The sequence below is a fragment of the Paraburkholderia sp. 31.1 genome (genome assembly GCF_014397645.1).
Taxonomy (GTDB): domain Bacteria; phylum Pseudomonadota; class Gammaproteobacteria; order Burkholderiales; family Burkholderiaceae; genus Paraburkholderia; species Paraburkholderia tuberum.
In genome coordinates this window covers 1-57,114 of record NZ_VZQN01000026.1, presented here as the reverse complement: position 1 = coordinate 57,114, position 57,114 = coordinate 1, and the positions used below count along the sequence as shown (strand labels likewise).

The window sequence follows — 57,114 nt, the reverse complement described above, 5'->3', positions numbered from 1 at the left end:
GCGAAACCACGCGTCGTCTTCGTAGGCGGCGGTGGCCGCGACTTGCGCGAGGCGGTCGAGCGGGTACGAATTGAAGCTGTCCTTCACGCGATTGAGCGCATCGATCAACGCCGGATCGCCGAACGCAAAGCCGACGCGCATGCCGGCGAGCGAACGCGACTTCGACACGGTCTGCACGACAAGCAGATTCGGATAGCGCGCGATCAGCGCAATCGCCGACTCGGCGCCGAAGTCGACATACGCTTCGTCAATCACCACGACCGAATCAGGATGGCTCGCGACGAGGCGTTCGATTTCCGCGAGCGGCAGCGGCCGGCCGGTCGGCGCGTTCGGATTCGGAAACAGGATGCCGCTGTTGGGCACCGTGTAGTCGTCGACGTTGATCGCGAAGCTGTCGTCGAGGGGGATGGTCCGGTAGTCGACCTCGAACAGCTTCGCGTAGGTCGGATAGAAGCTGTAAGCGATGTCGGGAAACAGCAGCGGCTTGTCGTGCTTGAGCAAGGCCTGGAACGTTAGCGCGAGTACCTCGTCCGAGCCGTTGCCCGCGAACACCTGCTCGGCGCGGATGCCGTGATACGCGGCGACCGTTTCGCGCAGCTTGCGTGCGCTCGGATCGGGATAGCGGCGCAGTGCGTCGGCCGTGTCGCCGAGCTCGCGGCGGATCGCGTCTAGCACCCGCGGCGACGGCGGATACGGATTCTCGTTGGTATTCAGCTTCACCGGATGCGCGAGCGCGGGCTGCTCGCCCGGCACGTACGGCGTCAGACGGTGAACGATGTCGCTCCAGTAGCGGCTCAAGCGATTCTCCTTGCGGGGCCGATTGCGGGTGTCGATGAGTGTGGCGCGCGTCAGCTGTTGTTGCGATGCAGTTGCATCATTGCGCGTTCGAGCTCGCCCTTGATGATCTGCGGCATCACCGCGAGCGCGCGTTCGATCGACGCGTCGATGACCTCCTGCTCTTCTCGCCGCGGCGGCTTCAGCACATAGTTCGCGACGTCCGGCTTCGCGCCGGCGCGCGCGCTTTCGGGAATCAGATCGCGCGGATGGCCGATGCCGATCCGCAGCCGCCAGTATTGCTGCGACGACAGATGCGCGCTGATGTCCTTCAGCCCATTATGCCCGCCGCTGCCGCCGCCGAGCTTCAGCTTGACGCTGCCGGGTGGCATGTCGAGCTCGTCGTGCGCGACGAGGATCTCGTCGGGAAGAATCTTGAAGAATTGCGCGAGCGCGACGACCGATTGACCAGAGCGGTTCATGTAGGTTTGCGGCTCGAGCAGATGCACTTCCTCGCCATGCAACCGCGCTTTCGCGTAAAAGCCGTGAAAGCGCCGCTCGTCGCGCAGTGCGGTGCCGGCCTCGCGCGCGAGTTGATCGACCAGCCAGCAGCCGGCGTTGTGACGCGTCGCGGTGTATTCGGCGCCCGGATTGCCGAGCCCGACGATCAGCTTGATCATGATTGCGTGAGTCCACCAAGTCCGGAAGTGAAACGTACCGGACTAGAAAAGCCGAAAAAAAACCCGCCAGGGCGAACCTCGGCGGGTCACATCGACCGTTTCATAGGAAACGGATCGAGAGGATTGCTTGCTTCGAACCGGAAGGCTCTTAAGCAGCCGGCGTTTCGCCACCTTCAGCAGCAGCAGCGTCTTCAGCGATTGCGCCAGCCGGGATCGTTGCAGCAGCGACCACCGGGTTTTCCGCGTCGACGTGGGCCACGAGCGCCACACCTGCCGGCAACGGGATGTCCTTCGCGTGAACCGATTGACCTGCTTCGATCTTCGCGAGGTCGACTTCGATGAACTCCGGCAGTGCCGACGGCAAGCACTCGATTTCGATTTCGTTGAGGATGTGCGAAATCACCGCGCTCGACAGCTTCACTGCCGGGTTGGTTTCCTGGTTCAAGAAGTGCAGCGGCACCTTGGTGTGCAGCTTCTTCGTCGCGTCGACGCGCTGGAAGTCCACGTGCAGCACGAGCTGACGGAACGGGTGGTATTGCACGTCGCGCAGCAGAACCTGTTGCGACTTGTCTGCCACTTCCAGATCGAGGATCGACGAGTGGAAAACTTCTTTCTTCAGCGCGTGCCACAGGGCGTTGTGATCGAGTTCGATCAGTTGCGTGTCAGCACCGGCGCCATAAACGATACCCGGGGTCTTGCCCGAGTTACGCAGGCGGCGGCTCGCACCCGTACCTTGCAGGGAACGCTCGAAAGCGACTACTTTCATGTTGAATCTCCAATGCACTGCCCGCGACCAGGCAGTAAAAACAGGGCCTCGAAGCCGTAATGGCTGAGGCCCAGGATAGCGGCAAGAACCTTCGTTCGTTCATGCCGATTGTGCAAAAACGCCGCGTGTCGCATGAAGCGGTACCCGGTGTCTTCGCAAATGCTTAACTCTCAGCGAACAGCGACATCACCGAATCGCCGCGGCGGATGCGCGAGAACGTTTCGGCGAGCAAACCGGCGCTCGTCAGCGAACGGATCTTCGCGCACGAACGGGCTTCTTCGCCGAGCGGAATCGTGTCCGTGACAACGAGTTCGTCGAGTGCGGAAGCGGCAATACGCTCACCCGCGCCGCCCGACAGAACCGGGTGGGTGGCGTACGCGAATACCTGCTTCGCGCCGCGTTCCTTCAGAACCTGCGCGGCCTTGCACAGCGTGCCAGCCGTGTCGACCATGTCGTCCATGATCACGCAGGTGCGGCCTTCGACTTCACCGATGATGTTCATCACTTCGGCGACGTTCGCCTTCGGGCGACGCTTGTCGATGATTGCGAGATCGCAATTGAGTTGCTTCGCCAATGCACGAGCGCGGACCACACCGCCGACGTCCGGCGAAACTACCATCAGGTTGTCGTAGTTCTGCTTGCGCAAATCCCCGAGTAGCACGGGCGTTGCGTAGATGTTGTCGACCGGGATGTCGAAGAAGCCTTGAATCTGGTCGGCGTGCAGATCCATCGTGATGATCCGCTCGACGCCGGCGATTTCCAGCATGTTTGCCACGACCTTAGCCGAGATGGCGACTCGCGCCGAACGCGGGCGACGATCCTGACGGGCATAACCGAAGTAGGGGATGGCTGCGGTGATCCGGCCTGCGGATGCGCGCTTGAGCGCATCGACCATGATCATCAGTTCCATCAGATTGTCGTTAGTCGGTGCGCACGTGGATTGCAGGACGAAGACATCCTTGCCGCGCACGTTTTCCTGAATCTCGACTTGGATTTCACCGTCCGAGAAACGGCTAACCATTGCTTTGCCGAGGGGAATACCGAGGTTTTTGACGACTTCCTGTGCAAGCGCGGGATTTGCGTTGCCAGTAAAAACCATCAGGCCGTCATGGCTGCTCATCGTGCACCTACTTCAGGCTGGGGGCGGGAGAAATGCGAACTACAGCGAACTACGAGAATTTTTGGCAGGGGAGAAAGGATTCGAACCTTTGCATGCCGGAATCAAAATCCGGTGCCTTAACCAGCTTGGCGACTCCCCTACACTAACTTTGAGCTCCGTCGAACGTGGAGTTTCGTTCGACGATGCAAAACTTATGACGCGAAAGCAAAGAGTGGATGCTGATCCAAGCCCGCTGCTACTGCACTGTTCCACTCGCCGGGCAGTTTGGCTTGCGCCGCTTCTGCTTCAGCTTTGCTACGGAACGCTGCAAAAACGCTGGCACCCGATCCGGACATCCGCGCTGGCGCGATGCTTTCAAACCACCGCAACACTTGCGCTACTTCCGCGTACTTTCCTACGACAACCTGCTGCATGTCATTCCGGCCGAAGCTTTCTGGCCATTCAGTGTTGCAGCTGTGTTCTGCAGGAAAGTCCGTAATTTTGAGGGGTTTTGTATCTCTTGTCAACGCTTTTTCGGAAAAAATCGCTGCAGTCGGAACCTGCACCCTCGGCGTCACTACCAGGAAGTGACGCGGCGGCAATTGTACAACGTCCAATGATTCTCCGACACCCTCCGCAAACGCATTTTTTCCAAATACGAAGAAAGGCACGTCCGCGCCGAGTTTCAACGCAAGATCCTGCAACTCCTGACGTGGCAGATCGAGCTTCCACAGGCGATTGAGCGCGAGCAGCGTCGTCGCCGCATCGGAACTGCCGCCGCCGAGGCCCGCGCCCATCGGCAGGCGCTTGTCGATTTCGATATCGACGCCTTCGCGGGAGCCCGTATGTACCTTCAGCAACGTCGCGGCGTGTACGGTCAGGTCATGTTCGGGTGGCACGTCGGCGATTTCGGTGCGGCGCGTGATGAGACCGTCGTCGCGTCGCGTGAAGTGCAGCGTGTCGCCCCAGTCAAGCAACTGGAAGACCGTCTGCAGCGTGTGATAACCATCTGGCCGACGGCCGGTGATGTGCAGGAAGAGATTGAGTTTCGCTGGCGCGAGACAGTCGCGCAGCGAATTGGTTGTTTCGATCATGAGTGAAGGCTACATGCGCCACGGTGGCGCCAAACGGGTAGCAAGGTTACGTGAGCGGATGCTGGGACAAAAGGCCCAGCAAGAACGACTCACTGATCCAGCACGAGCTTGATGTCGAGTGGCGGCTCCGAGCGGCTCAGATTGAGGCGCTTCACGCCGGTGGCTGGTGCATCGGCATAGGCCACATAGTCGATCGTCCAGCCGTCCTGGGTGATCTGCTTCAGGCGCGACGGTTGCTCCGGATCCTTCTCGGTCTTCGCGCGCGAAGTCGGCGCCGGCGACGGTTGCAGCCAGTAGCGCAACCCTTCGACCGGCAGCGTGAAGCCGAGCGCGTTCTGCATCAGCGTCGACACGTTATCGGCGGTGAGCGGCTGGCGGTTCGGCAATTCGAGCGTGGCCGAAGCCGGCGACGAAGTCACGATGGCCAGCGTCTGGCCAAGCGGATTGCGCAACTGCAGCGTGACGGTGTCGCCCGTTTCCTGCCACGAGAAATTGCCGTAAGCGTTGCGCTGCTGGCCGTTCTGATCGTTGTATTGGATCGCGAAGCGGCCCTGATACGAGCGGCTCGTCTGCGCGGTGACTTCGGTGGCGGCGTTCGACGTGGACGGCCCCTGCGGCTTCACCGACGCGCAGCCGGCCAGCGCGACAACCGCCGCCGCCGCGAAACCAACCGCGCTGCCGCGAGGCGCCCTGGAAAAAGAAATCAAACGGGAAAGACGCATCAAAGATTGTTTACCTGAAGACGTTGCAACGTTTTGACGAGAGTCTCGTTGTCGGGTTCGAGCTTGCGAGCCTCGCGAAACGCGGCGCGCGCCTGTTCCTGCTCGCCGGCCTTCCACAGCACTTCGCCGAGGTGCGCGCCGATTTCCGCGTTCGGCTGGAGGCTGTATGCCTTGCGCAGCAGCTTGATCGCATCGGCCGTGTCACCCATCCGGTACTTGACCCAGCCGACGCTGTCCATGATGAACGCATCGTTCGGTGCGAGCGCCGAGGCCTTCTCGACCAGCTTGTCCGCCTCTGGCAGGCGCTGGTTGCGATCTGCGAGCGAATAGCCGAGCGCGTTATACGCCTGCGGATTGTCCGGCTGCGTCTGGATCAGCTTGCGCAGCTGCGCTTCCATGATGTCGTAATGGCCGGTTTTCTCGGCGGCCATCGCGTAGTCATAGGTGAGGTCGGGGTCGTCGGGAAAGTTCGCCGTGGCTTGCTGCAGACGCGCTTCGGCCTCCGGGTAGCGCTTCGCGTCGAACAGGATCGCCGCATCGGTGCGCGCGATCAGCGCCACATCACGCGGATCGGAGGTCTGCAAGTTGGAGAGCAACTGGCGCGCCTCCTCGGTCTTGCCCTGTTTCGCGAGCAGTTGCGCGCCGGTAATCTGCGCGGCCAGGTATTGTTGACTCGCTGGCGAGATCTTGTTCAGCCAGTCGCTCGCGGCCGCCTCATTCTTCTGTTCGAGCGCTAGCTGCGCGAGGTAGATGTAGGCCTGGCCCGCATCGACACCCGGCGTCTTCTCGGCCTGCTGCGCGTACTGCATCAGATACGTCTGCGCTTCGGGGAGATTCTTCTGCTGGATCTTGATCAGCGCGAGGGCCATCAGCGGTGTCAAGTCGTTGGGGTTTGCCTTGCGCATCAGCTCGAACTGCTTCTGCGCGTCGTCGAGACGGTCGCTGGCAAGATACATCTGCGCCAGCGCGAGCCGTGCGTCATGCGATTTCGGATTCTGCTGCACGTACTTTTCGAGCGACGCGATGCCTTCCTTGCGCTCCTCCGGACCCATTTGCGACAGCATCAACGCCGCCGGCAGATAGTCGGGCTTGATCGTGAGCGCCTGCTCGAGCGACTTGTGCGCGCCCGGCGCGTCGTCGGCCAGCAGCTGCTGACGCGCGAGGGCCAGTTGCGCCTCCGGCCGGTTCATGTCGTTCTTCAGCAGGTCCTGCAACACGTGCAGGCCACCGACGCGGTTCGGGCCGCGCGACAACAGCAGTTGCAGCGCGAGGATCGCGCTGCCGCGATTTTCCTCGGGTACCTTCGCCAGTTCTTGCGACAGGATCGGCGACGCATCGTCGGGCTTGCCAGACAGCACGAGCAGCGACGCGTCGAGCTGGGCGGCGCGTTCCGAACTCGGCGCGTACTGTTGCCACAGTTGCGCGGCGGCGAGCGCGTCCGACGGGCTCTGCGCCGCCAGCGCTATTTCGGTGGCGCGTTGCGCCATGCGCGGGTCGTGAGTGTCGCGCGCGAGCGCGAGGTAGGTCTGATAGGCCGGTGCCGGCTGGTCGCGCTGCAGCGCGATCTCGGCGGCCAGCACCTGGAAGACGATCTGGCTCGACAGCGGCACGCCGGGCAGCGACTTTTCGTCTTCAGGTGTTGCCGGACCCAGCAAGTCCGGCATCGTGACCGACGTGTCGTCGGAATCCGGCGACGGGTCCTGCGCATGCGCGGGCACGGCGGCCAGCGCCCACAATCCGAGCGCGGCCGCACCGAGCATCCGGCGAGCGGACACGGCGAGCGGCACGTTGGACACGCGCGCGCGGCGCTTTGATAGCAGCTTCACGAAGGACACGTTCATGGAAATCCGTTCAATGTTTCAGTCGATTGTAACGCGCTCGCTACAATACGCGCACAACCACTCACGCAAGTAGCAGACCAATCAGCCATGCCAGAGTTGCCAGAAGTCGAGGTTACCCGACGGGGGATCGAACCGTATGTGTCCGGGCGCAAGGTTGAGCGCGTCGACGTGCGGACGGCCGCGCTGCGCTGGCCAATTCCGGCCGACCTTGCGAAAACCTTGCGCGGCCACGTGGTGCGCAAAGTCGGGCGACGCGGCAAGTATTTGCTGTTCGAAATCGACGCTGGGTGGTTCATCGTCCACCTCGGTATGACGGGCACGTTGCGCGTTCTGCGTCATGTGCCGCATCCGCCTGCCGCGGCGAAGCACGATCATGTCGACTGGATCTTCGACGACTTTATCCTGCGCTATCGTGATCCCCGCCGCTTCGGCGCGGTGCTATGGCATCCGCGCGAAGCAGGCGACATCCTCGAACATCCGCTGCTCGCGAGCCTTGGCGTCGAGCCTTTCTCGCCGGCTTTTTCGGGCGCGCTGATGCATCGGGTGACGCGCGGGCGCAAGGTGTCGGTGAAGCAGGCGCTGCTGGCGGGGGACATCGTGGTCGGCGTGGGCAATATCTACGCGTCGGAGAGTCTGTTTCGCGCGGGCATCCGGCCGACCACCGCGGCGGGCCGCGTGTCGCTCGTGCGTTATGAACTGCTGGCCGATGCCGTGCGCGTGACGCTCGCCGCCGCGATCGACAAGGGCGGCAGCACGCTGCGCGATTTCGTCGGCAGCGACGGCGAAAGCGGCTATTTTCAGCTCGACTACTTCGTCTATGATCGTGCGGGCCTGCCATGCCGCGTGTGTGGAACGCCAATCAAACAGATCGTGCAGGGGCAACGCTCCACGTACTTCTGTCCCACTTGCCAGCGCTAGATTCTCGATGCCTTCCCGCCTGACCCCAACGACCGGCGCGCGCTCCAGCGCGTCCGACACCACGCCCGCGTTTGCGCCGATGTCCGAGTTTTCCGCGCGGCTGATCGCGTGGCAGCGCCAGCACGGCCGCCACGATCTGCCGTGGCAGAACACGCGCGATCCGTATCGCATCTGGCTGTCCGAGATCATGCTGCAGCAGACCCAGGTGTCGACGGTGATTCCGTACTACGCGAAATTTCTCGCGCGTTTCCCGGATGTCGCCGCGCTCGCCGCCGCGCCGTCCGATGACGTGATGGCGCTGTGGGCCGGCCTCGGCTACTACACGCGCGCGCGCAATCTGCATCGCTGCGCGCAGGTCGTCGTCGAGCAGCATGGCGGCGCGTTTCCCGCGTTGGTCGATGAGCTCGCCGAGTTGCCCGGCATTGGCCGCTCGACGGCCGCGGCGATCGCGTCGTTCGCGTTCGGCGCGCGCGCGACGATTCTCGACGGCAACGTGAAGCGCGTGCTCGCGCGCGTATTCGGCGTCGAAGGCTTTCCGGGCGAGAAGAAAGTCGAGAACGCAATGTGGACGCTCGCGGAATCACTGCTGCCGTCGAATGCGTCGAACGCGGAGCTCAGCGGGTACACGCAGGGCTTGATGGATCTCGGCGCGACATTGTGCGTGCGCGGCAAACCCCATTGCTCGCGCTGTCCGTTCGCGCCGGACTGCGTTGCCAACGTCACCGGACGTAAACGTGAATTGCCGACCGCGCGCCCGAAGAAAGCGGTGCCGACACGCCGTACGTGGATGCTGCTGCTGCGCGACGGCAATGCGGTGATGCTCGAGCGGCGTCCACCGTCGGGCATCTGGGGTGGTCTGTGGAGTCTGCCCGAAGCTGCCGACGAAGCATCGCTGGCCGAGCGGGCGCGCGCGTTCGGCGGCGACGGCGAAGTGTCCGCGCTCGCGTCGTTCTCACACGTATTCACGCATTTCAAGCTCGATATCGAACCGCGGCTTGCGGAGTTCGATCGCGGTGTCGGCGCCCTGGCCGCGCTCAACGATGCGGACACCGCATGGGTTGCGCTCAGCGATCTGGATTCGTTCGGCGTGCCGGCGCCGGTGCGCAAGCTGCTCGCCAGTCTGCATGGTTCGTTGCTCTAGCGGAATGGATCGGAGGTGCTGAGCGGGCGACTTGGGTCCGGCGCGGCAGCCTTCACGACTTCAGGATTTCACAGCAACTGATGCTGTTGCATGTAGTGATGCACGACGTCGATGCGCGCGCCGGCATCGGTTAATTCCATCAGCTTTTGCCGTGCGCGTAACGCGATTGGCAGCACCTCGGCGAGACGGTTCGACACCCACGACGGATCGTCGAGCCGGAACGGCTCGGCGAACGGTAGGCTGTCCGGATCGCGTTCGCGGATCGTTGCGATGATCCGCTCGAGCACTTCCGCGCACGCGCCGAATTTGGCCAATAGCTCATTGCCCTCGAGCGGGAGATCATCGGCGAGCGGCTCAGCCATGCCGACCAGCAGACCGCTCGCTTCGACGCGATGCGATAACAGACGAAAGCGCGTCGTGCCGCGCGCGCGAATCAGCAGCATGCCGAATGCATCGACGTCGCACTCGTCGATTTCGGCGAGACAGCCGATCGTTTCAGGTACCGAAGGTTCTTCCTCGCGCGCGACTTCCGCGCCGCTTTTCAGCATGCAAACGCCGAACGGTGTTTTTTCGCGCAGACAGTCGCGCGCCATGTCGAGGTAGCGCGCTTCGAAGATTTTGAGCGGCAGCAAGCCATCGGGAAATAGCACCGTATGCAGCGGAAACAGCGGCAAATCGGCGTACACAGTAGGCGTAGAGGACATGGCGCAACGCTTCGGGTTAAGGCCGCGCGATGCGGCCGGTTAAGCCACCAGCTTCGATGATTCGCCGACGTCGACCGGCGCATCGCGGTGCCGCACAATCACATTCGCCGATGTTGCGAGACGCGCGGCAAGCGTCTCCGCGATAAATACCGAGCGGTGCTGGCCGCCCGTGCAACCGATTGCGACGGTCAGGTAGCTGCGATTGTCGTCGCGGAAATGCGGCAGCCACTTGGACAGATACTTCTCGATGTCGTCGATCATCTCGTGGACGACCGGCTGCGCATCGAGAAAATCCATGACCGGTTTGTCGAGGCCGGTGAGCGGCCTCAATTCATGATCGTAGTATGGGTTCGGCAGCGTGCGTACGTCGAATACGAAATCCGCGTCGAGCGGTACGCCGCGCTTGAAGCCGAACGACTCGAACATCAGCACGAGCCCCGCGTCCTCCTGTTCGATGAAGCGCTTGACCCATGCGCGCAGCACGTTCGCGCGCAGATTGCTCGTGTCGATCTGATGGCCGAATTCGGCAAGTCCCGCGACCAGTTCGCGCTCGCGTTCGATCGCTTCGGCGAGCGACGTGAGCAGGCCAACGTCCGCGTCGTGCGCGGGCGAGCCGGACAGCGGATGGCGGCGACGCGTTTCGGAAAAGCGTTGAATCAGCGACTGCGTGCTCGCGCTCAGGAACAGCACGCGCACGTCGTGCGAGCGCTTGAGGTCGCGGATCATCGCGGGCATTTCGTCGAGCGACGAACCGGAGCGCGCGTCGATCGCGACCGCGAGACGATCCTGGCCGTCCGCGGCGAGGTAGGTGGCGAGTTGCTGCAGGAAACGCGGCGGCAGATTATCGACGCAGTAATAACCCGCGTCTTCGAGCGCGTTCAGGGCAACCGATTTGCCGGAGCCGGAGATACCGGTGATCAGGATTATGCGCATGGAGTCGTCGAAAGCGTAGATTTCATCATAGCATCTGGCCTCCATGCGCGTGCCCGCGGCCTGCCTTTTGCGGGCGCTTCATGGCGCTGTGGCGGGCTTCAGATCAGCTTGCCGGGAAACTGGCTATCGGGATCCTGCATGGCGAGACGTTGCCGATCCATGAAATCGCGCAGCGTGTCGATACCGCGCAGCTGCAGAATCGTGTTGCGCACGGCCGCTTCGACCAGCACCGCGAGGTTGCGGCCGGCGGCCACCTGGATCGTCACCTTGCTGATCGGTAGGCCGAGCACGTCGACGGTCTGGCTTTCCAGCGGCAGTCGTTGGAATTCGCCGTCGGGGCGGCGCACCAGTTGCACGATCAGCTTCAGTTTCATTTTGCGGCGCACCGCCGTTTCACCGAAGATCGTCTTGATGTCGAGCAGACCGAGGCCGCGAACTTCGAGCAGGTTCTGCAGCAGCGGCGGACAGCGTCCTTCGACGAAATCCGGGCCGAGGCGCACGAAGTCGACAGCGTCGTCGGCGACGAGACCGTGGCCTCGGCTGATCAGTTCGAGGCCGAGCTCGCTCTTGCCGAGGCCCGAGTCGCCGGTCAGCAACACGCCCATGCCGAGGATGTCGAGAAACACGCCGTGCAGCGTCGCGCGCGGCGCGAGAATGCGCGACATGTAAAGACGCAGACTATCGATCACCGCGGCCGCCGAGGTCGGCGTCGTGAACAGCGGCGTCGACGAGCGCGTGCAGCGCAGGACCAGCTCCGGCGGCGCCGCGACTCCGCCCGCGACGACGAGAAACGGCGGCTCCAGCGCGATCAACTCGGCCATGTGGCGCGAGCGGTCTTCGTCGGTCTGGCGTTTGTAGTAGTCGATTTCAGCGTCGCCGAGCACCTGGATCCGGTTGGGGTGGATCAGGTTCAGGTGGCCGACGAGGTCGGCGCTCGACGTGGCATTGGCGACCGATTCCGAAGAAAAGCCGCGCTCCCAGCCTTCATGCCCCGTGAGCCAGCTGAGCTTCAGCATGGCGGCGTTGTCGTCGAAAATGCTTTGGGCGTTGATGCTGGACGTATCCATGAGTCAGTGACTCCAGTGTGAGCCGCTTGCCGGGTCTTTGCTGCGTGTGCGGGCGCGTATGAACTACCGCCGCCGTTGCATCAAGGTTGCCACTGAGTAAGCAGGCGATGCAACGATTCGCGTTCTTCTTCAGTGTGCAGCCGCTCGCGGGCGTCGCGATCGGACAGCAATTGAGCGATCTCGGAGAGAATTTCGAGGTGCTGTTGAGTGGCCTGTTCGGGGACGAGCAGGAAGATCAGCAGCGAGACCGGCTGGCCGTCCGGCGCTTCGAAGGGGATCGGTTCGGCGAGTCTGACGAATGCGGCGAGCGGCTGCTTGAGGCCCTTGATCCGCCCATGCGGGATCGCGACGCCTTCGCCGAGCCCGGTCGAGCCGAGTCGTTCTCGCGCAAAAAGATTGTCTGTGACGGTACTGCGGGCGATGCCGTTCTGGTTCTCGAAGATCAGGCCCGCTTGCTCGAACACGCGTTTCTTGCTGGTGACCGATAGTCCGATGACGACGTTCTCGAGGGGAAGAAATTTGGCTAAACGATTCATTTTGACAGGCGAAAACGTGGCCTGAGTTCTCCCCACCGGGGCGGTTGAGTGACGTTCCATTCGTTCGATGCTGGCGAAGACGGACGGTCAGAGTCGATCGCGAAAGCGTTAGATTTCGATCGGCCGTACTTCATCAGAGCTGGCTTGACCCCGATGGTAACTGGAACATTATAGAACAGGGTGACGGCCGATGGTGCGGCGCGCCATCTATGCATATCAGGTTTTTCAGCGCTTGCGCCGCGGCACGTGTCGCGCTGCGCAAACCTCTGCGGGAATGGTTGGGGTCGGCCTCGGCGAGACGCATCGGCGGTGAGCGGGAACCGGGGCGCTGAAACGAAAAACCGCCCGGTCGCGGGCGGCTCGACGAGTTCAAGGGAATTGAGGAATTTCCTCTAATTTCTCCTATTGCGGCGGCACGTCCAGTTGCGGCGCCGGCTGATACTTGATCGCTTCGTGCTGATGGCCTTGCAGACGATCCTTGTGGCGTATCACCTGCCTGTCGAGCTTGTCGATCATCAGATCGATTGCAGCGTACAAATCGCTGTCACAACTCTCGACGAAGATATCCTTACCCTTCAGATGGAGGTTGATTTCCACCTTTTGACGCTTGTCCTTTTCCTTATGGTTGTCGACCGAGAGGACCACACTGCCGTCGATGACCTGATCGAAATGTCTTAGCACCCTGTCCAGTTTGGTGATCACGTATTCGCGCAACGCAGGCGTTACTTCGAGGTGGTGTCCACTGATCTTGAGATTCATAGTGCTTCTCCAAGCTAATGGCCGCTTGGTCCGCACAATGACAAAGGTCCGGTCGATCTGACGGCTTGCCTGTGTCGCCCCCCGGTGACGGACATCTGGCAGGTCGCAGCGGCCGGCCTGTCCGCCAGGTGCGGAGCGGCCGGTAAATGCCCGCTGCAAAACGCGACGGGCTACAGAGACTTGCGCAGGTTGACTGCCGGGATTTTGAGCGCCTCACGGTATTTCGCAACGGTACGCCGTGCGACCACGAAGCCCTGTTCCGCCAGCAGTTCGGCTATGCGACTGTCTGAAAGTGGCGATTTCGGGTTTTCCGCTCCTATCAGTTGTTTGATCAGCGCGCGAATGGCCGTGGAGGAGGCCGCGCCGCCAGTGTCCGTCGAAACGTGTGAGCCGAAAAAGTACTTGAATTCCAGCGTCCCGAATGGGGTCAGCATGTATTTGCCGGTTGTCACACGCGAGACAGTCGACTCGTGTAGGCCCAGCGTATCAGCTATTTCCCGCAAAACCAAGGGGCGCATGGCAATTTCGCCGTGCACAAAAAAGCTCTTTTGACGCTCGACAATTGCCTGCGCAACCCGCAGGATCGTCTCGAAACGCTGCTGGATATTTTTGATCAGCCAGCGTGCTTCCTGCAGTTGCTGGCGCAACGAACCACTGCCCGGATCGCCGCGGTTATTGCGCAGAATATTCGCGTATAGATGGTTAATCCGCAGCTTCGGCACTACCTCGGGATTCAGCTCCGCCAGCCAGCCCTGTGCCGTTTTGCGCACCATGATGTCGGGCACCACGTAGTCCGCTTCGGCCTTGCCGTAGGCCGCGCCCGGAAATGGTTCGAGCGAGCGGATCAGCACATGCGCGTCGCGCAGATCGTCGTCGCTGGCCTTAAGGTGCTTGCGCAGCCGCGTGAAATCGCGCGCGGCGAGCAGTTCCAGGTAATGGCTGACAATGTCTAGCGCAAGCGTGCGCGTGGGCGATGGCTCGAGCCGCAGCAACTGCAGCTTCAGACATTCGGACGCGGAGCGCGCGCCGACACCCGATGGGTCGAAGCTATGCAGCAGCGCAAGCGCGGCGTTCAGTTCGTCGACGTCGACTTCGAGTTCTTCGGGCAGGTCGGCCAGCACTTCTTCGAGCGTGGCGGCGAGATAGCCGTCGTCGTCCAGCGATTCGATCAGGAACGTGATGAGCGCGCGGTCGCGCTGGCTTGCCTGGGTGACGCGCAGTTGCGTCATCAGGTGGTCGCGCAGCGACGTGCTCGATTCGTGGATTTGCAGCGGGGGCAGGTCGTCGTCGTCCGACGCGTTGCCGGAGCGGCCGTAGTCGTCCAGGTTCCACTGCGAGGTATCGCCGCCGCCGTCGCCCGAAAGGCCATTGTATTCGTCGACACCCTGCGGCTCGCCGCTTTCGGCTCGCTCGCCGTTGCCCTCGGACGATGCCGAACCGTTGCCGGCCATCGGATCGGCCGGCGTCGAGGAGCCCGGTGTCTGGGCGATCACGGAACCGTCGGATGCCACCCGCAACGGGCTCGCGATCCACTCGTCTTCGTTTTCGAGGAGCGGATTCTGCGAGATCGCCATGGCGACTTCCTGCTGCAGTTCGAGCGTCGACAACTGAAGCAGCCGGATGGACTGTTGCAGTTGCGGCGTGAGCGCAAGATGCTGCGATAGGCGGAGTTGGAGGCTGGCTTTCATGGCAAGTTGAGATTCATTGTAGAGAGTTTGCCACGACCGCGATACCTTGCGGCACTCGCAATTTTTGGGTACGCCCAATTTGGCGCGCCGCGCGGCGCCACCCTGCGCCGCCTGACAACGAATGTGCGGGTGCCGCAAAAATGGCGCCGCGGCCGGCCGCGCGCGCTCGCTTGGCCGGGGACGCCGTACGTGCTTACATGCGGAAGTGCTCGCCCAGATAGACGCGCCGCACGCTTTCGTTTTCGATGATGTCGCTAGGCGCGCCGGCGGCCAGCACGCTGCCGTCGCTGATGATGTACGCGTGATCGCAGATACCTAGCGTTTCGCGCACGTTGTGGTCGGTGATCAGGACGCCGATATTGCGCTGCTTCAAGAACTTGACGATTTTCTGGATTTCCAGCACCGCGATCGGGTCGACGCCGGCGAACGGTTCGTCGAGCAGAATGAAGCTCGGATTGGTTGCCAGCGCGCGCGCAATTTCAACCCGACGACGCTCGCCGCCCGACAGCGACAGCGCCGGATTTTCACGCAGATGCGCGATCTGAAGCTCGTCGAGCAGCGCTTCGGTGCGTGACGTGATCACGTCTTTGCCGAGGCGCTTGCCGTTTTCGTCGTGCTGCAATTCCAGCACCGCGCGAATATTCTGCTCCACGCTCAACTTACGGAACACCGACGCTTCCTGCGGCAGATATGACAGGCCGAGCGATGCGCGTTTGTGAATGGGCAGCAGGCTGATCGACTTGCCGTCCAGATCGATTTCGCCGGCATCGAGCGGCACGAGGCCGACGATCATGTAGAACGACGTGGTCTTGCCGGCGCCGTTCGGGCCGAGCAGGCCGACCACTTCGCCGCTCTTCACGTCGAGCGACACGTCCTTGACGACCGTGCGCGAGCCATAGCGCTTCTTCAGATTGCGCACGACCAGCGAACTGCTGGTGCCGGCCGGCTTCCGATGGGGGAGGGGCGCGATGGTGCTGCTCATGGTGCTCACTGGTTCGGCGCTCCCTGGATCGAGTTGGACGGCGTGAGCGTGGCCGACGCGCCGGTCAGCGGCGCGGCGCCGGCGTTGCGCGGCGACAGCATCGCGCGCACGCGGCCGGTCGGGTTGCCCGGACCGGCGACGTCCTTGCCTGACTTCGCGGTGTAGAAGTCGTTCTGGCCGTCGTAGGTGATCACGCTACCGTGCACCTGGTCGAGCAGCGTCGTCATGCTCTGCAGGCGGCGCACCGTCGCGTTGGTGGTCAGGGTGGTCAGATCCTGCTTGCCGTCGTAGTCGATACGGATCGCCGTACCCTCGATGTATTCGTCGAGCCCTTCGCGCTTCTGGCGGAAATACGACAGATTGCCGCCGCTCGAGGTGCCGGTCGCGAATTGGTAGCCCTGCGGGTCTTGCGACACTTCGACGCGATCGGCCTTGATCAGGATCGTCCCTTTGGTGGCCACCACGTGGCCGGTGAAGATGCTGACCTGCCGCAGGTCGTCGTAAGTCATGTTGTCCGCTTCGATGTTCAGCGGCTTGTCTTTGTCGGCGCGGTCCGCGTGCGCAAGCGGCGCGAAGCCGACGAGCGGCAGCGCGACGACGAGCGCAGCAAGTGCGGCGCGGCACGCGGACAGCGCGCGCGAACGGCCGGTATCAAAACGGGGGTGCGATTCGTTCATGCAGTCACGCCTGGAATGGATTACCCGGTATGCGTTGGCTTAGTGGCCGGAATCGGACGCGGCGATTGCGCCTCTTACATTGCCGAACAGTTGCATAAACCGGGTGACATTGTTGTATTTCATGCCGCTGGCAGTCATCACGGACATGCCGCGCTGAAGTTTAACTGGCTTTTCAGTCTCGATCACATCGTCGTTGACGAGGACCCTGAAATGCTCGGAATCGGCCTGCATCTGCGGATCGCCGCCGCCGGGCGCGCGCAGGATGCGCGCGTTCTGGTACAGATTGACGATCGACGCATCCGCGTTGACCGTGCCCGTGTCGCCGGTCGCGGTGACGATCGGCTTGCCGGGCTGGAACGCACGCATCGCCGGCTTGACGAGGTCGCTCATTTCGTCGTCCTCGTAATGGACCAGCGACTGCGCGGTCAGCCGGTACTGCGTCGCGCCTGACTGGTCGAGCTCGGACACCGAAAAGTTGTCGGCGAAGTAGTCCGGCGTGTGTTCCTTCGGGCGCACCTCGTCGTCGGTCTTGCGCGGCAACGTGGCTTGTAGCAGCCACCACGTGATGCCGGCGAGCGCCGCCATCGCGATGAGCGGGATCAGCGAAGTCAGGCGAAACTGGTTCATCCCACGAGGCCCCGTTGCTCGCCGCTGCACGCCGCCGCGAGCAGTGCTTCATATTTGTGCTGGGCACGCAGCAGCGTGTCGCACACTTCGCGCGCCGCGCCGTAACCGCCGCGCGCCTCGCTGACCCAGTGGGCGCGCGCGATCACTTCGGGATGCGAATTGGCCGGCGCGGCCGCGAAGCCGACGCGCAGCATCACCGCGAGATCGACCCAGTCGTCGCCCATGTAGCCACAGTCCTCGGCGGTGAGGCCGGTTTGCCGCAGCAGGTCGGCGAACGCCTGTGGCTTGTCCTGCACGCCCTGGTAGACATGCGCGATGTTCATTTCTTTCGCCCGCGCGGCCACGATGCCGGACTTGCGCCCGGTGATGAGCGCCGTTTCGATGCCGGCCTGGCGCAGCAGCTTCATGCCGTGGCCGTCCATCGAGTTGAAGCCTTTCATCGTGTCGCCTTCCGCCGTGAACAGCAGGCCGCCGTCGGTCAGTACGCCGTCGACGTCGAAAATCATCAGCTTCACGCGGCTTGCGCGTTCGGTAGCGGTAGGGGGAGCAACGGCCATCAGATCACCTTCTTCGAAAACAGGTCGTGCATGTTGAGCGCGCCGATCAGCTTGCCCGTTTCGTCGACGACCAGCATCTGATTGATACGATAGCGCTCCATCAGTTCCACGGCTTCGACCGCGAGATGATCCGGCCCGATCGTGCGCGGGCCCGCGGTCATCACCGAGGCGATCGGCAGGTGGCGGAAATCGCCGTCGCGTTCGAGCACGCGGCGCAGGTCGCCATCGGTGAAGATGCCCGTCACACGGCCCTCGCGGTCGACGACCGAGGTCATGCCCATGCGCTTCGCGGTCAGTTGGAAGAGGGCATCGCTGACGGTTGCCTCGGGGGTGACCTGCGGCAACTGGTCACCGGTGCGCATGACGTCGCGCACGTAGGTGAGCAGGCGTCGGCCGAGCGCGCCGCCCGGATGCGAGCGCGCGAAGTCGTCGCGGCCGAAGCCGCGCGCGTCGAGCACCGCGACCGCGAGCGCATCGCCGAGCGCGAGCGCGGCGGTGGTGCTGGCGGTGGGCGCGAGATTCATCGGACAGGCTTCCTTCGCGACGCCGGAATTCAGATGCACATCCGCGAGTTGCGCGAGGCTTGAGCCAGGACGGCCCGTCATCGCGATCAGCTTCGCGCCGATCCGCTTGATGAGCGGCAGGATCGCCATCAGCTCCTCGGTTTCGCCCGAATTGGACAGCGCGAGAAATACGTCGTCGGCGGTGACCATGCCGAGGTCGCCGTGGCTTGCTTCCGCCGGATGCACGAAGAACGCGGGTGTGCCGGTGCTTGCCAGCGTGGCCGCGAGCTTGCGGGCCACGTGGCCGGATTTACCGATGCCGGAGACGACCACGCGTCCACGGCAACCCAGGATGAAATCGACAGCGCCGACGAAACTGCCGTCGAGCTGATCGCGAAGCGCGCGCACGGCGTCCGCTTCGATGTCGAGTACGTCGCGAGCAAGCGTAAGTGCCCTGTCGCCATTGATTTTCGCTATCATTCGCGGAGTATAGCAAAGGCGCCTGTTCGCCGCGCCGGGCCTGCTGTGCCGAGCCGCTGTCTGCATCGGCCTGTCGACAATCCCTTTTTCAGCTGCTTTGCCGCCTTTTTGCAGCTTTTTTGCCGGCCCAATCAATCATCTCGCACGGCGTTCTCGTGCGCGGTTCCGCTGACGAACGAGGACGCTTCACCCATGCGTTTTTGCCGATGATTTCCCCGCTCGAAATGACGCTGTTTCTGCTGCTGGCATCGGTGGCGGGCGTGGTGATCTTTCGCTTCCTGAATCTGCCGCCGATGCTCGGCTACCTGACGGTCGGCATCGTCGTCGGGCCGCATGCGTTCGGGCTGATTCCCGATTCGGCGGGGGCGCAGAATCTCGCGGAATTCGGCGTCGTGTTCCTGATGTTCTCGATCGGGCTCGAGTTTTCGCTCGCCAAGCTGCGCACGATGCGCCGGCTCGTGTTCGGACTCGGCTTGCTGCAGGTGATCGGCACGGTCGCGGTGGCGGTGTCGCTCGGCTTCGTGCTCGAGCGTTGGGTGCATATCACGTGGCAGGCGAGCGTCGCGCTGGGCGGCGCGCTGGCGATGTCGTCGACGGCAATCGTCAGCAAGATGCTCGCGGAGCGGCTCGAAATCGAAACCGAGCACGGCCGCAATATCTTCGGCGTGCTGCTGTTTCAGGATCTCGCGGTGGTGCCGCTGTTGATCATCATTTCGGCGCTCGGCGGCCGCTCGGAGAATCTGGTCAGCGCGCTCGGCGTCGCGGCGATCAAGATCGTCGTGGCCCTCGCGCTGCTGCTGATCGTCGGGCAGCGCTTCATGACGCGCTGGTTCAACGTCGTCGCGCGGCGCCGCTCGCAGGAGCTGTTCGTCCTCAATCTGCTGCTGGTGACGCTCGGCGCCGCGTTCATCACCGACAAATTCGGGCTGTCGCTCGCGCTCGGCGCGTTCATCGCCGGCATGCTGATCGCCGAGACGCCGTATCGGCATCAGGTCGAAGAGGACATCAAGCCGTTTCGCGACGTGCTGCTCGGGCTCTTCTTCGTGACCACCGGCATGCTGCTCAATCCGCGCGTGATCTGGGAGCATCCGCTCGTCGTGCTGGCCTTTTTCCTCGGCCCGGTGCTGCTGAAATTGGTCATGATCACCGGCCTTGCGCGGCTCTTCGGCGCGACGCCGGGCGTCGCGATGCGTACCGGTATCGGTCTCGCGCAGGCGGGCGAGTTCGGCTTCGTGCTGCTGAACCTGATCCTCGACCGACATCTCGTCGACGCGACGCTGTTGCAGGCGATTCTCGCCGCGATGCTGCTGTCGATGCTCGCCGCGCCGTTCATGATCCAGAACGCGGACCGTGTCGTGCTGCGGCTGTCGTCGACCGAATGGATGATGCAGTCGTTGCAGATGACGCGCATCGCCACGCAAAGCCTGAAGCAGAGCGGCCACGTAATCATCTGCGGCTACGGCCGCGCCGGGCAGAACCTCGCACGCATGCTCGAGCATGAAGGGCTCTCGTATGTCGCGCTCGATCTCGATCCCGACCGTGTCGCGGCGGCCGCGGCAGCCGGCGAATCGGTCGTGTTCGGCGACGCGGGGCGGCGCGAGTCGCTGCTGGCCGCCGGCCTGCATCGCGCGGCCGCGATCGCGATCACCTACGCGAACACGCCGTCGGCACTGCGCGTGCTGCACAACATTCACGAGATGGAGCCGACGCTGCCGGTCATCGTGCGCACCGTCGACGATGCCGATCTGGAGAAACTGCTCGCCGCCGGCGCGACGGAGGTGATTCCGGAGATCGTCGAGGGCAGCCTGATGCTCGCGTCGCATACGCTCGTCGTGATGGGTGTGCCGATGCGGCGCGTGGTGCGGCGCGTCGAGGAGATGCGCGACGAACGTTATTCGCTGCTGCGCGGCTATTTCCACGGCGCCGACGACATCGACGACGACGACGGCCACGAGCAGGTGCGGCTACAATCGGTGCCGGTCGACGAGAGCGCCGACGCGGTGGGCCGTACGCTCGCCGAGGTGGGCCTGTACGAACTCGGTGTCGAAGTGACCGCGATCCGCCGGCACGGCATCCGCGGCGTCGAACCGGACCCGTCGACGAAACTGCGCGCGAGCGACATCGTGGTGCTGCGCGGTCTGCCCGAACAACTGGCGCAAGCCGAGGAGCGGCTGTCGAAGCATCGCCGCGCCGCTGCGGCCTGAACCCGTGAGCCTGGCCCGTTCTGGCGGGCGACCCTGATTCAAGCCTTTCACCGGACCTGTCGAGGTCCATCCGGAGACATCATGTCCAAGGCGCTCGCGAGCGCGCCGCTCGATGCGGCCGACTACATCAGAAGTCACATTCGCACGGTGCCCGACTGGCCGCAGCCGGGCGTGCAGTTCCGCGACATCACGCCGCTGCTGCGCGAGCCGAAGTCGCTGCGTGTGCTGATCGACCTGTTCGTGCAGCGCTATATCGACGCGAAGCTCGACTACATTGCCGGGCTCGATGCGCGCGGCTTCATCATCGGGCCGATCGTCGCCCATGAGTTGAGCGTTGGCTTCATCCCGATTCGCAAGGCAGGCAAACTGCCGTACAAGCGGATCTCGCAATCGTATGAACTGGAATACGGTACCGCGACCGTCGAGATTCACGAGGATGCGTGCGAGCCGGGCGACCGCGTCGTGATCATCGACGATCTGATCGCGACCGGCGGCACGATGATGGCCGGCAAACTGCTGCTCGAGCGGCTCGGCGCGGTCGTCGTGGAAGGCGCGGCGATCGTCGATCTGCCGGAGCTGGGCGGCTCGAAGCTGCTGGGCGAGGGCGGTCTTGCGCTCTATACCGTGACGAGTTTCGACGGTCATTGAACCGGGAGGTAGTCACGGCGCGTGCCGTGACGCGCGGTAGCGTTTCCCGCCGTACCAGCGGCTAAAGTCGCATGAGCCGCACAAGCCCCGTTGGCCGAGCAAAACCAACCGGGCTCAACGATATGGCTCACCCATCATGGTTCACCAGTCGCCTAACCAGAAGGCCACCACGATGCCCAACTTCCTGCTGTTTCTTGCCACCTCGATCGCGATCACCGTGGCGCCCGGCCCGGACAATCTGCAGGTGCTCGCGCGCGGCATCTCGCAGGGCCGCGCGGCCGGCCTGGTCGCCGCGCTCGGCTTTGCCGCCGGCATCACGTTTCATACGACACTCGCGGCGCTCGGCGTCGCCGCGCTGCTGCGCTCGTCGCCGCTCGCGTTCGAAGCGATCAAGCTCGCCGGCGCCGCGTATCTGGTGTGGATCGGCATCAAGGCGCTGCGCAGCCAGGGCCTCGCGACCGCGCACGAGCGTGCGCCGCAGCCGCTTTCGACGGTGTTTCGCCAGAGCGTGCTCGGCAATCTGATGAATCCGAAGGTCACGCTGTTCTTCGTCGTGTTTCTGCCGCAGTTCGTGCAGCCGGACGGCGCGCAGAGCGTCACCGTACAGATGCTGGAGCTCGGCGCGCTGTTCATGCTGCAGACCGTCGTGGTGTTTTCGCTATTCGGCGTGTGCGCGGGGATCATCGGCGGCTGGCTCAGACGGCGGCCGCGCGTGGGCCTGTGGCTCGATCGCGTGGCCGGCGCGACGTTCATCGCGATCGGGATTCGCGTCGCCTTGCGCGACTGACAGTCGTCACGCCATCCGCCCGCTTCTGCTTTGCCCCGGTTCGCCACGACGGCGAACAGTTTGGAGTTTTCCGATGACTTTGCCTTGCATCACCGCCGCGCGCCGCTTCGACGCGAACGCGCATCGGCCGTTTCTGATCGGCGCCGAACAGGTCGGGTGGATTCGCGAGCGCGACGTGCCGCTGCTCGCGCGCTGGCCCGACGTGTTCGAGATGGCGAACGACGGCGTGACGCTCTGCGCCACGTTCGATACCGTCGATCTGCGCAGCGCGGCGCTCGCTTCCGTGATCGGCGCGCTCGCCGCCGATGGTCGCATCCCCGGCTGGCGCAACGAGACGTACGCGATCCGCAATGCGTTCGACGCGCCGCCGCTCGCGTATATCGAGCGCGCGGCGTCGCGCTTCTTCGGCACGATGACCTACGCGGTGCATCTGAACGGCGTCGTAGAATATGCGGATGGCGGAGCGCCCTTTGGCGGGGCGCCCTTTGGCGGGGCGCCGCGTGGCGCACCGCAATTGTGGATCGCGCGCCGCAGCGATACCAAGGCGACCGACCCCGGCATGCTCGACAACGTCGTCGCAGGCGGGATTGGCTGGGGCTTCGGCATCGCCGAGACGATCGTCAAGGAATGCTGGGAAGAAGCGGGCATTCCGGCGCAGATCGCGGCGAGCGCGGTCGCGGGCCGCACCGCGCATGTATTGCAATCGCTGCCGGAAGGCACGCAGGCCGAGCAGATTTTCATCTACGACCTCGCGCTGCCCGCCGACTTCGCGCCGCGCAACCAGGACGGCGAAGTGGGCGAACACCGGCTCGCGCGCATCGACGAAGTCGCGCGCTGGATCGAGGAAGGCGCGCTGACCGTCGATGCCAGCCTCGCGACGCTCGATTGCCTGCTGCGCCGCCGCTGGATCGACGAGGACGCGTGCGAGGGCATCGACGCGCTGTTCGCGCCGCCGGCGCTCGCCTAGCTCAGGCTCATCAGTCGAGCTCAACCCGTGCAGCCAGTACCCACTGAAACAAACCACGCATTGAACAAGGGAGTCACCGAGGTCATGTCGACCGATCACAGCTTTATCCTCAAACTGTCGTGCGCCGACCGGCCCGGCATCGTTCACGCCGTGTCGGGCTTTCTGTTCGAGCGGGGCAGCAATATTCTCGACTCCGCGCAGTTCGGCGACAGCCGCACCGGCGAGTTCTTCATGCGCGTGCATTTTCAGCAGGTGGGCGGCGATCCGGGGCTTGACGCGCTGCGCGCGTCGTTCGTGACACTCGCCGAGCAGTTCGGCATGAGCTGGGAATTGCACGACGCGAACGTGAAGCCGCGCGTCGTGATCATGGTGTCGAAGATCGGCCACTGCCTGAACGATCTGCTGTTCCGCTACCGCACCGGTCAGTTGAACATCGACATCCCGGCGATCATCTCGAACCACAAGGAGTTCTACCAGCTCGCCGCGAGCTACGACATCCCGTTCCATCATTTCCCGCTGCTCGGCGGCACGCCCGAAGCGAAAACCGCGCAGGAAGCGCGCGTGCTCGAAGTGATCAACGAGCATCAGGCCGACCTCGTGGTGCTCGCGCGCTACATGCAGATCCTGTCGCCGAACCTGTGCGAGGCGCTCGCCGGCCGCGCGATCAACATCCACCACTCGTTCCTGCCGAGCTTCAAGGGCGCGAAGCCGTACTACCAGGCGTTCGACCGCGGCGTGAAGCTGATCGGGGCAACCGCCCACTATGTGACGACCGATCTCGACGAAGGTCCGATCATCGAGCAGGAAGTCGAGCGCGTGGACCACAGCATGACGCCGGAACAACTGACGGCGATCGGCCGCGACGTCGAGTGCGTGACGCTCGCGCGCGCGGTGAAGTGGCACGTGGAGCATCGCGTCGTGCTGAACGGCAGCAAGACGGTGGTGTTCCGCTAGGAGCCGCGCCAGTCACACTGCGCCGGTCGAGGCCGGCGCGTCCCTTTACCTGCTCGCGTTACGAACGCGCTGCCGCGCCGCCCGTGCTTCTCGCGAGATTCGCGTTTTGCGCGGAACGACGGCGCGCGTTCAGCTTCTTCAGCCAGATCAGCAGGCCCGTGACGCTCAGCACGGCCACCGCCACCCCCACCGCGCTGATCAGAATCCGCCCCCCGAGACCGAGGATGCGCCCCGAGTGCAGCGGAAACTGCACCTGCAGGAAGATGTCGCCGGCCGTGCCTCGGCCGGGAATCCGCGCGGCGAGCCGCTTGCCGGTGGCGGCGTCCCAATACATCCACGGGTTGCCGAGGCCGGTGTCGCCGTGGTCGTTGCCGGACGTGTAGAAGCCGACGCCATACGCGTGCATGAATTCGGCGTAGTAGAGCGCGCCCGGCGGCGCAGCGACATGCATTTCCTTGCCGGCCTGCCCGGCGAGTTCGACGATGCGCTCGCGGCTCAGCACCTGATCGCCGGGTTGCGGCGCGCGCAGGATTTCGGGGTTGCTGAACGGATCGGGTGTCAGCGTCGACAGTCGTGACACGATCGGCCGCACCACCTGGGACGACAGATTCATCGAAATCGACGTCAGCGCGACGATCGCCAGCAGGCCCCAGATCCATACGCCGCCGGAGCGGTGCAGATCGAACGTCAACGCATAGCCGCCGCGTTTCAGGCGGAACGTGAACGACTTGCGCCAGGCCTTCAGGCTCGGAAACGACAGGCACAGCGCAATCACGCAGTCAAAGAGCCACACGATGCCGACGATCCCCATCAGCCAGGTGCCAAGGTCGACACCGCCGGTAAACGGCAACTGCAGCGTGTAGTGCAGCTTGTAGATGAACGGAATCAGGTTGAGTCGCGCGAGCGACACGGCGCCCCACTCGCGGCGTCCCTGGATCTCGCCGGTGACGGGATCGGCGGCGATCTGATTGAAATCGAGCGGATAGGGCTGCTTCGTCGCCGGATCGGTGCGCGGCAGCACCATCATCTGCAGCGTGTGGCCCGGTTCGACCGCGAGCGGCAGATAGGTCACCCGAAGACGCGGATCGGCGGCTTCGACGCGATTCGCCAGTTCGAGGCCGGACAGCGTCGGCCCGACCGTGCGAGCCTGGTAAAACGACGGGTTCAGCGCGGCATCGAGCTCGTGGTCCCACGCGATGATCGCGCCCGTAAGGCCCGCGACCAACAGAAACAGTGCGGTCGCGACGCCGAACCAGCGGTGCAGGCGGACAAGCTGGCGTCTCATGCGCGAGCCGGCAATGCACAACAGGGACCCAGGCGGAGACGCGGGTGGGAGATCAGGTGAAACGTCACGATGCGGACTGGGTGTAAATAGGAATTGTTCGCATCTTAGGGGTTGACGCGGTCGGCTGCAAGTTTTCTGTCAGCAAGAGGCGACGATGCAGGGGCGCGGGAAGCAAAAAAAAGCGGCACCGAAGTGCCGCTTGCGCTTTCGTCGGCTGCGTGGACTGCCGCGTGTGCTGCAGAGCGCTAGTGAGTGCTGACTTTTGCTACTCGACCCAGCCCAACTCACACCAACCGCAAATAAATCAGCTCCCGCTTGATGTACGCATAAAAAATCGGCGCCGCGATGACCCCGGCGAGACCGAACGCCGCTTCCATCACCAGCATCGCGATCAGCAGCTCCCATGCGCGCGCCTCGATCTGCCCGCCGACGATCCGCGCGTTCAGGAAGTACTCGAGCTTGTGAATCAGGATCAGGAACACAAGTGACATGATCGCCGCCGGAAAACTCACCGACAGCGCGACCGCGACGATGATCGTGTTCGAGATCAGATTGCCGATCACCGGCAGCAGACCCGCGATGAACGTGACGAGCACGAGCGTCTTCGACAGCGGCAGCCGGTCGTGGAAAACCGGCAGGATCACGAGCAGGAAGATCGCGGTGAACACCGTGTTCAGCGCGGAGATCTTCACCTGCGCGAATACGATGCGGCGAAACGCGTCGGCAAAACGCGTGACGCGCGTGACGAACGCGGTGGACAGCGGCAGCCGCTGGATATGCTTCTGCGCACCGACCGCGATGATCGCGCCGATGATCATGCCGATCAGCACGTGCGTGAACGCGCGCGCCACGGTCGTGCCGCTTTGCTGCAGCATGTTCGCGTGCGTGTGCATCAGTTCGGCGGCCTTCGTCTTCATCTGCTCGGTGTCGACCGGCAGATAGTTCGCGACGAATTGGGGAATCCTGCCGCGCGCCTGGTCGATCAGTTGCATGGCCTGATCGAGCAGAGCCTGCACGCTCGGCACGTCGTTCTCGAAATGCGAGATGATGCCGAGCGTGAGTCCCGTCAGCGCGCCGACGATCAGCGTCGACAGAATCACCACCGCGAGCCAGCGCGCCCGCTTGCTCGACATGTGACGCTCGATGCGCGGCGCGATCGTATGCACGAGCTGAAACACCAGCAGCCCGGCGAGCAGCGCGCCGAGCAGCTTCAGTTCGATCACCGCCCACATACCGAACAGCATCACCACGTAGCTGCCGATCTCGACCGCCGACAGCTTCGGCAGACTCATGTCGCTGGTCAGCCTGACCGGGCGCGGGCGCAGGTCCTGCACCCGATCTTCTTCGTGCGCCTGATTACGCTTGGTCATGGCTTATCCCGTCTCCAACCTCGGTAGTGCAGCGTTACTTTGTGGTGGCGGCGCGCTTGAGCAGCGGCGCCAGATATTTGCCGGTAAAACTGGCCTTCGACTTCGCGACCTGCTCGGGCGTGCCCTGGGCGATGATCTGCCCGCCGCCGGCGCCGCCTTCGGGGCCGAGATCGATGACCCAGTCCGCAGTTTTGATTACATCGAGATTATGTTCGATGATCACGACGGTATTACCCTGGTCACGCAACCGGTGTATGACTTCCAGCAACTGCGCGATATCGTGAAAGTGCAGGCCGGTAGTCGGTTCGTCAAGGATGTATAGCGTGCGACCGGTATCACGCTTGCTCAGTTCCAGCGACAGTTTCACACGCTGCGCCTCGCCGCCCGACAGCGTGGTGGCCGACTGACCCAGGCGAATATAGCCGAGACCCACGTCCAGCAGGGTTTTCAGCTTGCGCGCGACGACCGGCACGGCCTTGAAGAACTCGTACGCGTGTTCGACCGTCATGTCGAGCACTTCGCTGATGTTGCTGCCTTTGTACTGGATATCGAGCGTTTCGCGGTTGTAGCGCTTGCCGTGGCACACGTCGCACGGCACGTACACGTCGGGCAGGAAGTGCATTTCGACCTTCAGCACGCCGTCGCCCTGGCACGATTCGCAGCGCCCGCCCTTCACGTTGAACGAGAAGCGCCCCGGATCGTAGCCGCGCTCCTTGGCGGCCGGCACGCCCGCGAACAGCTCGCGGATCGGCGTGAAAAGGCCCGTGTAGGTGGCCGGATTCGAGCGCGGCGTGCGGCCGATCGGCGACTGGTCGACGTTGATCACCTTGTCGAAGTGCTCGAGGCCCTCGATCGACTCGTACGGCGCAGGCTCCGTGGCCGAGCCGTACAGATGATGCGCGACCGCGTGATACAACGTGTCGTTGATCAGCGTCGACTTGCCCGAGCCGGACACGCCGGTCACGCAGGTCAAAAGACCCACCGGCAGATCGAGCGTCACGTTGTGCAGATTGTTGCCGTACGCTTCGACGATGCGCAGGCGCCGCTCGTCGGGATCCTTGCGCTCGTCGGGGTATTCGATCGTGCGCGCGCCGGACATGTATTGGCCCGTCAGCGACGCCGCGTTCTTCTGCACCTCTTTCGGCGTGCCCTCGGCGATCACCATGCCGCCGTGCTCGCCGGCGCCCGGGCCCATGTCGACCACGTAGTCGGCCATGCGGATCATGTCCTCGTCGTGCTCGACGACGATCACCGAGTTGCCGAGATCGCGCAGATGCTTGAGCGTCGAGATCAGCCGGTCGTTGTCGCGCTGATGCAGGCCGATCGACGGTTCGTCGAGCACGTACATCACGCCGGTCAGCCCCGAGCCGATCTGGGAAGCGAGGCGAATGCGCTGCGCTTCGCCGCCCGACAGCGTTTCGGCGCTGCGTTCGAGCGACAGGTAATCGAGCCCGACGTTGTTCAGGAACATCAGACGCGCGACGATTTCCTTGACGACCTTGTCGGCGATCTCGCGCTTCGAGCCTTCGAGACGCAGGGTCTGGAAGTAGCCGAGCGCGTCGCGCAACGGCCAGCCGCTGATCTCGAAGATGCCGCGCGCGTCGCTGTCCGCGCCGATGCGCACGAAGCGCGCCTCGCGACGCAGCCGCGTGCCCGCGCACGCCGGGCATGGCTGGCTATTCTGGTATTTGGCGAGTTCTTCGCGCACCGCGGACGAATCGGTTTCGCGGTAGCGCCGCTCCAGATTCGGGATGATCCCTTCGAACACGTGCTCGCGCACCGACGTGCGGCCGCGCTCGTTGATGTACGAAAACGGAATTTCCTGCTTGCCCGAACCGTACAGCAGGATCTTGCGGACTTTCTCCGGCAGGTCCTCGAGCGCGGTGTCGATGTCGAAGTCGTAGAACGCAGCGAGGCTCTGCAGCATCTGGAAGTAGAACTGGTTGCGCCGGTCCCAGCCCTTCACCGCGCCCGCCGCGAGCGACAGCGACGGATGCGCGACCACCCGCTTCGGATCGAAGAACGTAATCTGGCCGAGGCCGTCGCATTCGGGGCACGCGCCCATCGGGTTGTTGAACGAGAACAGGCGCGGCTCGAGTTCCTGCAGCGAATAGGAGCAGATCGGGCAGGCGAACTTCGAGCTGAACAGGTGCTCCTTGTCCGTATCCATTTCGAGCGCGATCGCGCGGCCGTCGGCGAGACGCAGCGCCGTTTCGAACGATTCGGCAAGGCGCTGCTTCACGTCGGGGCGCACGCGCAGACGATCGATCACGACGTCGATCGTGTGCTTGTCGTTTTTCTTCAGCTTCGGCAGAGAGTCGACTTCGTAGATTTTCGCAGTGCCTTCGTTGGCGGTGCCGCCGCCCGAGCGCACGCGAAAGCGCACGAAGCCTTGCGCCTGCATGTCCTCGAACAGATCCGTGTGCTCGCCCTTGCGATCGCTGACGACGGGCGCGAGGATCATCACGCGCGTTTCCTCGGGCAGCGCGAGCGCCGCGTCGACCATCTGCGACACGCTTTGCGCTTCGAGCGGAATCTCGTGATCGGGGCAGTAGGGCGTGCCGACGCGCGCGAACAGCAGACGCAGATAGTCGTGGATTTCGGTGACGGTGCCGACCGTCGAGCGCGGATTGTGCGAGGTCGCCTTCTGTTCGATCGAGATAGCCGGCGACAAGCCTTCGATCAGGTCGACGTCCGGCTTTTCCATCAGTTGCAGGAACTGCCGCGCATAGGCGGACAGACTTTCGACGTAGCGCCGCTGTCCTTCCGCATACAGCGTATCGAACGCCAGCGACGATTTGCCGGAGCCCGAAAGCCCCGTGATAACGACGAGCTTGTGACGCGGTAGGTCGAGATTGACGTTCTTCAGGTTGTGGGTGCGAGCCCCACGAATACGGATTTGTTCCACGGATTTATTCCATGAACTGCGGAAAGGGAAAGAGGCCAAACCTGCTACTATAACGACTTTTCCAGACCGCCGTTACGGTGTGCTGACAGCGGGAAAAAGCCGTAACTGGGGCCGTTTTCCGTGAGTACAAGATGCCGCGAGGGGCGAGCGGGGGCGATGGGGCACGGGCTTTGCGCGTCTCGTCGGCGCGGTCCCGCCGATATGCCGGAGCTAGCCGCCTGCCTGTTCGTTCTGCTCCACTGTGCCGGCGGCCAAGGCTGTCCCCACGGGCTCGCCGCCCGGTTCATTCAAACAACGCTTCGATGTCCAATCCGTCCGCCATCTCCACACGCATGAGCGCGCCCGAATTGCGCGCGACCGTGTCGCTTGCCGCCATCTTCGCGCTGCGCATGCTGGGTCTCTTCATGATCATGCCGGTGTTCTCGATCTACGCGAAGACCATTCCCGGCGGCGAAAACGTGCTGCTCGTCGGCATTGCGCTCGGCGCGTACGGTGTCACGCAGTCGATGCTCTACATCTTCTATGGCTGGATCTCCGACAAGGTCGGCCGCAAGCCGGTGATCGCGACGGGCCTGCTGATCTTCGCGATCGGCAGCTTCGTCGCGGCGGCCGCGCACGACATGACGTGGATCATCGTCGGCCGGGTGATTCAGGGGATGGGTGCGGTGTCGTCGGCGGTGATCGCGTTCATCGCCGATCTGACCTCGGAGGAACATCGCACGAAGGCGATGGCGATGGTCGGCGGCAGCATCGGCGTGTCGTTCGCGGTCGCGATCGTCGGCGCGCCGATCGTGTTCCACTGGCTCGGCATGAGCGGGCTCTTCACGCTGGTCGGCGTGTTCTCGATTCTCGCGATCGGCGTCGTGATATGGGTCGTGCCCGATGCGCCGAAGCCGGTGCATGTGCGCGCGCCGTTCGCCGAAGTGCTGCACAACGTCGAGTTGCTGCGTTTGAATTTCGGCGTGCTCGTGCTGCACGCCACGCAAACCGCGCTGTTCCTCGTCGTGCCGCGCATTCTCGAAGCGGGCGGGCTGCCGGTCGCTTCACACTGGAAGGTGTATCTGCCGGTGATGGGGCTGTCGTTCGTGATGATGGTGCCGGCGATCATCGCCGCCGAGAAGCGCGGCAAGATGAAGATCGTGCTGCTGTCGGCGATCGCTCTTATCCTGATCGGCCAGTTGTTATTGGGCGTTGCTCCGCATACGATTCTGAGTGTGGCGGCGATCCTGTTCGTGTACTTTCTCGGCTTCAATATTCTCGAGGCCTCGCAGCCTTCGCTGGTGTCGAAGCTCGCGCCCGGTACCCGCAAGGGAGCCGCGGCCGGCGTGTACAACACCACGCAGTCGATCGGTCTTGCGCTGGGCGGAATGGTCGGCGGCTGGCTGCTGAAGGTGAACGGCCAGAGCGCGGTTTTCTTCGCCTGCTCCGGGCTGGTATTTTGCTGGCTTATAATCGCCGCAAAGATGAAACAGCCGCCGCGCAAGGCATAACACAGCGTACTCGGGGCACCTCCCGAATCATCCAGAACTCACCCGGCGGCGGGCAGAGGCGCGCTCTTCTGGTCTCGGGCCTGCCGGCCGTGAGACGCGAACCGCGTAGTGCCGCGCCGCTTGCAACAGGAATCAACAGGAGAAATTCATGGCATCCGTGAACAAGGTCATTCTGGTCGGCAACCTCGGCGCCGATCCGGAAGTCCGCTATCTTCCGAGCGGCGACGCAGTGGCGAACATCCGCCTTGCGACGACGGACCGCTACAAGGACAAGGCGTCGGGCGAGATGAAGGAAGCCACCGAGTGGCACCGCGTCGCGTTCTTCGGCCGCCTCGCGGAAATCGTGGCGGAATATCTGAAGAAGGGCTCGTCGGTGTACCTCGAAGGGCGCATCCGCACGCGCAAGTGGCAGGCGCAGGACGGCACCGATCGCTATTCGACCGAGATCGTCGCGGAGCAGATGCAGATGCTCGGCGGCCGCGGCGGCGCGTCGATGGGTGGCGGCGATGAAGGCGGTTATAGCCGTGGCGAGCCGTCGGAGCGCAGCGGCGGCGGCGGTGGTCGCGCGATGTCGTCGGGTGGCGGTTCGCGTGGCGGTGGCGGCGGTGGCGGTGCGAGCCGTCCGAGCGCGCCGGCTGGCGGCGGCTTCGACGAGATGGACGACGATATTCCGTTCTGATCGTTGCGGCTCGATGCCGAGCCGACCAGCGTCCCGCTGATCGACACAAAAACAGAGGCCCGCTTTCTGCCAGGAAAGCGGGCCTTTCTGCCTTCTGTTTGCCGGCATTTTTTACGTCACGCGCGCGGACGGGGCATTCCGTCAGAAACTCACCGACTCAAATGCTCCAACGTATCCCGCAACGGCAGACTCGAAATCACGATCGGCCCGGTGAACGGCGTGTCGAGATCGACGATCACATAAACCGCCGAAGCAATCGACACCGCTCCCAGCGATATCGTCACCAGCGCCAACGCATTACGCGGCGCGATCAACCCGAAGCTCAGAAAGATCACGCCTAGCCAGAACGTCAGCGTCTTGAAGAACGGCCGCGAAATCGAGCTGTGCGCTTCCTCGATGATTTTCCAGCGCGCATCGATGACGCGCCGGTACTGCGTCAACGCGTCATCGAGTGCACGTTGCTGCAACGCATCCTGCGTGCGCAGCTGTCGCAATTGCCGCCCCACCGTGGTCAGCATGTCGCCCAGATGCACGTTTTCGAGTTGCTGCGGATTGCCCGGCGGCCCGAGATCGCGCGGATAGTCGCCGCTCGGCGCGGGCTCGCGCGGCCATGTCGAAGCGATCGCCGCCGCCGTGTACTGGCGCAACAGGCGCCGCGATTCGTCGGCCGCGCTGCCGAGCTCGCGCAGCGTCGAGTCGAATTCGATCAGTTCGGCCGCATAGCTGCGCATATCGTTCGACGCGGTGTCGAAGCTCGCTTTCGCCGATGCCGTCATCAAACCCAGCACCAGCGCGGCGAACGTGACCAGCATGCCGATCACGAGCTGCACGAGCTGTACGGTCTCGTGTGCCTTGTGCTCTTCCGGCAGCAGCGGCCGCACCCCGACGCCGAGGCCGGTGGCGATCAGCAGCAGCGCGAACACGAGTACGGCCGAACCGATTTCCGACATGGGCGCGCTCCGGGCGGGAAGGGGCTTCGACAGAAGGGCTTCAGCAAACGGGCTTCGAGACTCTATTGATGTAACGCAAGCCGGGCGAGCGATCAACCATAAAGTTTTCGGCCGATACGCCGTTGTCCCGAATGTGCTGTTTGCTTAATTTTCAGATAAGTTGCGGACCGGGCCGAACGGCGTGGGCGCAGCCTGCGTGGCCATGCAGCTATCGTCAACGATACGGAATCATCGGCCGGGCAGCCCAAGGAGACCAGTCCGATGTTGAAAAAGCTGTCGATTCGCACCAGCCTTACCCTGATGATCGTGTTCTTCGGCATCGTGCTGCTGCTCGGCGCGGCCGCGGGATTGTTGTCGCTGCGCTCGTCGAACGCGTCGCTGCAACAGATGTACACGGTCGACACGCCCGCCGTCGCCGACCTCGAAGGCAGCGCCGGCCAACTGCTGCGCCTGCGGCTCGCGCTCGCGACGTACGCGTCGCTCGTCGCGCTGAACGATCAGGACGGCGCGAACGCCGTGCTCAAGCGCTTCGATCAGTACCGCAAAGCCTCTGACGAGCGGCTTGCCCACTATTTGAGCCTTGCGGGCACGGATGCCGATGAGCAGCGTCTGATCGCCGACATGCAGCAGAAGCGCGACGCGTTCCTGCACGACGGCGTCGACCCGACGCTCGCCGCGCTGAAGTCGAGCGACACCAACGCCTTCCAGCAATTGCAGGCGCATAAACTGCCGTCGCTGTACAGCGCGTACGAGAAGGCCATGCTCGCGCTCGAGCAGTTGCAGCTCGATCACGGCGCACAGCGCTACAAGGATGCGCAGGACCTGTTCTACGCGATCAGCACGGCGGTGGCGATCGGCATTGCGCTGTCGCTGGTCGGCGGCTTGCTCGCCCGCTTCGTGCTCGTGCGCGCGATCGTCACGCCGGTCGATGCGACGATCGCGCAGTTCCAGCGCATCGCCAACGGCGACCTGAGCGGCCGCATCGAGGTGCTCAGCGACAACGAGATGGGCCGTCTCGCGGCCGCGCTGCGCAAGATGCAGGAGTCGCTGATCGCGACGGTCAACGCGGTTCGTCAAGGTACCGATTCGATCGATACCGGCGTCAGCGAGATCGCGGCCGGCAACGCCGATCTGTCGCAACGCACCGAGGAGCAGGCGGCGGCGCTCGAGGAAACGGCCGCGAGCATCGAAGAGCTGACCACGACGGTCAAGCAGACGGCCGACAACGCGAAAGAGGCGAGCTCGCTCGCGCAGGGCGCCTCGACGCTGGCCGCGCGGGGCGGCGAGCTGACCGAGCAGGTGGTCGGCACGATGCACGGCATCGTCGACGATTCGCGGCGGATTGCCGATATCGTTGGTGTGATCGAGGGCATCGCCTTCCAGACCAACATCCTCGCGCTGAACGCCGCGGTCGAGGCGGCGCGAGCGGGCGAGCAGGGACGCGGCTTCGCGGTCGTCGCGAGCGAAGTGCGCTCGCTCGCGCAGCGCAGCGCGGCGGCGGCCAAGGAGATCAAGGGCTTGATCGACGCGTCGACCACCCGCGTGGAGCGGGGCTCGCAGCTCGTCGAGCGCTCGGGCACGACGATGAACGACATCGTCGGCGCGATCGCGCGCGTCAGTTCCATCATGAACGAGATCGCGGCGGCGGCGCTCGAACAGAGCACCGGCATCGATCAGGTCAATCGCGCGGTCGGTCAGATGGACGAGGTCACGCAGCAGAACGCGGCGCTCGTCGAGCAGGCGGCCGCGGCGGCGAGTTCGCTGGAAGATCAGGCGCGGCGCCTGTCGACGGCGGTGGCGGTGTTCCGGACCGGCAGCGAATCGCGCAGCCGTGCTCCGGCGCCCGGCGCGAAGCTGGCCGGTGTTGCCGGCGAGCGGAGACTGGACAGCGAGTTTGTCGTGGCGTAACGCGAGCCGTTGCGCTGCGTCAACCCGCGACCTCTCACCGTCCCACTACTGCATGGCCGCGTAATACCTCGCCACCGCATCGATTTCCTCGGGCGTCATCTGCCGCGCGACATTGCGCATCTGCTCGTTGATGTCGTTGCGCCGCGCGCCCGAAGCGAACGCCTGCAACTGCGCGGCCAGATAGGCCGCCGACTGTCCGCCGAGCCACGGCGCCGCGCCCTTGCGATCGAGTTGGCCATGACACGCGGCGCACGGTGCGATATTGCGTTGCGGGTCGCCCTGCATCACGAGCCTGGTTGCGGTCGCATCGGGTCCTTCGCCGGCTCGGGTCTTCTCGGCCGCCGCGGGGAGCGGGAGCGACGCGTAGTACACCGCCAGATCGTGCAGATCCTGGTCGCTGCGTCCCGCGATGATTGCCTGCATGACCGCGCTTTGCCGCTGGCCGCTCTGGAAGTCGCGCAATTCCTTGTAGGTCACGTCGGCGTACTGCCCGGCGAGTGCCGGCGCGGTGACCTGCACGGTGCCGAGTACGCCGTGGCACATCGAGCAGTGTTGCGTCGCGATCGTCGCGCGTCATGCGAAGAGCCGCACGAGCGCATCACGTGCATTGCTGACCAACCCGCTTTCGCCCGGACGCCGCGGCAGCAGATGAAACTCGATGGCGGGCAGCGGTGGCAAGCCGAAGTTCGCGGCACACGCCACCACGCCGCCGCCGAGCGACGACTCGTTCAGACAGGAAATCCCGAGCCCCGCCTTCAATGCGAGCTGCAGGCCCGCGACGCCCGACGCCGAATGCGACACCACGTACGGTACCTTGTGTTGGTCGAGCAGCTTGACGGCGAAGCGCTGCAACTGACACGTCGACGGCAGCAGCACCAGTTGATACGGCGCGATGGGGCGGGTGGCGGCATCGGCGCAACTGGCCCATAGCAGCCTTTCGCGCCGCACGACGATGCTCGCGGCACCGGCACCCGCGCCGCGTGCACGCAGTTGGCCTGTGACGAGCCGCGCCGACAAACCGATGTCGAACGACGCGTGATCGTCCGCGCCGCTGTCGATCACCGCGCTCGGCAACACCGTCACGTGCAGCTTCAGCCGCGGATGCTGTTCCGAAAACGTCTTGAGGATGCGCGCGATGTCGTGCGGCCGGTAGTAATCGGTGATCGCGATGCGCAGCTCGCCGTCGAGCGAGCGGCCTTGCAGGTCGTCGAAGGCCGCTTCGCTCATCGCGATGATGCGGCGCGCATGCTCGAGCAGGCGCTCGCCCGCGGACGTCGGACTCACACCCTGCCGGCTGCGCACGAGGAGCGGCTGGCCGGCGCGCTCCTCGAGCTTCTTCAACTGCTCGCTTACCGACGACTGCGACAGGAACACGCGCTGCGCGCCTGCCGACACCCCGCCCGATTCGGCGACGGCGACGAAGGTCCGCAACTGCGCAAGGTCGAAACCACGCTGGCTCATGATTCGGTTTTTCCGATGGTGGCGATCTGAATTTCCGGCTTTGCCGATGGAATGCCAAGCCGTAGCATACCCTCGAACGACACACGGAGGGTGTGATGGAAAACGGATCGATGACAGCGTCGGGCGGCACCGGCGAGCGCGGCGCGCGGCATCGCAGGAAGGTGCTGGGCGTTGGTTTTGCCGCGAATGCGAGCTTTTCGGCGGCATTTTCGGGGATTCCGACGACAGCGGTGTTCCTGCGCTCGGACTACCACCTGGGCAACCACGGGCTCGGCCTCGTGCTCGGCCTCGTGCTCGGCATGCTCGGCCTGGGCATTGCGGTCAGCGAGTTGCCGTGGGGGCTGCTAACCGACCGCTGGGGCGATCGCAGGGTGCTGCTGCTCGGCTTGCTGTCGACTGCGGTCGCGCTCGCCGGTCTCGCGCTGTTCGTGTCGCCGGGCGGCGCGCATGTGCCCGGCATCGTCCCGCTCGCGCTCGGGCTGCTGTTGGTCGGACTGCTGGGCGGCAGCGTCAACGGATCGAGCGGCCGAGCGGTGATGGCGTGGTTTCGCGAAGGCGAGCGCGGCCTCGCGATGAGCATCCGCCAAACCGCCGTGCCGGCGGGCGGTGGACTCGGCGCAGTGGTCCTGCCGGTGCTCGCCTCGCACTTTGGTTTTGCGAGCGCCTATGCGGTGCTGGCGTTGGCGTGCGCGATCACCGCATGGTTCGCGTGGCGCTGGCTGCACGAGCCCGCACACGCGGACGATACGCCGGCGCCCAAAGGGGCGCGCGCGGCTGCGACGGCCCGTGCTGCGGCGGCCAACGGTCGGAGGTTGGACTCCTCGAACGTCAGCGCACCGCCGCCGATGATCTCCCCATTGCGCGACATCGCGATCTGGCGCGTCGCGCTCGGCGCGGGCGCGCTGTGCATGCCGCAGATTGCCGTGATCACATTCGGCACGGTGTTCCTGCACGACTTCGGGCGTGCCGGCGTGTTCGCGATCAGCGCGACGATGGCCGCGGTGCAGACTGGCGCCGCGATCGCGCGGGTCTGGAGCGGCGCGTGGACCGACCGGCGCGGCAACCGCCGCGCGTATATGCGGGCATGCAGTCTGGTGACCGCCGTGCTGTTCGTGCTGCTCGCGCTCGCGACCGGGCTCATCGGCCTGCGTCGCGCCGGGGCGGTCGCGCCGTTCGCGCTGATGATCGTACTCGGCGGAGTTAGCGCGTCGGCGTGGCACGGCGTCGCGTTCACCGAACTCGCGACGCTCGCCGGTACTCGCCGCGCGGGCACCGCGCTCGCGATGGGCAACACCTGCGTGTTCCTCACGCTGTTCGTGACGCCGCTCGCGATTCCGGCGCTGCTGTCTATCGGAGCATGGCCGCTGGTGTGGACGGTGGCGAGCGCTTGCGCGTTGCTCGCATTGCCGGTGTTTCCGCGCGCCGCGTCGACGCGTGCGATGCGCGCGACGCGTGCTTGCGATGCGGCGTGAGACATGGGGCGAACAGCGCGCTTTGCGTTGCCGAATCGATTTTGATTCGATTCGAATCACGGTGCGCATATTGCCTCGTCGAACTATAAATTATCCCGATTATTGATCTGGATTAGGAACGCTCCGATTGTCGTGAATTTGCGAGGGTGATCAGATGGCTTTTCCGGCACGTCGCTTGAGTGCCGCGACGCAGGTCGACGCCTGCCGCCTGCACAGCCACTGCCGCGCGCATTTCGACCATTCTTATAGCGAGCGAGACTAATCGTGACAAATCTTCGAATCATTCTGGCGGACGATCACCCGTTCATCCTGCTTGGCCTGAAATCGACACTGGAGGCGCACGAAGGTCTGTCCGTCGTCGGCCAGGCGCAGATGCCCGCTGCGTTGATCGCATTGCTGCAACACACACCGTGCGACGTGCTCGTCGTCGATCTTTCCATGCCGGAGCCCGCCGGCGAGATTGGCGACGGACTCGGCCTGATCCGGCGCATTCGTGGCGAGTGGCCGTCATTGCGCGTCGTCGTCGTGACCGGGCAGACGAATGCCGCGATGTTGCGTGTCGTCGTCGCCGATGCCGCGGTCAGTGTGATCGGCAAAGCCGATTCGCTCGAGGAACTGCCGCAAGCGGTCTGCGACAGTGCGCGCGGCGCGCGCTACCTGGGCCGCTCGGTAGTCGAAACGCTCGCGCGTTTGCAGCCGGACAACGGTCGGTTCGTGTCGGCCCTGCTGCTGTCGAAGCGGCAGACCGACATCCTGCGCAGGCTCGTGAGCGGCGAGTCCATCGTGCAGATCGCGGCGGCGCTCGGCTGCCATCGCCGCACGGTGAGCCGGCACAAGCGCGAAGCGATGGCGCGGCTTGGCGTCAACGACGACCCCGCGCTTTTTTCCTGTGTGCGCGCCTGCGGCACGGTCCTCCTCGAATCGGAAGACTAAGCATCAGGCATACGGTTGTTCGTACCATTTCAGAGCGCTCTGATGTTTGTCGCAATAGAAATGCTCGACCATTGCGTGAGCGCCGGTCACACATAACAAGGTCGAGAAATGAAAGTATCGAGGAGCGCCAGACGATGAACCTCATGGCTGCATCAGGCTCGCCTGTTCGAACGATCATTGCGGATGATCATCCGCTGGTTCTGCTGGCTATAGAAAATCTGATTGGCAACTATCCGGACCTGAAGGTGGTTGGCCGTGCGGCGGATGTCGCCGAACTGTTCATCGAAGTCGATCGCAGTCCTTGCGATATCGTGCTGATGGACCTTTACATGCCAGGAGGGCACAACGACAACCGGTTCGACGTCGTCAGGCAGTTGAAGGCGCGCTATCCCAACGTGGCGCTCGTCATTCTGACAATGGAAACGGAGGCGGCGACGCTGCGCAAAGTGATGTCGCTCGGCGTGGATGGGCTGCTGAGCAAACGTGATCGTATCGATCTGATCCATGTGGCGGTGGTCATGGCGCTGGCGCGCGAATGTTTTGTCGGTCCGGCGGTGCGCGCCATGCTGGCCGATGTCACGCTGACGAAACGTCTCGACTTCGTGCGCGCCACCCTGTCTCGCCGAGAGTTCGAGGTTTTTACGCAATACGCGTCAGGACTCGGCGTCACGGAAATCGCCACGCGGCAGGGACGTAGTGTGAAGACGATCAGCGCGCAGAAGTGCATGGCCATGCGCAAGCTGTCGCTGAATAGCGACGCCGAACTGTTTCGCTTCGCAGTCGAGTATGGCGTAGTGCCAGAAGGGCTTGGTCAAACCCGTTAAGCGGGCGGCAACATACTGTGCAGGCGCGCGGCGAATATATCGGCATAACCGGGGGACACATTTCGTGCGGTATGCCCGATCGACACCATAAAAAAGTCACGGAAAAGAATGCCAAACAAGATTCACGTCGTCGTGGCGGACGATCACGACTCCATTCGCGCGGGCGTCCGATCTCTGCTGCGCGACAAGCCGAATATCGAAATTGTCGGCGAAGCTGCCGACACCCGTGGTCTCGCGAAGCTGCTCGATGCCTGCGCATGCGACGTCGTCGTGTCGGACATCGGCATGCCGGGCCTCGACGGAGACACCAGCGCGGTGCCGCTATTGCGCCGGCTGCTACGGCGCACGCCGCATCCCCACGTGGTCGTGCTGACCATGATTGGGCGCGCGCATGTGTTGACCGGCTTGCGCAATATCGGCGTGACTGGAATCGTCGACAAGCGCGACGCCGTGGACGCATTGATCGACGCAATCGAAGCCGTTGCCGCCGGGGGCACCCATTTATCGGAACAGGTTCGGGCCGCACTTGCGACCGCGGAGCCTGCGCCGCCCCGGCGCGGCGGTGTGATGAGCGCACGCGAGTGGGAGGTGTTTCAACTCTACGTGCGAGGCCTCGCGGTGCACGAGATCGCCACACGTCTGCGACGTAGCGACAAAACCATCAGCACGCAAAAACGCAGCGCGATGCGCAAGCTCGGACTGGAAACAGAAGCCGACCTGATCAACTACGCCACTCAGATTGGGCTGATATGAGGCGCAGCAACGGTCACAAATTCTTTTCTCGATGGATTTGAGGTAGCCCTTATCAGACTTATCTGATTGCCGTGGCGTGGGGGGCACCCAATAATCCTGGCGCGCCTGTCATTGCGCGCCTTGCGCCGCAACGGCCAAGCGGCTGGCTCGTGATCCGATTACCAATGGATCAGGGGAATCCGGTGCAGACCTCTTCGCGCGATCGTTTGGCGTCTGTGCCTCATACTTGATGGACGGGATAGAGATGTTTGCGCTAGGCAAGCGATTGTGCAGCGAGGGTGTGGGTACGGCTTGGCTCGTGTTCGTCGGCTGCGGCAGTACGGTGCTGGACACCACAGGCGTGCTGCAGGGCACTGGCGCGTTGCAAATGTCGTTGGCGTTCGGTCTTGCGCTTGCTACCGGCAGCTATGCCTTCGGCAAGATTTCCGGCGCGCATTTCAATCCTGCCGTCACCATCGGCCTGACGATCGCGCAGCGCTTTCCCGTGCGTGATGTCTTGCCCTATATCGCTGCGCAAATCTGGGGCGCAATAGTCGCCGCGGCGCTTCTCGCCTACCTCGCCAGCGGCCGGCCAGGTTTCGAACTCTCCGCGAGTGAATTCGCGGCGAACGGCTTCGGCGCTCATTCGCCCGCCGACTATCCATTGCATGCGGCGCTCGTCGTGGAATTCGTGCTGTCGTTCGTGTTTGTCGGAGCATGCCTGCTGGTCGTCGTTCGAAAAGAGGTGGCAACGATTGCGCCATTCATCACCGGCGCATGTCTGATGCTCGTCTACCTGGTGTCCATTCCGATCACCAATGGAGCGGTCAATCCCGCACGCTCGACCGCGCAGGCGCTGTTCGTCGGCAACTGGGCGCTGGATCAGTTGTGGCTGTTCTGGGCCGCGCCGTTGGCCGGAGCAATCGCGGCTGGCGTGCTGTTTTCGTTTCTGGACGGCGGAGCCGATTCGTCTTCGGTGTCGTTGGTGGACGGGCAGGGTGACGTTTCGTGAGCGAGGGGCGGTACTCACCACTTCCGGTCGATGCGCGGCGTTTGTTGCGGTGTCTTTGGCCGCGCTCGCCGCGCCACTCAATGACGCATTGGCTCGCGTTTTTCCTGCTGGCGGTTACGGATGCGGTCTGCATGGCCGGACCTGCCGGCGCTGCGTCACAGCCACCAGTAATTTCTGCAGTGGGAGCGGGTTCTTCCGCGTCGTCATCCATTGCATTTCCTGCCAGATTGACGGTCGGCATTCTCGAAGGAGGCTGGGCGCCGTTCGACATTCCGCTGGGCGGCCGGCTCGCCGGCGTCAGCGGCGACCTGTTGCGCGCGCTCGTGGGGCCGAACGTCGTCATCGAGACGAAGAGCTTTCCCGACATGGCCAGGCTGGTCGCCGCGGCTTGCGCCGGCGAGGTCGACCTGCTGACGAGCATAGCGCGCACGCCGGAGCGCGAGCGCTGCCTCAGCTTTACGGCTCCTTACTTCCACTCGTTCGCCTCGGCCGTCGTGCGTCGCGACGACGCCCGGCATGTGAACCCCACCGACCTCGCTGGCGCGCGTATCGCGATCGAGCGCGGTTTTGCGCGTGAGCGTTTGTTGCGCGCAGGTTTTCCTCGCGCGAGTATCGTCTCGTTCGCGAGCACGCACGAAGCGCTGAACGCGCTACTGCATGGCGATGCAGACGTCTACTTCGGCTTCACGCCGGTCGTGCAATACGAACTGGCGACCGACGCGTATCGCAAGCTGCGCGTAGCGTTCGAGCAAGGCGGCAAAGCGCTCGACCTGCGCTTTGCCGTATCGCCTCGCCAGCCTGCTTTGCGCGATCAGCTGAACCGCGCGCTCGTGTCGATGAATCCCGCCGAGGCCGCCGCGATACGCGCGCGCTGGCTGTCCGGCAACTTCAACGCGGCGCCCGCGCCGCATGCACCACGTTTCACGTTGACGCCGGAAGAGAAGAACTGGCTGCGTTCGCTGCCGCCGTTGCAGGTCGGCTTCGACAACGACTGGGCGCCGTTCAGCTATGTTGATTCCGCAGGGCGCCCCGTCGGTCTGACCGCCGATTACCTCACGTACCTGAGCAGCACGCTCGGTGTCGTGTTCAACCGCGCGCGCATGGCCGACTGGGCCGCCGCCGTCGAAGCGTTCCAGCGTGGCGACCTCGCGATGCTGTCCTCCACGTCGAGTCGCGCCGCGCTTCTGGTAGGCGCCGACCATAGCCGTGTGTACGAGAGCGATCCGCTGGTGATCGTCGGGCGGAGCGGCGCGCCGCCCCCATGCTCGTTCGACGACATCACGTCGTGCCGCGTCGTGATGTCGCCGCACGTGGCCGGCTCGGTGCCGCTCGCGTTGGAAGCGGTGCCGGTCGATCACATCGTCGTCGCGGCGAGCCTGGGCGAGGCGCTGCGCATGGTCGCGAGCGGCGAGGCCGACGTGCTGGTCGGCAACGCGGCCGCGATCAACGTGCAACTGCGGCAGCACTACGTCGGCGCGCTCAGGGTGCTCGACTCGCTCGGCGAATCCGACTCGTTGTATTTTGCTGTGCGCGAGGATCTGAGCCCGCTCGTCAAGCTGATCGATCGCGCGTTGCAGGCGATGCCGGCAGCCGAAAAGCAGCGCATCCGGCGCAAGTGGGTGAGTCCCGCCGCGCCGGACAACGCCGTATGGAGCGTGACTGCGGTGCGGCTGCTGCCGGTGCTGATCGGCATCGGCGTCGTGCTGCTGGTCACGTTGCGCGCGTACGTGCTGCTGCAACGCGAAGTCCGGCTACGCAAGCAGACCGAGCGCGAACTCGCACTGCAATTGAACTTCCAGGAAACGATGATGAAGATGGTGCCGTATCCGCTCATCGCGAAAGGCCTGGACGGACGGTACATCGCGATCAACGAGGCCTATGAGAAAGCGTGCGGGCTGGAGCGCAAGGACGTGCTCGGGCGCACGACGACCGAGGTCGGCACATGGGGCGACGCAAACAGCCGCGTGCTCGACGACATCACGGGCGAGATCCTGCGCGGCGGCGGCATAGCGAAAGTCGAACTCCAGTTCGAGGACGGCGCTGGCGAGACGCGGCATGGGATTTTCTGGACGAGCGTCTGCGAGGCCAGCGATGGGCAGCCGGCGTACGTGCTTGGCACGATGGTCGACATCACCGACATCCGGCGCGCTGAAATGCGCGCGAGCGAAACCGAACGGCGCCTGTTCGACGTCACGCGCTCGTTGCCCGCCGTCGTGTTCCAGTTGCGGCGCTCGCCGTCCGGCGCGTATTCCTTCCCGTACATCGGCGGCGACACGCGGCATCTGCTCGGCGAGGGTGATTGGCATGGGGGGGCACGGGTCGATTTCCAACGAGTGTCGGAGCTGGATCGGCCGCGCGTTCTCGCCGAGCTCGAGCGTTCCGCGAGCTGCGCCTCCCCAGTGCATATGGAGTTCCGCCTGGAAAACGCCGGTCAACTGAAGTGGGTGCGGGCCGAGCTGGTGCCGCGGCGAGAAGCCGATGGCAGCATCGTTTGGAGCGGCTATTGGGTCGATGCGAGCGTCGAGCGCGCGCGTTCGGAGGAACTCGCGCGGGCACGCGATGTGGCCGAGGCGGCCTCGCGCGCGAAGGACGACTTCTTCGCGATGATGAGCCACGAAATCCGCACCCCGATGAACGGTGTGCTCGGTCTCGTCGAAGTGCTCGAGCGCACGCCGCTCAGTACCGATCAGAGCGAAATGCTCGGCATGATCCATGAGTCGGCGGGCGCGCTGCTGCAGATTCTCGATGATTTGCTCGATTATTCGAAGATCGAGGCGGGGCGGCTCACGCTCGAAGCCGAGCCGATCGATCTGCGCGAACTCGTCGATAACGCGGTCGGCCTGCTCGCGGGGCGCGCCCACGAAAAAGGGCTGAAAGTGCGCGTCGACATCGCGACCGACGCCGCCGCGACGCTCCGCGGCGACAGCGTGCGTCTGCGCCAGATTCTGTTCAATCTGCTTGGCAATGCGATCAAGTTCACGTCGAAGGGCGAGGTGGGTGTGAGCGTGGCGGTCGTCCAGGATCGCGCGGACTCGCAGACGTTGGAGCTGATCGTTGAGGACACCGGCATCGGCATCGCGCCGGATGTTCAGGCGGGCCTGTTCGAGCCGTTCGTGCAGGCCGAGTCGTCCACCACGCGGCGCTTCGGCGGTACGGGCCTTGGGCTGACGATCTGCCGCAAGCTGATCGACCTGATGAACGGCACGCTCGCGCTGCGCAGCGAACCGGGCCACGGCACGAGGATGACCGTGCGGCTGACGATGCCGATCGTCGAGCAGCGTTATTCGATCAACGGTCTGCGCGGCAAACGCGCCGTCGTGATCACGCGAGATCCGCGCGTCGGCCGCGCTCTCGCACACTTCGGCGAGGCGCTCGGGCTCGAACTGCGCAGCCTCTCGGCCGCTGCGGCGACGCAGGGCAAAAGCGACGTGCTGAGCCGCGCGGATCTGCTGTTCGTCGGCGAGAACGTCACGTTGCCCGCACAGATCGGCGCAAATGCGCGTGTCGTCACGCTGACCGAAAAGCCGATGCCGACGGGTTACCGCATCCTCGACGACAAGGTGCGCGTGAGCATCAATCCGATTTCGTGGCGCGGCCTCGGCGCCGCATGCGCGGCCGCGATGACGGGCCTGTCGTCGATGTCCCCGATGGTACCGCGAGCGCCAGGCGTGCCGTTCTCGACCGATGGCGTCGCGCCGCCGCCTGATCGTGAATGCGCGATCGCGAGCGGGCGACTGATTCTTGTCGCGGAAGATCACCCAGTCAATCAGGAGTTGATCCGCCATCAACTCGCCCTGCTGGGGTTCGCGTGCGACGTCGCGAACGACGGCGCCGAAGCGCTTCTCGCGCTCGAGCGCACGAGCTATGGCTGCCTGATCACGGACTGTCACATGCCGAACCTGTCTGGTTACGAACTGACTCGCCGTATCCGCGAAGCGGAGGCACTGCGCGGCGGCGCGCAGCGTCTGCCGATACTCGGCATCACGGCCAATACCGCGCCCGACGACCTGAGGCTGTGCCGCGAAGCCGGCATGGACGACAGTCTGATCAAGCCGACTCGGCTCGCCACGTTGCGCGACTACCTGAGCCGCTGGTTTGGCACCGACACCGTTCGGCACCCCGCGCCGGCAGAAACATGCGGTCGCGAATCGTCTGCGCCGGCCGGCGAGCGGCAGATCACGCAGCGCGTCGGTGTCGAACCGTACGTGCCCATCGAACTAGCACGCATGACGCAGTTATGGGGAAGCGAGTCGACGGTCAAGGCGTTGCTCGGTTCATTCCTCTCGTCGATGCGCGAAGACTTCAACGCGCTTGCGACGTTACTCGAACGCGCGGACACGGGGCGGGTGCCCGAGTGGCTGCATCGGGTGTTGGGGGCGGCCAGCGTGCTGCGGTATCAGCCACTCGTACACGCGCTCGAAGCCTATCGTCGCGACATTGTCGCGAAGTCGCCCGAGCAGTTGCGTAACGAGGGGCATGCGCTAATCCGCCAATGCGAGGCGATGCTCGATGGCATCGAACAGCAGGCCGCATTGCTCGCCTAGCGGGCGGTGACCTCGCGCGAATACGCGGCCGATTCAAACGGCCGCGACCAAAATCGGGACGAAAAAAAACGCGGCCGAAGCCGCGTTAAAGATTTGGAGACATCCTTCGATGAAGGAGTCACTTCTCGCAAATCGGAGCATACCAGGAACAGCGTCATTTATTCATTACAAATCGCGCAATTAACTTTTCGATTAAATCGATTAAAACGATTTCGCACTACGTTTTTGCCGGTATTTTAGGCATATCGTGACGAACGCCTGCGCGCATTGCGCACCTTGCCCATCAGGCCTTCGGTTTTAATCACAGTCCGGTTCGAATTAAAGCGGCCCGCGCAAGCCACCATCCCAACCTCACCGGCTCCAAATGATTTGCACTAGTATGTGGAAGCTCCGCACGGCCGACACGGGTGCCGCGGCGGCGCGTCAATGTCCGGAGAAGACCATGATTTCGCTGCGAAAATTGAATCTGGCCGTGGTGGTATGGGCGCTTGCGTCGGGCGCTGCGTTCGCGGATACGGTTGCGCTGAAGGCGAATCTCCAGCCGTCGAGCGAAGTGCCGCCGCGCGTGAGTCACGGGCACGGCATGCTGAATGCGACCTTCGACACGTCCACCCAATCGCTGCAGTGGACTGCTACTTACGAAGACTTGAGCAGTCCGGTCACCGCCGCGAATTTCCACGGTCCCGCGCCGGTTGGCCAGAACGCGAAGGTCCAGGTGCCGATCGAGAAGAATGGCCTCGCGAGTCCGATCAAAGGCACGGCGAAGCTGACCGAGCAGCAGGTCACGGATCTGATGGCGGGGCAGTGGTACTTCAATGTTCATACCGCGCAGAATCCGACGGGCGAAATTCGCGGGCAGGTGTTGCCGGCGAACTAGGCGTGGGCCTCGCGTGGGCCGAGCGCGCGTGCCGCGGCCAAAAGCAGCTTCACACCGTTAGAACCCGCCAACCAACGGCGTCCCCGCCACCGCCCGTACCATGACGGGACTTCAACGAAGGAGCATGTCCCGATGAGCTGGCAAAGCGCGCTCGCTTGCTGGTATTTGCGCAAGCAGTTCCGGCCCGAAACCCTCAAACCGTCTATCAACGTCGAGCGGGCGCGCGCGCTGACCTCGAAGCGGGTGTGGTCGCCACGCGTGCCGCGCGGCTGGCATCTTCGCGAAACGTATGGCGCGGGCGAGGCGCCGCTCGTCGGCGAATGGCTGGAACGCGTTGACGGCGGCACGGCCGGCGGCGCGGAGCCGACGGTGCTGTATTGCCACGGCGGAGGCTACTACTTCTGCTCGCCGCGCACCCATCGGTCGCTAACGTTCGCTCTCGCTACCCGCGCGGACGCGCGGCTCTTCTCCCTCGACTACCGCCTCGCGCCCGAGCATCGCTTTCCGGCCGCGCTTGACGACGCCACTGCCGCCTATCGACAACTGCTCGCGATGGGCATCGCACCGAGCTCGATCGTGGTCGCCGGCGACTCGGCCGGCGGCGGCCTCGCGCTCGCCACGCTGGTCGCGCTGCGCGACGCCGGCGCACCGATGCCCGCTGGCGGCCTGCTGTTCTCGCCGTGGACCGATCTGGCGACGACCGGCGCGAGCCTGCGCACCAACGACAGCGTCGATCCGATGTTCTGTGGCGCCTCGATCGAGCGCGCGGCCAAGCTCTATCTCGGCGACGCGCCGGCCACGCATCCGTACGCGTCGCCGGTCTACGCGGACCTGCGCGGTCTGCCGCCGCTGTTCTTGCAGGCGGGCAGCACCGAGGTGCTGCTCGACGACGCGCGCCGCGTCGCCGACAACGCGCATGCGGCAGGAGTCGATTGCGAATGCGAGGTGTGGAAAAACCTGCCGCACGTGTGGCCGATGTTCGCGCCGTTCATGCCGGAGGCGAACCGCGCGCTCGATCGCGCGGCCGCCTTCGTGCGACGCGCGACGAGCCGCGCCGCGAACAGGGCTCAGGCGTCGAGCGTGACGTCGAGCGTCCGATAGACGGCTTCGATCGTTTGCTGGCCGTATTGCCGCTCGAGCCGCCGCACGGTGAAGTGCCCGTGCGCGACCTGCTGGAAGTGATCGATAAACACGGTGTTGACCATCGCGCCGAGCACCGCGCCGATCGCGGGAATCGATTTGGCAGCGATCTGTTCGCTGACCTGCACCGAAAAGCGCGCGGCGATCGCGTTGAGCAGCCGCAGCAGCGCCGCCGAGCCGTGGGTCGTGAAGCCCTTGCTGGCCACCTCGGACGACGCCTTCGACACCGCCTGCGCTAGCGCGCCGCGCATGAAGAAGTAGCCGAGGTCGGCGTCGTCGTCCTCGCTCGATGTACCACCCATGCCGAGCACGGTCAGGCATTGCAGCTGCGTGTCGACCGAGGTCAGGTCCTCGCCCTCGCTGCGCGCGATGTCGCAGATCGAGCGGAACATCAGCGTAGTCGTGACCGGCAGCTCGACTGGCAGCGCGATCAATCCAAACGCGCCGCCGGCCGCCCCGGTGGTCGCGACCGCGAACTTGTGCAGCAGGTTGTTCGGCTTGTCGGGCGCGAGAAGCCTGGCGTCGTCGCGGCGGCCGAGCGTGCGTAGCGCGATCGACAGACATTTGCGCAACGCGGTCTGCGTCGCATCGGACACTTTTTGGTTGGCGAACGCCGGGATGCGCGACAGCAGCTTCTCGATCGGCGCGCCGACGACGCTCGCGAGCTTCATCGTGAGCGCGGGGCTTTCGAGCTGGTGTTTCGCGCGCCGCAGCGCGGCGAGGTCCTGCTCCGATAAGGATGGTGCTGCGAGCGAACTCGGCTGCATGGGCCTCCCTGGCATGTCGTGTCTTGGGTACCTGGAGTCAGTCTACCGCGTTGCAAGACGCGTTCCGTCCCGCTTGGCGCGTCGCACCATGGTATGATCCCCAATCTTTTGACACGTCAACTTTTGCTCCATCAAAAATGGCTGTCCATACCGCCGCCCACCATTCGAGTGGGCAAGTCTTACCGTTCCGCGAATCCCTGCTGGCCATGCTCGGCATCTCGTTTGTCACGATGCTGGTCGCGCTCGACCAGACCGTGGTCGGCACCGCGCTGCCCACCATCGTGTCCGAACTCCGAGGCTTCGAGTTGTACGCATGGGTCGCAACCTCGTATCTGCTGACCTCGGTGATCACCGTGCCGATTTTCGGGCGGCTTGGCGATTATTACGGGCGCAAGCCGTTCGTGATTGCGTCGATCGTCGTGTTCACCGGCGCCTCGGTGCTGTGCGGCGCGGCCAACAGCATGCTGTTTCTCGTGCTCGCGCGCGGGTTGCAGGGCATTGGCGGCGGCATGCTCGTCGGCACCGCGTTCGCATGCATTCCCGATCTGTTCCCCGATTCCGTCGTGCGGCTGCGCTGGCAGGTGCTGATGAGCTCGGCGTTCGGCATCGCCAATGCGGTCGGCCCGTCGCTCGGCGGTTTTCTCACGCAGTACTACGGCTGGCGCTCGGTGTTCTATGTGAATTTGCCGGTCGGGCTGCTGTCGCTGTTTTTCGTCTGGCGTTTCCTGCCGCATCTGCGGCACGTCGAACATACCGGCAAAATGCGGCTCGACTGGCCCGGCGCGCTGCTGATCGCGATCGCGCTCGGCTCACTGCAGTTGTTCGTCGAATTGCTGCCGAAGCACGGCGTCACGCTGAGCGCGTTCGCGCTGCTCGGGCTCGCCGTCGCGTCGGCCGTCACGCTGTGGAAATGGGAAAAGCGCTGCCCGACCGCGATCCTGCCCGTCGACATGTTCCGCAACCGCAGTCTGGCCGCGCTGTTCACGCTGGCCGTGCTCGGCGGCTTCACGATGTTCTCGCTGCTGTTCTACGCACCGCTGCTGTTCCAGGGCGGCTTCGGCATGTCGCCGAAAGAGGCGGGCCTCGTGATCACGCCGCTCGTCGTGTTCATCACGATCGGCAGTATCGCGAACGGGCGCGTCGTGTCGCGGGTGAAGAATCCGAACCTGATGCTGTACATCGGCTTTGCGATGGTCGCGCTGTCATGCCTTGGCATCGTCGTCGCGACCCGTTCGATGCAGCAATGGGTGCTGATGTCGTTCATGGTCGTCGGCGGCCTCGGGCTCGGTTTCGTGATGCCGAACCTGACGATCTTCGCGCAGCAGACCGCGGGCCGCGAACACCTCGGCATCGCGACCGCGCTGCTGCAGTCGCTGCGGATGATCGGTGGCATGATCGGCACGGCGCTGACCGGCACGCTCGTGACCCACATGTACAAGAGCGGTGTGCGCAATGCGCTCGAAGGCGCGGGCGCGTCGCACTGGTTCGCCGATCTCGGCGATCCGCAGATCCTGATCAACCGCGATGCGCAGACCACGCTCGTCGACCAGTTGACCCACGCTGGCCACAACGGCGCGATGTTGCTCGAAAGTGCGCGCGAGGCGCTGGTCGGGGCGATTCATCTGGGTCTCGCGATGGCCGCGGTGATCGCCGTCGTGTCGGTGTGGCAAACCCGCCGCGTGCCGCCGATCAAGCTGCAGCGCAAGCTCGAGCCGGTGATTCACGCAGACTGATTTTTGAACTTGGTGTTGGACAGGCAGATTATGGAAGAACAGGACCGCGTCGCCGTCATGCAGCAATTTGGTCGCACGTATCGGGCGTTCATGTCGGCATTCGAGGCCCAGGTGGGGCATCCGTTGCCACGCTGGCGCATTCTGCTCGCGCTGCGCGAGCAGGCCGGCGAGTCGTCGCAGAAGCGGCTCGTCGAGCGGTTGCGCGTCGATCCTGGCGCGCTCACGCGACAGTTGAAGGCGCTCGAAGGGTTGGGCTGGATCGCGCGCAGCATGGATACGCGCGATAACCGCGTGACCAACGTGCGCCTGACCGAAGCGGGCCACGCCGCGACCGAAGCGAGCCTGCCGCGTCGCAACGCGTTCTTGCACAACACGATGGCCGGGTTGCCGGATCAGGCGCTCGCGGCGTTGTCGAGCGCGCTGAAAATGTTGGAGACGCGCATCGGCGAGGTGACGGCCAACGCCGGCGCCGCGACCGTGGCCGCCGCGCCGCAGGAGACCGCTGGCGACAAGGCGGCGCAGCGCATGTGATTTTTAGTCCGCGCGTGGCGATAAAAAAGGCTGTGAGCCCAAGGGCGCACAGCCTTTTTCTTTGGCGGAACAGATCGCGCTTGAGTCAGCGCGGCGTGGTCCGATCAGAAGAACGTCTCGATCACTTCCTTCACGCGATACTGCGGATCGACGACCAGCACCTGCTTCCACTTGTCGAACGTCAGGCACGGATGCGAGATGTCGAACGCGATCATGTCGCCCACTTTCAGATCGGCGCCCGCGGGAATGCGCAGATACGCGTGCTGATCCATCAGACCGAAGATTTCCCAGCCCTCGCTCGCGGCGATGTCGCGCGGCGCTTGCTGACCCGGGCGATAGTGGCGCGCCGGCTCCGGCATGCCTGCGTCGAACGCGGAGTCGCGTTTGCCGAGGCCGATGATCGCGCGATCCGGCTCGGGAATGGACTGCACGTACGCCCACAATTGCAGCGCCGGCAGCAAGCCTTCGCCCATTTTCTTCGCGACCGGATTGCGCTTGAAGATGTCGGTCTGCGCCTTGCGATAGATGCCGACGTCATGCGTCAGGTAGCAGCCGGGACGCAGCACGACCTCGACCTTGCCGGATTGCGTCGCCTGCGCGAACTCTTCGGCGACCACGTCGTACCACGCCGATCCCGCGCCCGATAGCACCGCCGGCGAGCGCGCGAAACGCCCCTGCTCGACAAGTTCGCGAGTGACCGCAACCGCGCCTTGCAGGAACGCGCGCACTTCGGGTTCTTCCTTCAGCACGCCTTCGTACAGTTCGACCCCCGCGAGCTTCAGCACGTCCGGATAGCGCGCGATCGCGTCGAGCACCGCGTTGCGCTGCACTTCGTCGCGCACGCCGGTGCGTCCACCCGGCACGCCGAGTTCGAGCAGCACCTGCAGTGGCTTCTTCACCGAGGTGAAGAATTCGCCGAGTTGCTCGACGCCTTCAGCCGAATCGACGAGGCAGAAGAATTCGAAATCCGGATCGCTGAGCAATTCGGCGATCATCATCATGTTGTGACGGCCGACCAGCTGATTCGCCATCAGGATGCGCGAGACGCCGCCGTGGTACGCCGCGCGCACCTGATGAGCAGTGGCGAGCGTGATGCCCCACGCACCGGCTTCGAGCTGACGGCGAAACAGTTGCGGCGCCATCGTGGTCTTACCGTGAGGCGCGAGCTTGACGCCGTATTCGGCAACGAACGCCTGCATCCACTTCAGGTTGTGCTCGACGCGATCGGCGTACAGCACCGCGGCCGGCAGACTGACGTCCTCGGCGAGCAGGTTCCACTCGAGGCGCGCGGCGTCCGTCAGCTGGATGCTCGTGCCCGGAACCATGCCCAAGCCCTTGCTATAAGGATCAATCGTCGCGCCCTGATAGTTTGTAACTTTCATGTCTCCGTGCTCCATCGTCCGGGTAAATTGAGTTAGATTTGACTTTACCATGTTACCGAAAGTACGATGTCTGAACGAATGTTATTTAGTACCATGGGTTTCGAAGGCCGCCGGAAAGGGCCGCGAAAGCCGTGCCGCGAACCCCACCGCCTGCCATGAACCGTAGCGCCGAACCGCTCGCTTTCGACATCGTCGCGCGCATTGCCGAGTGCGCGCCGGAGTTGCGCTCGGCCGAACGCAAGGTCGCCGCGCTGATCCTCGACGATCTGACCGGCGCGTCGCGCGCGAGCATCGGCGCGCTGGCACAGCAGGCCGAGGTCAGCATCGCGACCGTCACGCGCTTCGCGAAGGCGGTCGGCTGCCGCGACGTGCGCGAACTCAAGCTGCGGCTCGCGCAGGCGGCCGCGGTCGGTCAGCGGTTTCTCGAGCGCGACACCGCAAGCGACGCACCCGAGCCGATCGCCACGCGCGTCTTCGACGAGCTGCAAACGGCGCTCGCGCACAATCATCAACTGCTGCGCCAGGCGCCGCTCGCCGAAGCGGCGGCCGCGCTGCGCGATGCGCGCATGATCTACGTGTTCGGCATGGGCGGCGGCTCGACCGCGCTCGCTGACGAAATGCGTTTCAGGCTCGTGCGCCTCGGCCGCCCGGTCGCGACCTATCAGGACGGGCTGTTGCAGCGCATGGTGGCGAGCACGGTGTCGCGCGAGTGCGTCGTGATCGCGCTGTCCACCACGGGGCGTGTGCCCGAGATGGTCGAGAACTGCAAGATCGCGCGCAGCTACGGTGCGACGGTGGTCGCGCTGACGGCGCCCGCGTCGCCGCTGGCGAAGCTCGCCAACTGGCTGATCCCGATCGTCGCGTTCGAAACCGATTTCATTTACAAGCCGTCGTCGTCCCGTTACGCGATGATGATGGCGCTCGATGTGCTCGTCACCGAACTTGCCGTCAGTCAAGGCGACGAAAGCCGCGAATTGCTGCGCCGCATGAAGCACGCGCTCGACGCGCACCGCGGCGGCGGCGATCGACAACCGTTAGGAGATTGATCCATGCATTCGCATCCCGAAGCGGCCGACACGCTGATCGTCGGCGCGCAACTGTACGACGGCACCGGCGAGCCGCCCGTCGAGCGCGACGTGGCGATCCGCGACGGGCGCATCGCCGCGATCGGCAATCTGTCGAACTGGCTCGCCGAAGAGGTGATCGAGGCCGAGGGGCGCGCGCTCGCGCCGGGCTTTATCGACGTACACACGCACGACGACACGCATGTGATCCGCTCGCCGCAGATGCTGCCGAAGATCACCCAGGGCGTGACGACAGTGATCGTCGGCAATTGCGGGATCAGCGCGTCGCCGGTATCGCTGAAGGGCGATCCGCCCGATCCGATGAACCTGCTCGGCGAGCGCGACGCGTTCCAGTACCCGACCTTCGCCGACTATGTGAACGCGGTGAACGCCGCGCGGCCGGCGGTGAACGTCGGCGCGCTGATCGGCCACACGGCGTTGCGCAACAACCAGATGGACCGGCTCGATCGCGCGGCGACTGCCGAGGAAATCGAGCGCATGTGCGCGCAGCTCGAGGAAGCGCTCGCGCACGGCGCGCTCGGTCTCAGCTCGGGGCTCGCATACGGTTCGGCGTTCGCCGCGCCGACCGAGGAAGTGATGGCGCTCGCCGAGCCGCTCGCGGCCGCGGGCGCACTGTACACGACCCATATGCGTACCGAGTTCGACGCGATTCTCGACGCGATGGACGAGGCCTACCGCGTCGGTCGTCATGCGCGTGTGCCGGTCGTGATCTCGCATCTGAAGTGCGCGGGGCCGTCGAACTGGGGGCGCAGCGTCGAGGTGCTGAAGTCGCTCGAAGGCGCGCGCGGCGGGCAGCCGGTCGGTTGCGACTGCTATCCGTACAACCGCAGCTCGTCGACGCTCGATCTGAAGCAGGTGACAGGCGACATCGACATCACGATCACGTGGTCCGAGCCGCATCCGGAAATGGCGGGCAAGCTGATCAAGGAAGTCGCGGCCGAATGGGGCGTCTCGCAGCAGGAGGCGGGCAAGCGCCTGCAGCCGGCCGGCGCGGTCTATCACAACATGTCCGAAGACGACGTGCGGCGCATCCTGTCGCATCCGGCGACGATGGTCGGTTCCGACGGCCTGCCGAACGATCCGCTGCCGCATCCGCGGCTGTGGGGCGCGTTTCCGCGCGTGCTCGGCCACTATGCGCGCGATGCCGCTTTGCTGCCGCTCGAGGAAGCGGTGCGCAAGATGACGAGCCTGTCCGCGCGCCGCTTCGGACTCGCGCAACGCGGCGAAGTGCATATCGGCTATCACGCCGACCTCGTGCTGTTCGATCCGGCGAAAGTGCGTGACGTGGCGACGTTCGACAAGCCCCAGCAGCCCGCTGCCGGCATCGACGCGGTGTGGGTCAACGGCGTGCTGTCGTATCGCGATGGCGCGGTGACGGGCGAGCGGGCTGGCCGGTTCGTCACGCGCGGTGCGCCGTCGAAGGGCGATGCGCAGGGCGCGTTCTGATTTTTTATCGATTGATGGCGGTACGCGCGGCGAGGGCGCCGCGCGTGCCCGACTTTTTAAGGAGTGTGACAATGAAGCGATATGGCGTGGAAGGCGGAAAGGGAACGGGCGGTCAGGTGATGCCGTTCGCGCGCGCGGTCGAGGCGGACGGCTGGCTGTTCGTGTCGGGCCAGACGCCGATGGAAAACGGCGAAGTGATCAACGGCGGCATCGTCGAGCAATCGCACAAGGCGATCCAGAACGTGTTCGCGATTCTGAAGGAAGCGGGCTATGGCGCCGAGCACGTCGTGCGTTGCGGCGTGTGGCTCGACGATCCGCGCGACTTCGCGTCGTTCAACAAGGTGTTTCGCGAGTATTTTGGCGAGAATCCGCCGGCGCGCGCGTGCGTGGTGTCGTCGATGGTGATCGACTGCAAGGTCGAGGTGGATTGCGTCGCTTATAAGAAGCCGGCGGCCTGATCGCTTTGATGGCTTTCATGTGACGAGGGCGCCGCAGGTCGTGATGGCCTGCGGCGCCCTCGTCGCGTTTACCGCTGTTTTTTTGTGTTGGAGTTACTGCCGCGCGAGCCGCATGTTGTCCGGCATCGGCAGGTTGTAGTTGGTGCGGAACGGGTTGATGTCGAGCCCGCCGCGACGCGTGTAGCGCGCATACACGGCCAGCTTCAGCGGTTTGCACATCTTCATGATGTCGACGAAGATTCGCTCGACGCATTGCTCATGAAACCCGGTGTGATTGCGGTACGAGATGATGTATCGCAAGAGGCCCGCGTGATCGATCTGCGGGCCGGCGTAGTGGATCTGCACGCTGCCCCAGTCCGGCTGACCGGTCACCGGGCAGTTCGACTTCAGCAGGTTCGAGAACAGCGTTTCCTCGACCGGCGCTTCGTCGCGCGCCGCGCTCAAAAGTGACGCGTCCGGCTGATAGACGCTCGCCTCGAGTTCGAGCCGGTCGAGCGACAGACCGGCGAATTCTTCCATTTTCAGCTTGCCGAATTCGTGCGGTGTGCTCAGATGTACCGACACGGTCGCGCCGCACGACGCGGACACGTCGCGCCTGATCGTGTCGCGCACGCTCTCGGCCGAGTCGAACGCAGTCTGCGCGAACGAGCCCAGATACAGCTTGAACGATTTCGACTCGACGATGTTCGGCGAGTCGGCCGGCACGAAGAACGTCGCGACGGCGATCTGCGGCTTGCCGCGCGCGTTCAGCCACGACAGCTCGTAGGCGTTCCAGATGTCGGTGCCGAAAAACGGCAGTCGCGCGGTAATGCCGATCGCCTCGCGCGCATGGCTGCGCGCAATCGGAAATAGCAGCGTCGGATCGTATTGTTCGGTGTAAGTCGAGGACTTGCCGAGCGGGGATTGTTCGGGTGTCATGATGCGTTCACGATGCCACTCAGCACGTGCCCGGTCGCGGTTACGACGCGAGCCGATTCGCAGTGGCCGATCTGGTCGTCGAAGAAAAAGTCGGGCTCGAACTCGCGCAGAAATGCGCTTTTGTCGAGGCCGCCGAGGAACATCGCTTCGTCGATTTCGATGTTCCATGCCATCAGGGTGCGGATCGCGCGCTCATGCGCGGGAGCCGAGCGCGCCGTCACCAGCGCCGTGCGAATGCGCATCGGCGCGGCCGCGTCCGCGAGTTTTTGCAGCCGGTGCAGTGCTTCGAGCAGCGGCTTGAGCGGACCGTCCGCGAGCGGCAGATGCTTGTTGTCGATCTCGTGACCGACGAACGCGCGCAGGCCGTCTTGCTGGAAGATGCGTTCCGCTTCGTCGGAAAACAAGACCGCGTCGCCGTCGAACGCAATGCGGATTTCGTCCGGGTATTTGCTCGCCATTTTCGCCGATTCCGGCAACACGCGTGCGGCTGGGAAGCCAGCGGCGAGCGCATCGCGCACGTCCTGCTGGTTCGCCGACAAAAACAGCGAGGCGTTCAGCGGCTTCAGATAACCGAACGGCGCGCGGCCGCGCGTGAACACGCCGCGCTCGATCGCGAGCCCGTGTTCGCGGCAGGAATGAAACGCGCGCAGACCGCTGATCGGATCGCTGCGCGACAGGATCACCACTTCGACGCGATGACCGCCGGCGTTCAGCGCAAGCAGCTTGCGGATCAGCGGAAACGCCACGCCCGGTTTCGCGGGCACGTTCAGACGCTCGCGCTGCAATGCTTCGTAAGCCTTCAGGTCGCCGGCCTCGTAGACACGGTTCTCTTCCTCGAAGTCGAACAGCGCGCGCGACGAGATTGCGACCACCAGTTTGTCGACGAGCGAAAGCGCCATCGTTGCGTTCCGGTTCGAAGAGATCAGGCGAGGAAGAGACGATAGACCGGATTCTTCGTCTCTTCCCAGCATGGATAGCCGAGCGTTTCGATGAAGCGCTCGAACGCCGCGTGGTCGCTCCCGGGCACCTGAATGCCGACCAGAATCGAGCTGTAGTCCGCGCCCTGGTTGCGGTAGTGGAACAGGCTGATGTTCCAGTTCG

50 protein-coding genes, 1 tRNA gene and 2 pseudogenes (1 of these 53 only partly in view) are annotated in these 57,114 nt (G+C 64.3%); 23 read left to right on the top strand and 30 right to left on the bottom strand.

Annotation, left to right across the window (positions count from 1 at the left end; all coding sequences use genetic code 11):
- The 8 genes from hisC to F6X37_RS20785 all read right to left on the bottom strand — a co-directional run.
- Positions 1–798, bottom strand: partial view of a histidinol-phosphate transaminase gene (gene hisC / locus F6X37_RS20820; protein WP_187612609.1) — the 5' portion only. The gene continues 282 nt to the left of window position 1, outside the view; only the first 798 of its 1,080 coding nucleotides appear in the window; the start codon lies at positions 796–798; its stop codon lies beyond the left edge, outside the window.
- A gap of 50 nt (positions 799–848) precedes the next feature.
- On the bottom strand, positions 849–1,454 hold the full coding sequence (pth, locus tag F6X37_RS20815; RefSeq protein ID WP_090802935.1) for an aminoacyl-tRNA hydrolase: 606 nt from the start codon (positions 1,452–1,454) through the stop codon (positions 849–851).
- Between the two features lie 148 nt (positions 1,455–1,602).
- Positions 1,603–2,220: a 50S ribosomal protein L25/general stress protein Ctc gene (locus F6X37_RS20810; protein WP_184062487.1), complete on the bottom strand. Its 618-nt coding sequence runs from the start codon at positions 2,218–2,220 to the stop codon at positions 1,603–1,605.
- Positions 2,221–2,383: 163 nt separating this feature from the next.
- A complete protein-coding gene (locus tag F6X37_RS20805) occupies positions 2,384–3,340 on the bottom strand; it encodes a ribose-phosphate pyrophosphokinase (RefSeq protein ID WP_008921698.1) in 957 nt (318 codons plus the stop codon).
- A gap of 62 nt (positions 3,341–3,402) precedes the next feature.
- Positions 3,403–3,479, bottom strand: a tRNA-Gln gene (locus F6X37_RS20800).
- A gap of 52 nt (positions 3,480–3,531) precedes the next feature.
- Positions 3,532–4,413, bottom strand: a complete 882-nt coding sequence (gene ispE / locus F6X37_RS20795; RefSeq protein ID WP_187612608.1) for a 4-(cytidine 5'-diphospho)-2-C-methyl-D-erythritol kinase — start codon at positions 4,411–4,413, stop codon at positions 3,532–3,534.
- 89 nt (positions 4,414–4,502) lie between these two features.
- Entirely contained in the window at positions 4,503–5,135 is a 633-nt protein-coding gene (lolB, locus tag F6X37_RS20790) for a lipoprotein insertase outer membrane protein LolB (protein WP_090802938.1), read from the bottom strand.
- Positions 5,135–6,976 carry a tetratricopeptide repeat protein gene (locus F6X37_RS20785; protein ID WP_187612607.1) on the bottom strand — a complete coding sequence of 614 codons (1,842 nt, stop codon included), beginning with the start codon at positions 6,974–6,976 and terminating at the stop codon, positions 5,135–5,137. The genes lolB and F6X37_RS20785 overlap by 1 nt, the downstream gene beginning before the upstream one ends.
- Positions 6,977–7,063: 87 nt before the next feature.
- On the opposite strand from F6X37_RS20785, the gene mutM reads away from it, so the two are divergent.
- The gene (gene mutM / locus F6X37_RS20780; RefSeq protein ID WP_187612606.1) at positions 7,064–7,894 is read left to right on the top strand and encodes a bifunctional DNA-formamidopyrimidine glycosylase/DNA-(apurinic or apyrimidinic site) lyase; all 831 of its coding nucleotides are present in this window, start codon (positions 7,064–7,066) and stop codon (positions 7,892–7,894) included.
- A 7-nt stretch (positions 7,895–7,901) separates the two neighbouring features.
- Positions 7,902–9,035, top strand: a complete 1,134-nt coding sequence (mutY, locus tag F6X37_RS20775; protein WP_187612605.1) for an A/G-specific adenine glycosylase — start codon at positions 7,902–7,904, stop codon at positions 9,033–9,035.
- A gap of 68 nt (positions 9,036–9,103) precedes the next feature.
- On the opposite strand, the gene F6X37_RS20770 is transcribed toward mutY, so the two are convergent.
- From F6X37_RS20770 to kdsD, 11 genes are all read right to left on the bottom strand, one after another.
- A complete protein-coding gene (locus F6X37_RS20770; protein ID WP_090802941.1) occupies positions 9,104–9,739 on the bottom strand; it encodes an LON peptidase substrate-binding domain-containing protein in 636 nt (211 codons plus the stop codon).
- Positions 9,740–9,778: 39 nt separating this feature from the next.
- Entirely contained in the window at positions 9,779–10,672 is an 894-nt protein-coding gene (rapZ, locus tag F6X37_RS20765) for an RNase adapter RapZ (protein WP_041734268.1), read from the bottom strand.
- Between the two features lie 98 nt (positions 10,673–10,770).
- Entirely contained in the window at positions 10,771–11,739 is a 969-nt protein-coding gene (gene hprK / locus F6X37_RS20760; protein ID WP_008921706.1) for an HPr(Ser) kinase/phosphatase, read from the bottom strand.
- Positions 11,740–11,819: 80 nt separating this feature from the next.
- Positions 11,820–12,335, bottom strand: coding sequence for a PTS sugar transporter subunit IIA (locus F6X37_RS20755; protein ID WP_184026940.1), 516 nt, complete (start codon positions 12,333–12,335; stop codon positions 11,820–11,822).
- Between the two features lie 342 nt (positions 12,336–12,677).
- On the bottom strand, positions 12,678–13,034 hold the full coding sequence (gene hpf / locus F6X37_RS20750) for a ribosome hibernation-promoting factor, HPF/YfiA family (RefSeq protein ID WP_027199628.1): 357 nt from the start codon (positions 13,032–13,034) through the stop codon (positions 12,678–12,680).
- 170 nt (positions 13,035–13,204) lie between these two features.
- Positions 13,205–14,722 (bottom strand): RNA polymerase factor sigma-54, encoded by a 1,518-nt coding sequence (locus F6X37_RS20745; protein WP_184062763.1) that lies wholly within the window; start codon positions 14,720–14,722, stop codon positions 13,205–13,207.
- 193 nt (positions 14,723–14,915) lie between these two features.
- Positions 14,916–15,692, bottom strand: a complete 777-nt coding sequence (gene lptB, locus F6X37_RS20740; RefSeq protein WP_090805577.1) for an LPS export ABC transporter ATP-binding protein — start codon at positions 15,690–15,692, stop codon at positions 14,916–14,918.
- Positions 15,693–15,709: 17 nt separating this feature from the next.
- Positions 15,710–16,381, bottom strand: a complete 672-nt coding sequence (gene lptA, locus F6X37_RS20735) for a lipopolysaccharide transport periplasmic protein LptA (protein ID WP_184062477.1) — start codon at positions 16,379–16,381, stop codon at positions 15,710–15,712.
- A 39-nt stretch (positions 16,382–16,420) separates the two neighbouring features.
- Positions 16,421–17,008: an LPS export ABC transporter periplasmic protein LptC gene (gene lptC / locus F6X37_RS20730; protein WP_018419357.1), complete on the bottom strand. Its 588-nt coding sequence runs from the start codon at positions 17,006–17,008 to the stop codon at positions 16,421–16,423.
- The gene (locus tag F6X37_RS20725; protein ID WP_184026959.1) at positions 17,005–17,565 is read right to left on the bottom strand and encodes a KdsC family phosphatase; all 561 of its coding nucleotides are present in this window, start codon (positions 17,563–17,565) and stop codon (positions 17,005–17,007) included. The genes lptC and F6X37_RS20725 overlap by 4 nt, the downstream gene beginning before the upstream one ends.
- Positions 17,565–18,548, bottom strand: a complete 984-nt coding sequence (gene kdsD, locus F6X37_RS20720) for an arabinose 5-phosphate isomerase KdsD (RefSeq protein WP_184062475.1) — start codon at positions 18,546–18,548, stop codon at positions 17,565–17,567. The genes F6X37_RS20725 and kdsD overlap by 1 nt, the downstream gene beginning before the upstream one ends.
- Positions 18,549–18,754: 206 nt before the next feature.
- Here kdsD and F6X37_RS20715 point away from each other — a divergent pair, with 206 nt between their 5' ends.
- From F6X37_RS20715 to purU, 5 genes are all read left to right on the top strand, one after another.
- The gene (locus tag F6X37_RS20715; protein ID WP_090802948.1) at positions 18,755–20,752 is read left to right on the top strand and encodes a cation:proton antiporter; all 1,998 of its coding nucleotides are present in this window, start codon (positions 18,755–18,757) and stop codon (positions 20,750–20,752) included.
- Between the two features lie 81 nt (positions 20,753–20,833).
- The gene (locus tag F6X37_RS20710) at positions 20,834–21,400 is read left to right on the top strand and encodes an adenine phosphoribosyltransferase (protein WP_184062472.1); all 567 of its coding nucleotides are present in this window, start codon (positions 20,834–20,836) and stop codon (positions 21,398–21,400) included.
- A gap of 172 nt (positions 21,401–21,572) precedes the next feature.
- Entirely contained in the window at positions 21,573–22,187 is a 615-nt protein-coding gene (locus F6X37_RS20705) for a LysE family translocator (RefSeq protein WP_184027294.1), read from the top strand.
- 73 nt (positions 22,188–22,260) lie between these two features.
- Entirely contained in the window at positions 22,261–23,154 is an 894-nt protein-coding gene (locus tag F6X37_RS20700) for an NUDIX hydrolase (RefSeq protein ID WP_090802952.1), read from the top strand.
- Between the two features lie 84 nt (positions 23,155–23,238).
- A complete protein-coding gene (purU, locus tag F6X37_RS20695; RefSeq protein ID WP_184067058.1) occupies positions 23,239–24,108 on the top strand; it encodes a formyltetrahydrofolate deformylase in 870 nt (289 codons plus the stop codon).
- 58 nt (positions 24,109–24,166) lie between these two features.
- Here purU and F6X37_RS20690 read toward each other — a convergent pair whose 3' ends face one another.
- The 3 genes from F6X37_RS20690 to uvrA form a co-directional block, all read right to left on the bottom strand.
- Positions 24,167–25,393 carry a PepSY-associated TM helix domain-containing protein gene (locus tag F6X37_RS20690; RefSeq protein WP_187612604.1) on the bottom strand — a complete coding sequence of 409 codons (1,227 nt, stop codon included), beginning with the start codon at positions 25,391–25,393 and terminating at the stop codon, positions 24,167–24,169.
- A 284-nt stretch (positions 25,394–25,677) separates the two neighbouring features.
- The gene (locus tag F6X37_RS20685) at positions 25,678–26,763 is read right to left on the bottom strand and encodes an AI-2E family transporter (RefSeq protein ID WP_187612603.1); all 1,086 of its coding nucleotides are present in this window, start codon (positions 26,761–26,763) and stop codon (positions 25,678–25,680) included.
- 34 nt (positions 26,764–26,797) lie between these two features.
- A complete protein-coding gene (uvrA, locus tag F6X37_RS20680) occupies positions 26,798–29,671 on the bottom strand; it encodes an excinuclease ABC subunit UvrA (protein WP_187612602.1) in 2,874 nt (957 codons plus the stop codon).
- A 302-nt stretch (positions 29,672–29,973) separates the two neighbouring features.
- Between uvrA and F6X37_RS20675 the strand changes: the two genes are divergently transcribed.
- A complete protein-coding gene (locus tag F6X37_RS20675; RefSeq protein ID WP_184027022.1) occupies positions 29,974–31,161 on the top strand; it encodes an MFS transporter in 1,188 nt (395 codons plus the stop codon).
- 148 nt (positions 31,162–31,309) lie between these two features.
- A complete protein-coding gene (locus tag F6X37_RS20670; protein ID WP_187612601.1) occupies positions 31,310–31,840 on the top strand; it encodes a single-stranded DNA-binding protein in 531 nt (176 codons plus the stop codon).
- 149 nt (positions 31,841–31,989) lie between these two features.
- Here F6X37_RS20670 and F6X37_RS20665 read toward each other — a convergent pair whose 3' ends face one another.
- On the bottom strand, positions 31,990–32,790 hold the full coding sequence (locus tag F6X37_RS20665) for a hypothetical protein (RefSeq protein WP_184062463.1): 801 nt from the start codon (positions 32,788–32,790) through the stop codon (positions 31,990–31,992).
- A gap of 261 nt (positions 32,791–33,051) precedes the next feature.
- Between F6X37_RS20665 and F6X37_RS20660 the strand changes: the two genes are divergently transcribed.
- Entirely contained in the window at positions 33,052–34,698 is a 1,647-nt protein-coding gene (locus F6X37_RS20660) for a methyl-accepting chemotaxis protein (protein ID WP_187612600.1), read from the top strand.
- A gap of 45 nt (positions 34,699–34,743) precedes the next feature.
- Here the strand turns inward: F6X37_RS20660 and F6X37_RS20655 are convergent.
- Positions 34,744–35,268 (bottom strand): annotated as a pseudogene (locus F6X37_RS20655) (c-type cytochrome); the annotation flags it as partial.
- A gap of 3 nt (positions 35,269–35,271) precedes the next feature.
- A complete protein-coding gene (locus F6X37_RS20650) occupies positions 35,272–36,159 on the bottom strand; it encodes a LysR family transcriptional regulator (protein ID WP_187612599.1) in 888 nt (295 codons plus the stop codon).
- Positions 36,160–36,254: 95 nt separating this feature from the next.
- On the opposite strand from F6X37_RS20650, the gene F6X37_RS20645 reads away from it, so the two are divergent.
- The 8 genes from F6X37_RS20645 to F6X37_RS20610 all read left to right on the top strand — a co-directional run bounded on the left by F6X37_RS20645 (position 36,255) and on the right by F6X37_RS20610 (position 47,654).
- Positions 36,255–37,631: an MFS transporter gene (locus F6X37_RS20645; protein ID WP_187612598.1), complete on the top strand. Its 1,377-nt coding sequence runs from the start codon at positions 36,255–36,257 to the stop codon at positions 37,629–37,631.
- Between the two features lie 264 nt (positions 37,632–37,895).
- Positions 37,896–38,564 carry a response regulator gene (locus F6X37_RS20640; RefSeq protein WP_187612597.1) on the top strand — a complete coding sequence of 223 codons (669 nt, stop codon included), beginning with the start codon at positions 37,896–37,898 and terminating at the stop codon, positions 38,562–38,564.
- 134 nt (positions 38,565–38,698) lie between these two features.
- A complete protein-coding gene (locus F6X37_RS20635) occupies positions 38,699–39,388 on the top strand; it encodes a response regulator transcription factor (RefSeq protein WP_187612596.1) in 690 nt (229 codons plus the stop codon).
- A gap of 108 nt (positions 39,389–39,496) precedes the next feature.
- A complete protein-coding gene (locus F6X37_RS20630) occupies positions 39,497–40,141 on the top strand; it encodes a response regulator transcription factor (RefSeq protein ID WP_187612595.1) in 645 nt (214 codons plus the stop codon).
- Positions 40,142–40,385: 244 nt separating this feature from the next.
- Positions 40,386–41,132 (top strand): aquaporin Z, encoded by a 747-nt coding sequence (gene aqpZ, locus F6X37_RS20625; protein ID WP_187612594.1) that lies wholly within the window; start codon positions 40,386–40,388, stop codon positions 41,130–41,132.
- A gap of 131 nt (positions 41,133–41,263) precedes the next feature.
- Positions 41,264–45,676, top strand: a complete 4,413-nt coding sequence (locus F6X37_RS20620) for an ATP-binding protein (protein WP_262419978.1) — start codon at positions 41,264–41,266, stop codon at positions 45,674–45,676.
- Between the two features lie 442 nt (positions 45,677–46,118).
- On the top strand, positions 46,119–46,553 hold the full coding sequence (locus F6X37_RS20615) for a CHRD domain-containing protein (RefSeq protein ID WP_090805584.1): 435 nt from the start codon (positions 46,119–46,121) through the stop codon (positions 46,551–46,553).
- Positions 46,554–46,685: 132 nt separating this feature from the next.
- Positions 46,686–47,654, top strand: a complete 969-nt coding sequence (locus tag F6X37_RS20610; RefSeq protein WP_187612593.1) for an alpha/beta hydrolase — start codon at positions 46,686–46,688, stop codon at positions 47,652–47,654.
- Here the strand turns inward: F6X37_RS20610 and F6X37_RS20605 are convergent.
- Complete coding sequence (locus tag F6X37_RS20605; protein WP_187612592.1) at positions 47,621–48,460, bottom strand: EcsC family protein; 840 nt, start codon at positions 48,458–48,460, stop codon at positions 47,621–47,623. The genes F6X37_RS20610 and F6X37_RS20605 overlap by 34 nt on opposite strands.
- Positions 48,461–48,597: 137 nt before the next feature.
- Here F6X37_RS20605 and F6X37_RS20600 point away from each other — a divergent pair, with 137 nt between their 5' ends.
- Both F6X37_RS20600 and F6X37_RS20595 read left to right on the top strand, forming a co-directional pair.
- Positions 48,598–50,193 (top strand): MDR family MFS transporter, encoded by a 1,596-nt coding sequence (locus tag F6X37_RS20600; protein WP_187612591.1) that lies wholly within the window; start codon positions 48,598–48,600, stop codon positions 50,191–50,193.
- A gap of 30 nt (positions 50,194–50,223) precedes the next feature.
- Positions 50,224–50,724 (top strand): MarR family winged helix-turn-helix transcriptional regulator, encoded by a 501-nt coding sequence (locus F6X37_RS20595; RefSeq protein WP_187612590.1) that lies wholly within the window; start codon positions 50,224–50,226, stop codon positions 50,722–50,724.
- A 104-nt stretch (positions 50,725–50,828) separates the two neighbouring features.
- Here F6X37_RS20595 and F6X37_RS20590 read toward each other — a convergent pair whose 3' ends face one another.
- Positions 50,829–52,106 (bottom strand): amino acid deaminase, encoded by a 1,278-nt coding sequence (locus F6X37_RS20590; protein WP_187612589.1) that lies wholly within the window; start codon positions 52,104–52,106, stop codon positions 50,829–50,831.
- A 155-nt stretch (positions 52,107–52,261) separates the two neighbouring features.
- On the opposite strand from F6X37_RS20590, the gene F6X37_RS20585 reads away from it, so the two are divergent.
- The 3 genes from F6X37_RS20585 to F6X37_RS20575 all read left to right on the top strand — a co-directional run bounded on the left by F6X37_RS20585 (position 52,262) and on the right by F6X37_RS20575 (position 55,095).
- Entirely contained in the window at positions 52,262–53,152 is an 891-nt protein-coding gene (locus tag F6X37_RS20585) for a MurR/RpiR family transcriptional regulator (RefSeq protein WP_090802984.1), read from the top strand.
- A gap of 3 nt (positions 53,153–53,155) precedes the next feature.
- On the top strand, positions 53,156–54,637 hold the full coding sequence (locus F6X37_RS20580; RefSeq protein ID WP_187612588.1) for an N-acyl-D-amino-acid deacylase family protein: 1,482 nt from the start codon (positions 53,156–53,158) through the stop codon (positions 54,635–54,637).
- A gap of 71 nt (positions 54,638–54,708) precedes the next feature.
- A complete protein-coding gene (locus F6X37_RS20575; RefSeq protein WP_008923846.1) occupies positions 54,709–55,095 on the top strand; it encodes a RidA family protein in 387 nt (128 codons plus the stop codon).
- 93 nt (positions 55,096–55,188) lie between these two features.
- Here F6X37_RS20575 and queF read toward each other — a convergent pair whose 3' ends face one another.
- The 3 genes and pseudogenes from queF to F6X37_RS20560 all read right to left on the bottom strand — a co-directional run.
- Positions 55,189–56,013 (bottom strand): NADPH-dependent 7-cyano-7-deazaguanine reductase QueF, encoded by an 825-nt coding sequence (queF, locus tag F6X37_RS20570; protein WP_184053835.1) that lies wholly within the window; start codon positions 56,011–56,013, stop codon positions 55,189–55,191.
- On the bottom strand, positions 56,010–56,912 hold the full coding sequence (locus F6X37_RS20565; RefSeq protein ID WP_018419389.1) for a 5'-nucleotidase: 903 nt from the start codon (positions 56,910–56,912) through the stop codon (positions 56,010–56,012). Before F6X37_RS20565 ends, queF begins: the two co-directional genes overlap by 4 nt.
- A 23-nt stretch (positions 56,913–56,935) precedes the next feature.
- Positions 56,936–57,114: pseudogene (locus F6X37_RS20560) on the bottom strand (threonine ammonia-lyase, biosynthetic); the annotation flags it as partial.

Coding starts and splice junctions, on each gene's coding strand:
- pth (WP_090802935.1), bottom strand. CDS start 1,454: ATGATCAAGCTGATCGTCGGGCTCGGCAATCCGGGCGCCGAATACACC.
- F6X37_RS20810 (WP_184062487.1), bottom strand. CDS start 2,220: ATGAAAGTAGTCGCTTTCGAGCGTTCCCTGCAAGGTACGGGTGCGAGC.
- F6X37_RS20805 (WP_008921698.1), bottom strand. CDS start 3,340: ATGAGCAGCCATGACGGCCTGATGGTTTTTACTGGCAACGCAAATCCC.
- ispE (WP_187612608.1), bottom strand. CDS start 4,413: ATGATCGAAACAACCAATTCGCTGCGCGACTGTCTCGCGCCAGCGAAA.
- lolB (WP_090802938.1), bottom strand. CDS start 5,135: ATGCGTCTTTCCCGTTTGATTTCTTTTTCCAGGGCGCCTCGCGGCAGC.
- F6X37_RS20785 (WP_187612607.1), bottom strand. CDS start 6,976: ATGAACGTGTCCTTCGTGAAGCTGCTATCAAAGCGCCGCGCGCGCGTG.
- mutM (WP_187612606.1), top strand. CDS start 7,064: ATGCCAGAGTTGCCAGAAGTCGAGGTTACCCGACGGGGGATCGAACCG.
- mutY (WP_187612605.1), top strand. CDS start 7,902: ATGCCTTCCCGCCTGACCCCAACGACCGGCGCGCGCTCCAGCGCGTCC.
- F6X37_RS20770 (WP_090802941.1), bottom strand. CDS start 9,739: ATGTCCTCTACGCCTACTGTGTACGCCGATTTGCCGCTGTTTCCGCTG.
- rapZ (WP_041734268.1), bottom strand. CDS start 10,672: ATGCGCATAATCCTGATCACCGGTATCTCCGGCTCCGGCAAATCGGTT.
- hprK (WP_008921706.1), bottom strand. CDS start 11,739: ATGGATACGTCCAGCATCAACGCCCAAAGCATTTTCGACGACAACGCC.
- F6X37_RS20755 (WP_184026940.1), bottom strand. CDS start 12,335: ATGGAACGTCACTCAACCGCCCCGGTGGGGAGAACTCAGGCCACGTTT.
- hpf (WP_027199628.1), bottom strand. CDS start 13,034: ATGAATCTCAAGATCAGTGGACACCACCTCGAAGTAACGCCTGCGTTG.
- F6X37_RS20745 (WP_184062763.1), bottom strand. CDS start 14,722: ATGAAAGCCAGCCTCCAACTCCGCCTATCGCAGCATCTTGCGCTCACG.
- lptA (WP_184062477.1), bottom strand. CDS start 16,381: ATGAACGAATCGCACCCCCGTTTTGATACCGGCCGTTCGCGCGCGCTG.
- lptC (WP_018419357.1), bottom strand. CDS start 17,008: ATGAACCAGTTTCGCCTGACTTCGCTGATCCCGCTCATCGCGATGGCG.
- F6X37_RS20725 (WP_184026959.1), bottom strand. CDS start 17,565: ATGGCCGTTGCTCCCCCTACCGCTACCGAACGCGCAAGCCGCGTGAAG.
- kdsD (WP_184062475.1), bottom strand. CDS start 18,548: ATGATAGCGAAAATCAATGGCGACAGGGCACTTACGCTTGCTCGCGAC.
- F6X37_RS20715 (WP_090802948.1), top strand. CDS start 18,755: ATGATTTCCCCGCTCGAAATGACGCTGTTTCTGCTGCTGGCATCGGTG.
- F6X37_RS20710 (WP_184062472.1), top strand. CDS start 20,834: ATGTCCAAGGCGCTCGCGAGCGCGCCGCTCGATGCGGCCGACTACATC.
- F6X37_RS20705 (WP_184027294.1), top strand. CDS start 21,573: ATGCCCAACTTCCTGCTGTTTCTTGCCACCTCGATCGCGATCACCGTG.
- F6X37_RS20700 (WP_090802952.1), top strand. CDS start 22,261: ATGACTTTGCCTTGCATCACCGCCGCGCGCCGCTTCGACGCGAACGCG.
- purU (WP_184067058.1), top strand. CDS start 23,239: ATGTCGACCGATCACAGCTTTATCCTCAAACTGTCGTGCGCCGACCGG.
- F6X37_RS20690 (WP_187612604.1), bottom strand. CDS start 25,393: ATGAGACGCCAGCTTGTCCGCCTGCACCGCTGGTTCGGCGTCGCGACC.
- F6X37_RS20685 (WP_187612603.1), bottom strand. CDS start 26,763: ATGACCAAGCGTAATCAGGCGCACGAAGAAGATCGGGTGCAGGACCTG.
- F6X37_RS20675 (WP_184027022.1), top strand. CDS start 29,974: ATGTCCAATCCGTCCGCCATCTCCACACGCATGAGCGCGCCCGAATTG.
- F6X37_RS20670 (WP_187612601.1), top strand. CDS start 31,310: ATGGCATCCGTGAACAAGGTCATTCTGGTCGGCAACCTCGGCGCCGAT.
- F6X37_RS20665 (WP_184062463.1), bottom strand. CDS start 32,790: ATGTCGGAAATCGGTTCGGCCGTACTCGTGTTCGCGCTGCTGCTGATC.
- F6X37_RS20660 (WP_187612600.1), top strand. CDS start 33,052: ATGTTGAAAAAGCTGTCGATTCGCACCAGCCTTACCCTGATGATCGTG.
- F6X37_RS20650 (WP_187612599.1), bottom strand. CDS start 36,159: ATGAGCCAGCGTGGTTTCGACCTTGCGCAGTTGCGGACCTTCGTCGCC.
- F6X37_RS20645 (WP_187612598.1), top strand. CDS start 36,255: ATGGAAAACGGATCGATGACAGCGTCGGGCGGCACCGGCGAGCGCGGC.
- F6X37_RS20635 (WP_187612596.1), top strand. CDS start 38,699: ATGAACCTCATGGCTGCATCAGGCTCGCCTGTTCGAACGATCATTGCG.
- F6X37_RS20630 (WP_187612595.1), top strand. CDS start 39,497: ATGCCAAACAAGATTCACGTCGTCGTGGCGGACGATCACGACTCCATT.
- aqpZ (WP_187612594.1), top strand. CDS start 40,386: ATGTTTGCGCTAGGCAAGCGATTGTGCAGCGAGGGTGTGGGTACGGCT.
- F6X37_RS20620 (WP_262419978.1), top strand. CDS start 41,264: ATGGCCGGACCTGCCGGCGCTGCGTCACAGCCACCAGTAATTTCTGCA.
- F6X37_RS20615 (WP_090805584.1), top strand. CDS start 46,119: ATGATTTCGCTGCGAAAATTGAATCTGGCCGTGGTGGTATGGGCGCTT.
- F6X37_RS20610 (WP_187612593.1), top strand. CDS start 46,686: ATGAGCTGGCAAAGCGCGCTCGCTTGCTGGTATTTGCGCAAGCAGTTC.
- F6X37_RS20605 (WP_187612592.1), bottom strand. CDS start 48,460: ATGCAGCCGAGTTCGCTCGCAGCACCATCCTTATCGGAGCAGGACCTC.
- F6X37_RS20600 (WP_187612591.1), top strand. CDS start 48,598: ATGGCTGTCCATACCGCCGCCCACCATTCGAGTGGGCAAGTCTTACCG.
- F6X37_RS20595 (WP_187612590.1), top strand. CDS start 50,224: ATGGAAGAACAGGACCGCGTCGCCGTCATGCAGCAATTTGGTCGCACG.
- F6X37_RS20590 (WP_187612589.1), bottom strand. CDS start 52,106: ATGAAAGTTACAAACTATCAGGGCGCGACGATTGATCCTTATAGCAAG.
- F6X37_RS20585 (WP_090802984.1), top strand. CDS start 52,262: ATGAACCGTAGCGCCGAACCGCTCGCTTTCGACATCGTCGCGCGCATT.
- F6X37_RS20580 (WP_187612588.1), top strand. CDS start 53,156: ATGCATTCGCATCCCGAAGCGGCCGACACGCTGATCGTCGGCGCGCAA.
- F6X37_RS20575 (WP_008923846.1), top strand. CDS start 54,709: ATGAAGCGATATGGCGTGGAAGGCGGAAAGGGAACGGGCGGTCAGGTG.
- queF (WP_184053835.1), bottom strand. CDS start 56,013: ATGACACCCGAACAATCCCCGCTCGGCAAGTCCTCGACTTACACCGAA.
- F6X37_RS20565 (WP_018419389.1), bottom strand. CDS start 56,912: ATGGCGCTTTCGCTCGTCGACAAACTGGTGGTCGCAATCTCGTCGCGC.